Annotated in this window: 54 protein-coding genes (1 of these 54 cut by a window edge); 28 read left to right on the plus strand and 26 right to left on the minus strand. The window is 69.3% G+C overall.

What is annotated here, in order from left to right; all coding sequences use genetic code 11:
- Positions 1-415 precede the first annotated feature (415 nt).
- Positions 416-1408, plus strand: coding sequence for a hypothetical protein (locus EV192_RS52655; protein WP_132126377.1), 993 nt, complete (start codon positions 416-418; stop codon positions 1406-1408).
- Here the strand turns inward: EV192_RS52655 and EV192_RS52660 are convergent.
- From EV192_RS52660 to EV192_RS52670, 3 genes are all read right to left on the minus strand, one after another.
- Positions 1401-2228, minus strand: coding sequence for an LLM class flavin-dependent oxidoreductase (locus tag EV192_RS52660; protein WP_132126378.1), 828 nt, complete (start codon positions 2226-2228; stop codon positions 1401-1403). The two genes, EV192_RS52655 and EV192_RS52660, sit on opposite strands and share 8 nt — an antisense overlap.
- Positions 2229-2308: 80 nt before the next feature.
- Positions 2309-2719 (minus strand): HIT family protein, encoded by a 411-nt coding sequence (locus EV192_RS52665; RefSeq protein WP_132126379.1) that lies wholly within the window; start codon positions 2717-2719, stop codon positions 2309-2311.
- 9 nt (positions 2720-2728) lie between these two features.
- Positions 2729-3436 (minus strand): VIT1/CCC1 transporter family protein, encoded by a 708-nt coding sequence (locus tag EV192_RS52670; protein ID WP_243727644.1) that lies wholly within the window; start codon positions 3434-3436, stop codon positions 2729-2731.
- A 150-nt stretch (positions 3437-3586) separates the two neighbouring features.
- Between EV192_RS52670 and EV192_RS52675 the strand changes: the two genes are divergently transcribed.
- The 4 genes from EV192_RS52675 to EV192_RS52690 all read left to right on the plus strand — a co-directional run bounded on the left by EV192_RS52675 (position 3587) and on the right by EV192_RS52690 (position 8469).
- Entirely contained in the window at positions 3587-4858 is a 1272-nt protein-coding gene (locus EV192_RS52675; protein WP_132126381.1) for a ThuA domain-containing protein, read from the plus strand.
- A 48-nt stretch (positions 4859-4906) separates the two neighbouring features.
- On the plus strand, positions 4907-5851 hold the full coding sequence (locus EV192_RS52680) for a D-cysteine desulfhydrase family protein (protein WP_132126382.1): 945 nt from the start codon (positions 4907-4909) through the stop codon (positions 5849-5851).
- 81 nt (positions 5852-5932) lie between these two features.
- Positions 5933-6820, plus strand: coding sequence for a hypothetical protein (locus tag EV192_RS52685; protein WP_132126383.1), 888 nt, complete (start codon positions 5933-5935; stop codon positions 6818-6820).
- Between the two features lie 128 nt (positions 6821-6948).
- Positions 6949-8469: a DHA2 family efflux MFS transporter permease subunit gene (locus EV192_RS52690; RefSeq protein WP_243727645.1), complete on the plus strand. Its 1521-nt coding sequence runs from the start codon at positions 6949-6951 to the stop codon at positions 8467-8469.
- Here EV192_RS52690 and EV192_RS52695 read toward each other — a convergent pair.
- Both EV192_RS52695 and EV192_RS52700 read right to left on the minus strand, forming a co-directional pair.
- A complete protein-coding gene (locus tag EV192_RS52695) occupies positions 8466-11183 on the minus strand; it encodes an ATP-binding protein (protein ID WP_132126384.1) in 2718 nt (905 codons plus the stop codon). The two genes, EV192_RS52690 and EV192_RS52695, sit on opposite strands and share 4 nt — an antisense overlap.
- A gap of 16 nt (positions 11184-11199) precedes the next feature.
- A complete protein-coding gene (locus EV192_RS52700) occupies positions 11200-12327 on the minus strand; it encodes a DUF1015 family protein (RefSeq protein WP_165961062.1) in 1128 nt (375 codons plus the stop codon).
- A 71-nt stretch (positions 12328-12398) separates the two neighbouring features.
- Between EV192_RS52700 and dprE2 the strand changes: the two genes are divergently transcribed.
- A complete protein-coding gene (gene dprE2, locus EV192_RS52705) occupies positions 12399-13121 on the plus strand; it encodes a decaprenylphospho-beta-D-erythro-pentofuranosid-2-ulose 2-reductase (RefSeq protein WP_132126422.1) in 723 nt (240 codons plus the stop codon).
- On the opposite strand, the gene EV192_RS52710 is transcribed toward dprE2, so the two are convergent.
- On the minus strand, positions 13118-13666 hold the full coding sequence (locus EV192_RS52710) for a DUF305 domain-containing protein (protein ID WP_132126386.1): 549 nt from the start codon (positions 13664-13666) through the stop codon (positions 13118-13120). The genes dprE2 and EV192_RS52710 overlap by 4 nt on opposite strands.
- Before the next feature lie 124 nt (positions 13667-13790).
- Between EV192_RS52710 and EV192_RS57090 the strand changes: the two genes are divergently transcribed.
- Positions 13791-14141: a DUF1877 family protein gene (locus tag EV192_RS57090; protein WP_279496430.1), complete on the plus strand. Its 351-nt coding sequence runs from the start codon at positions 13791-13793 to the stop codon at positions 14139-14141.
- 13 nt (positions 14142-14154) lie between these two features.
- Here EV192_RS57090 and EV192_RS52720 read toward each other — a convergent pair whose 3' ends face one another.
- Genes EV192_RS52720 through EV192_RS52735 form a run of 4 tightly spaced genes read right to left on the minus strand, consistent with a single transcriptional unit; the run spans position 14155 to position 20529 of the window.
- Positions 14155-15291, minus strand: coding sequence for an NAD(P)/FAD-dependent oxidoreductase (locus EV192_RS52720; protein WP_132126388.1), 1137 nt, complete (start codon positions 15289-15291; stop codon positions 14155-14157).
- Positions 15288-16817: an aldehyde dehydrogenase family protein gene (locus tag EV192_RS52725; protein WP_132126389.1), complete on the minus strand. Its 1530-nt coding sequence runs from the start codon at positions 16815-16817 to the stop codon at positions 15288-15290. Before EV192_RS52725 ends, EV192_RS52720 begins: the two co-directional genes overlap by 4 nt.
- Positions 16818-16834: 17 nt before the next feature.
- On the minus strand, positions 16835-19285 hold the full coding sequence (locus EV192_RS52730) for a rhomboid family intramembrane serine protease (protein WP_132126390.1): 2451 nt from the start codon (positions 19283-19285) through the stop codon (positions 16835-16837).
- Positions 19282-20529, minus strand: coding sequence for an alpha/beta hydrolase (locus EV192_RS52735; RefSeq protein ID WP_132126391.1), 1248 nt, complete (start codon positions 20527-20529; stop codon positions 19282-19284). Before EV192_RS52735 ends, EV192_RS52730 begins: the two co-directional genes overlap by 4 nt.
- A gap of 420 nt (positions 20530-20949) precedes the next feature.
- Here EV192_RS52735 and EV192_RS52740 point away from each other — a divergent pair, with 420 nt between their 5' ends.
- Together EV192_RS52740 and EV192_RS52745 are read left to right on the plus strand one after the other, a co-directional pair.
- Positions 20950-22020, plus strand: coding sequence for a HesA/MoeB/ThiF family protein (locus EV192_RS52740; RefSeq protein WP_165961064.1), 1071 nt, complete (start codon positions 20950-20952; stop codon positions 22018-22020).
- Positions 22017-23198: a hypothetical protein gene (locus tag EV192_RS52745; RefSeq protein ID WP_132126393.1), complete on the plus strand. Its 1182-nt coding sequence runs from the start codon at positions 22017-22019 to the stop codon at positions 23196-23198. The genes EV192_RS52740 and EV192_RS52745 overlap by 4 nt, the downstream gene beginning before the upstream one ends.
- On the opposite strand, the gene EV192_RS52750 is transcribed toward EV192_RS52745, so the two are convergent.
- From EV192_RS52750 to EV192_RS52765, 4 genes are all read right to left on the minus strand, one after another.
- Positions 23170-24231 (minus strand): NlpC/P60 family protein, encoded by a 1062-nt coding sequence (locus EV192_RS52750; protein ID WP_132126394.1) that lies wholly within the window; start codon positions 24229-24231, stop codon positions 23170-23172. The two genes, EV192_RS52745 and EV192_RS52750, sit on opposite strands and share 29 nt — an antisense overlap.
- A gap of 85 nt (positions 24232-24316) precedes the next feature.
- The gene (locus tag EV192_RS52755; protein WP_132126395.1) at positions 24317-24793 is read right to left on the minus strand and encodes a pyridoxamine 5'-phosphate oxidase family protein; all 477 of its coding nucleotides are present in this window, start codon (positions 24791-24793) and stop codon (positions 24317-24319) included.
- A gap of 33 nt (positions 24794-24826) precedes the next feature.
- Positions 24827-25171 carry a hypothetical protein gene (locus EV192_RS52760; RefSeq protein ID WP_132126396.1) on the minus strand — a complete coding sequence of 115 codons (345 nt, stop codon included), beginning with the start codon at positions 25169-25171 and terminating at the stop codon, positions 24827-24829.
- Between the two features lie 104 nt (positions 25172-25275).
- Positions 25276-25791 carry a hypothetical protein gene (locus EV192_RS52765; RefSeq protein WP_132126397.1) on the minus strand — a complete coding sequence of 172 codons (516 nt, stop codon included), beginning with the start codon at positions 25789-25791 and terminating at the stop codon, positions 25276-25278.
- A gap of 63 nt (positions 25792-25854) precedes the next feature.
- Between EV192_RS52765 and EV192_RS54540 the strand changes: the two genes are divergently transcribed.
- Together EV192_RS54540 and EV192_RS52770 are read left to right on the plus strand one after the other, a co-directional pair.
- Positions 25855-26019 (plus strand): hypothetical protein, encoded by a 165-nt coding sequence (locus tag EV192_RS54540; RefSeq protein WP_165961065.1) that lies wholly within the window; start codon positions 25855-25857, stop codon positions 26017-26019.
- Positions 26016-26789 carry an LmeA family phospholipid-binding protein gene (locus EV192_RS52770; protein ID WP_132126398.1) on the plus strand — a complete coding sequence of 258 codons (774 nt, stop codon included), beginning with the start codon at positions 26016-26018 and terminating at the stop codon, positions 26787-26789. Before EV192_RS54540 ends, EV192_RS52770 begins: the two co-directional genes overlap by 4 nt.
- On the opposite strand, the gene EV192_RS52775 is transcribed toward EV192_RS52770, so the two are convergent.
- Positions 26786-27439 (minus strand): hypothetical protein, encoded by a 654-nt coding sequence (locus EV192_RS52775; protein ID WP_132126399.1) that lies wholly within the window; start codon positions 27437-27439, stop codon positions 26786-26788. The two genes, EV192_RS52770 and EV192_RS52775, sit on opposite strands and share 4 nt — an antisense overlap.
- 71 nt (positions 27440-27510) lie before the next feature.
- Positions 27511-28701 (minus strand): ROK family transcriptional regulator, encoded by a 1191-nt coding sequence (locus tag EV192_RS52780; protein ID WP_132126400.1) that lies wholly within the window; start codon positions 28699-28701, stop codon positions 27511-27513.
- Between the two features lie 103 nt (positions 28702-28804).
- Here EV192_RS52780 and xylA point away from each other — a divergent pair, with 103 nt between their 5' ends.
- Positions 28805-29974, plus strand: a complete 1170-nt coding sequence (gene xylA, locus EV192_RS52785) for a xylose isomerase (RefSeq protein WP_132126401.1) — start codon at positions 28805-28807, stop codon at positions 29972-29974.
- 38 nt (positions 29975-30012) lie between these two features.
- A complete protein-coding gene (locus tag EV192_RS52790; RefSeq protein ID WP_132126402.1) occupies positions 30013-31626 on the plus strand; it encodes a serine/threonine-protein kinase in 1614 nt (537 codons plus the stop codon).
- 26 nt (positions 31627-31652) lie between these two features.
- Here the strand turns inward: EV192_RS52790 and EV192_RS52795 are convergent, their stop codons facing one another.
- Positions 31653-33182 (minus strand): NPCBM/NEW2 domain-containing protein, encoded by a 1530-nt coding sequence (locus tag EV192_RS52795; RefSeq protein ID WP_132126423.1) that lies wholly within the window; start codon positions 33180-33182, stop codon positions 31653-31655.
- Positions 33183-33477: 295 nt separating this feature from the next.
- On the opposite strand from EV192_RS52795, the gene EV192_RS52800 reads away from it, so the two are divergent.
- On the plus strand, positions 33478-34305 hold the full coding sequence (locus tag EV192_RS52800) for a helix-turn-helix transcriptional regulator (RefSeq protein WP_132126403.1): 828 nt from the start codon (positions 33478-33480) through the stop codon (positions 34303-34305).
- A gap of 21 nt (positions 34306-34326) precedes the next feature.
- The gene (locus tag EV192_RS52805; protein ID WP_132126404.1) at positions 34327-35181 is read left to right on the plus strand and encodes an LLM class flavin-dependent oxidoreductase; all 855 of its coding nucleotides are present in this window, start codon (positions 34327-34329) and stop codon (positions 35179-35181) included.
- Here the strand turns inward: EV192_RS52805 and EV192_RS52810 are convergent.
- The gene (locus EV192_RS52810) at positions 35178-36362 is read right to left on the minus strand and encodes an MFS transporter (RefSeq protein WP_132126405.1); all 1185 of its coding nucleotides are present in this window, start codon (positions 36360-36362) and stop codon (positions 35178-35180) included. The two genes, EV192_RS52805 and EV192_RS52810, sit on opposite strands and share 4 nt — an antisense overlap.
- A gap of 277 nt (positions 36363-36639) precedes the next feature.
- Between EV192_RS52810 and EV192_RS52815 the strand changes: the two genes are divergently transcribed.
- Together EV192_RS52815 and EV192_RS52820 are read left to right on the plus strand one after the other, a co-directional pair.
- Positions 36640-37368: a sugar phosphate isomerase/epimerase family protein gene (locus EV192_RS52815; protein ID WP_132126406.1), complete on the plus strand. Its 729-nt coding sequence runs from the start codon at positions 36640-36642 to the stop codon at positions 37366-37368.
- Positions 37365-38459 (plus strand): Gfo/Idh/MocA family protein, encoded by a 1095-nt coding sequence (locus tag EV192_RS52820; protein ID WP_132126407.1) that lies wholly within the window; start codon positions 37365-37367, stop codon positions 38457-38459. The genes EV192_RS52815 and EV192_RS52820 overlap by 4 nt, the downstream gene beginning before the upstream one ends.
- Here EV192_RS52820 and EV192_RS52825 read toward each other — a convergent pair.
- On the minus strand, positions 38440-39039 hold the full coding sequence (locus EV192_RS52825) for a TetR/AcrR family transcriptional regulator (RefSeq protein ID WP_243727646.1): 600 nt from the start codon (positions 39037-39039) through the stop codon (positions 38440-38442). The two genes, EV192_RS52820 and EV192_RS52825, sit on opposite strands and share 20 nt — an antisense overlap.
- Positions 39040-39072: 33 nt before the next feature.
- Positions 39073-39588 carry a peptide-methionine (S)-S-oxide reductase MsrA gene (gene msrA, locus EV192_RS52830; protein WP_132126408.1) on the minus strand — a complete coding sequence of 172 codons (516 nt, stop codon included), beginning with the start codon at positions 39586-39588 and terminating at the stop codon, positions 39073-39075.
- A 107-nt stretch (positions 39589-39695) separates the two neighbouring features.
- Here msrA and EV192_RS52835 point away from each other — a divergent pair, with 107 nt between their 5' ends.
- From EV192_RS52835 to EV192_RS52850, 5 genes are read left to right on the plus strand one after another with little or no spacing between them, the layout of a single operon-like run.
- On the plus strand, positions 39696-40124 hold the full coding sequence (locus tag EV192_RS52835; RefSeq protein WP_165961066.1) for a hypothetical protein: 429 nt from the start codon (positions 39696-39698) through the stop codon (positions 40122-40124).
- Entirely contained in the window at positions 40121-40342 is a 222-nt protein-coding gene (locus tag EV192_RS52840) for a helix-turn-helix transcriptional regulator (RefSeq protein WP_424923457.1), read from the plus strand. The genes EV192_RS52835 and EV192_RS52840 overlap by 4 nt, the downstream gene beginning before the upstream one ends.
- On the plus strand, positions 40339-41295 hold the full coding sequence (locus tag EV192_RS52845) for an NAD(P)-dependent alcohol dehydrogenase (protein ID WP_132126409.1): 957 nt from the start codon (positions 40339-40341) through the stop codon (positions 41293-41295). Before EV192_RS52840 ends, EV192_RS52845 begins: the two co-directional genes overlap by 4 nt.
- A 58-nt stretch (positions 41296-41353) precedes the next feature.
- Entirely contained in the window at positions 41354-41485 is a 132-nt protein-coding gene (locus EV192_RS57095; RefSeq protein ID WP_279496447.1) for a hypothetical protein, read from the plus strand.
- A complete protein-coding gene (locus tag EV192_RS52850) occupies positions 41482-42570 on the plus strand; it encodes a YeiH family protein (protein ID WP_132126410.1) in 1089 nt (362 codons plus the stop codon). Before EV192_RS57095 ends, EV192_RS52850 begins: the two co-directional genes overlap by 4 nt.
- Positions 42571-42573: 3 nt before the next feature.
- Here EV192_RS52850 and EV192_RS52855 read toward each other — a convergent pair whose 3' ends face one another.
- The 4 genes from EV192_RS52855 to EV192_RS52870 are packed head-to-tail and all read right to left on the minus strand — an operon-like array spanning position 42574 to position 46715.
- Complete coding sequence (locus EV192_RS52855) at positions 42574-43395, minus strand: carbohydrate ABC transporter permease (protein WP_132126411.1); 822 nt, start codon at positions 43393-43395, stop codon at positions 42574-42576.
- The gene (locus tag EV192_RS52860) at positions 43392-44375 is read right to left on the minus strand and encodes a carbohydrate ABC transporter permease (RefSeq protein ID WP_207926985.1); all 984 of its coding nucleotides are present in this window, start codon (positions 44373-44375) and stop codon (positions 43392-43394) included. Before EV192_RS52860 ends, EV192_RS52855 begins: the two co-directional genes overlap by 4 nt.
- Positions 44372-45673, minus strand: a complete 1302-nt coding sequence (locus EV192_RS52865; protein WP_132126412.1) for an ABC transporter substrate-binding protein — start codon at positions 45671-45673, stop codon at positions 44372-44374. The genes EV192_RS52860 and EV192_RS52865 overlap by 4 nt, the downstream gene beginning before the upstream one ends.
- A gap of 31 nt (positions 45674-45704) precedes the next feature.
- The gene (locus EV192_RS52870) at positions 45705-46715 is read right to left on the minus strand and encodes a LacI family DNA-binding transcriptional regulator (RefSeq protein ID WP_243727647.1); all 1011 of its coding nucleotides are present in this window, start codon (positions 46713-46715) and stop codon (positions 45705-45707) included.
- Positions 46716-46802: 87 nt separating this feature from the next.
- Here EV192_RS52870 and EV192_RS52875 point away from each other — a divergent pair, with 87 nt between their 5' ends.
- Positions 46803-48584: a glycogen debranching N-terminal domain-containing protein gene (locus tag EV192_RS52875; RefSeq protein WP_165961067.1), complete on the plus strand. Its 1782-nt coding sequence runs from the start codon at positions 46803-46805 to the stop codon at positions 48582-48584.
- Here the strand turns inward: EV192_RS52875 and EV192_RS52880 are convergent.
- Both EV192_RS52880 and EV192_RS52885 read right to left on the minus strand, forming a co-directional pair.
- Complete coding sequence (locus tag EV192_RS52880; protein ID WP_132126414.1) at positions 48581-49363, minus strand: MBL fold metallo-hydrolase; 783 nt, start codon at positions 49361-49363, stop codon at positions 48581-48583. The two genes, EV192_RS52875 and EV192_RS52880, sit on opposite strands and share 4 nt — an antisense overlap.
- A 29-nt stretch (positions 49364-49392) precedes the next feature.
- Positions 49393-50883, minus strand: a complete 1491-nt coding sequence (locus EV192_RS52885; RefSeq protein WP_132126415.1) for an amidase — start codon at positions 50881-50883, stop codon at positions 49393-49395.
- A gap of 108 nt (positions 50884-50991) precedes the next feature.
- On the opposite strand from EV192_RS52885, the gene EV192_RS52890 reads away from it, so the two are divergent.
- The 5 genes in view from EV192_RS52890 to EV192_RS52910 are tightly spaced (at most 48 nt apart) and all read left to right on the plus strand, a layout consistent with a single transcriptional unit that may run on beyond the window.
- The gene (locus tag EV192_RS52890) at positions 50992-52587 is read left to right on the plus strand and encodes a serine/threonine-protein kinase (RefSeq protein ID WP_132126416.1); all 1596 of its coding nucleotides are present in this window, start codon (positions 50992-50994) and stop codon (positions 52585-52587) included.
- A gap of 48 nt (positions 52588-52635) precedes the next feature.
- Positions 52636-54732, plus strand: coding sequence for a fibronectin type III domain-containing protein (locus tag EV192_RS52895; RefSeq protein WP_132126417.1), 2097 nt, complete (start codon positions 52636-52638; stop codon positions 54730-54732).
- On the plus strand, positions 54729-55688 hold the full coding sequence (locus EV192_RS52900) for an AAA family ATPase (protein WP_132126418.1): 960 nt from the start codon (positions 54729-54731) through the stop codon (positions 55686-55688). The genes EV192_RS52895 and EV192_RS52900 overlap by 4 nt, the downstream gene beginning before the upstream one ends.
- 2 nt (positions 55689-55690) lie before the next feature.
- Positions 55691-56812, plus strand: a complete 1122-nt coding sequence (locus EV192_RS52905) for a DUF58 domain-containing protein (protein WP_132126419.1) — start codon at positions 55691-55693, stop codon at positions 56810-56812.
- Positions 56812-56995, plus strand: partial view of a transglutaminase TgpA family protein gene (locus EV192_RS52910; RefSeq protein WP_132126420.1) — the 5' portion only. Its footprint extends 1892 nt past the window's final position; only the first 184 of its 2076 coding nucleotides appear in the window; the start codon lies at positions 56812-56814; the stop codon falls past the right edge of the window. Before EV192_RS52905 ends, EV192_RS52910 begins: the two co-directional genes overlap by 1 nt.

Raw genomic sequence — 56995 nt, forward strand, 5'->3', positions numbered from 1 at the left:
AGCCAATCATATCTGGCAGGCGGGGTCCACACCCACGAAACCCAACCGGAGGTCCGCCTACGGGACCCAGCAAGAAGCGGGAGCGATACGGACCGGAAGACCAAGCTGGACCCCGCCTGGCAGATATGATTCCCTTGGGCAGGCCATACGGGAGGGAGACGCCACGACCAAGACAACTAAAACAACCAGCAACACCCAGGAAAGGGCTCCCTCTTGGCGGCCTGCCCTCGCGGCGAGCGAAAAATCTTTCCAGTCCGGACGAAAAGGGCGATCGCGAGCGGCGAGCAGGCAGTCATCGGTCCAGAAGCGGCAAGCGAGCAGTCTTCCGGCCGAAAGCGAGCAAACCCAAAGTCGCCGCGACAACTAATTGCCCACTCGGGACGCGTTCCCGGCAAACGGCCGCTAAGGTTGGTTGATGGGTACCAGGATCAAGCTTGGCTGGGAGACGAGGATCGACCAGCTCACGCTCGCCGTCGACTTCGCGATCGTCGGCGTCGGGCTGATTGTGCTCGGCGCGTTCCTGGGTGGTGTCGGGGGTGTTCTGGTGATCGTGGCGGGGACGTTGGTGACGCTGGTTGTCGTCATTCGGATGAATGGGTGGCGTTCGTTGCTGTGGCCTCGATACTTGACCGTTGGGCCGGATGGGATCGGCGATGACACCAAGATGGGCACACCTTTCCAGGTTCGTTGGGCGGACTTGGTCTCGGTTGGCGTGATCACCGAGCCGAAGCGGATGACCTTGGTGTTCACCTCCACGCAGGGCAGTCGTTCGTACCGGATTCCGCGTCGGGACGCAGTTCTGCCCGCGTTGCGCGAAGCGGCTGGGTGCCCGGTGGTTGAGTTGCCGCCGCCTCCCGAGGGTGAGCGGGTGGTTGTGGATGTTGGCGCGCGGCAGGGCTGGTACGGGGTTGTTGGGGGTGCGCTGGCTGGGTTCTTTGGGGTTTCTGGGTTGGTCGCGGCGTTCGGGAGTCAGGCGTCGACCGGTGTGCGGATCGTGGCTGGGATCATCGGGGCGCCGCTCGCGTTGATCGGGCTCGCCGTTCTGTTGAGCCTCCCTGTGTTGCTACGCAAGCGACTTGTGGTTGTCGACGCCACCGCGTTCACTTGGGACGACCCGACTGAGCAGTCGTTCACTGTGCCGTGGACCGACCTGGCCGGCGCCGGCATCGACAGCACCGTCGTGCGGAACATGAACACAGGCAACCGTTACTCCGTGCACATTGTGCTTGTCCCGCACGGACCGCAGTTCGCCGAGAACCACCGGGAGATGAGCAAGTTCGCCAAAGACAGTCGCTATGTCATCCCGTTGGGCGACGCGGCTGGCGAAGGTAACACGATCGGCGACGCGATGAGGCGGTTCGCGCCGGCCTTGTGGCTCGGCGCGAACGAGAAACGCGGCCTCATCTGAAGGAGTCGAGCCGCCCCACGACCTTGTCGAACACCGCCCGCTCGTCTGGTTTCGGGGCGTAGCACACTATCTCGTCGAACCCGATCGTCGCGTAACGTTCGACGAGCCGCGCGAAAGAGTCCTCTGAGGCCCACGGTGTGATCGACCCGTACGCGAGCAGGATGCGCCGCTGCGGTGCCTGACGAAGCTCGGTGAGCCGGCGGATCCGTGCGACCGACGCCGCGTGGAACTCCTCTTCGCTTGCCGCGCCGGGGAAAGTGACCCAGCCGTCGCCGTGCTCGGCCGCGACACGCAACGCCCGGGGAGCGTTCGCCGCGATGATCAACGGGATCCGGTCCTGGATCGGGCCGGGTGTCATGGACGCGTGCTGGTACGGATAGTACGGACCCGAGTGGTCGCTCACGTCGCCTTGCAGCAGCCGGTCGACCACGTCGACGAACTCGCCGAGCCGGGCCGCGCGTTCGGCAGGCTCCCACATCGGCACGCCGGACATGCCGTGGTCGGTCGGCCAGACGCCGGAGCCGATGCCGAGGTCGAACCGGCCGCCGGAGACGTGGTCCAGGGTCAACGCCTGCTTCGCAAGCACAGTCGGCCGACGGAACACGACGTTGGCGATCAGCACACCGACGCGGATCCGCGTCGTGGTCGCCGCCCAGGCCGCGATGATCGTCAGGCCGTCGTGCACCGGCACGGCCGGGTCGCGCGGGTTACGCATGTTGTCGCCGGTCCACAGCCCGTCGAAACCGGTCTCTTCGGCGATTTTCGCCCACCTGGCGGCCTCGTCCCAGGTGCCTGGGTTGACCTTCAGCCCGAACCGCATCTGTGTGTCCCCTTCATCCGGATACCCGAATGATGATCACGCTACCCGGGTCCACACCACACCGATGCCCGAAAGGGCGCTCAGGACAGCGCTTTCCGCACGCGCGCGGCGTAGTCGTCGGCCTCCTCGTCCGAGGCGTACTTGGTCCGCGGCCAGAAGAAGCCGCGCAGGCCGTCCCCTTTCGTCCGGGGAACGACGTGGGTGTGCAGATGCGGCACGCTCTGGCTGACCACGTTGTTCATCGCGACGAACGTGCCCTGCGCACCCAACCCCGCCTGCACCGCCACCGTGATCCGCTGGACGAACTCGAAGTAGCCGCCCAGGTCGGCCTTGGGCAGGTCGGCGAACGTCGGCACGTGCGTCGGCGGGACGACCAGCGTGTGGCCCTTGAACACCGGCCGGATGTCCAGGAACGCCGTCCCGACCGGCTCGGCGGCCACCATGAAACCCGGCTTCTCCCCGGCGACGATCGCACAGAACAAGCAGTCCATCGCGCAATCCTAGGAAACGGCGGTGCCGACCAGATGACCGATGCCGTACGTGACGGCCATGGCCACGACACCACCGGCGATGTTCCGCGCGACGGCCGGCAGTCGCGGCGCTCCGCCGAGCCGTGCGCTGAGCGACCCCGTCAGCGCCAGCGCGATCACGCCGACCGCGACTGTGACGGACACCCGCAGGTCCCCGGTGGGGATCAGGAACGCCAACAACGGGAGCAACGACCCGACCGTGAACGCGACGAAGCTCGCCAGCGCCGCCTGCCACGGGTTCGTCAGGCCGTCCGGGTCGATCTTCAGCTCCGCCTCGGCGTGCGCGGCGAGCGCGTCCTTCGCGGTGAGCTGCTTCGCCACCTCCTCGGCCAGGTCCGGGGTCAGGCCCTTGTCGACGTAGATCTTGGCGAGTTCGTCCAGTTCCACCTCGGGCATCTCGGCCAGCTCGCGGCGTTCCTGGTCGAGCAGGGCCTGCTCGGCGTCCCGTTGGCTGGACACCGACACGTACTCGCCGGCCGCCATCGACAGCGCGCCGGCGAACAGCCCGGCGAGGCCGGCGGTCACGATCTGTGGTACCGACGTGGTCGCGCCGGCGACGCCGAGCACGATGCTGGCGGTGGACACGACGCCGTCGTTGGCGCCGAGAACACCGGCTCGCAGCCAGTTCAGGCGGGCCCCGGTGTCCTCGTGCGGTTCATGGTGCTGAACATCCGTCACTGACCGAGCGTAAGCCACCCGTGCCCGTTCGGCGCCTTGCCAGGTGGTTTAGACCATTATACGCTGCGTGACGCTGGACGACCCGTCAGTTGTCGGTACTGGTCCCTGCCGGCCGGTTTCAGCGCCGCCGATATCCAGAAGGGACCCCGCATGTCCTCAACCGCGGGCAAACGACCATGGCTTCGGGCGCTGACCGTCATCGCGCTGTTCCTCGGTTTCCTCTCCGTGCCCACCGCGTCCGCGGCACCGCAGTTCAAGGTGCTCGCGTTCTACAACGGCGGTTTCGACACCGGACACATCGCGTTCGTGCAGGAGGCCAACCCCTGGTTCGCCCAGTTGGCCGCGCAGAACGACTTCGGCTACACCGCGACCCGGAACTGGGACCTGCTCGCCGACCCGGGCACGCTGGCGCAGTACCAGGTCGTGATGTTCCTGGACGACCTGCCGCACTCCGCCGCCCAGCAGCAGGGATTCCAGAACTACGTGCGCAACGGCGGTGGGTTCTTCGGTTTCCATGTGTCCGCCTTCACCCAGGATCCCAATGACTGGCCGTGGTACCACAGCACGTTCCTGGGCGCCGGCACGTTCCGGAACAACACCTGGGGCCCGGCCGCCGCGATCCTGAACGTCGAGAACCGGACCCACCCGGCCACCGCGCACCTGCCCGCGGTGATCAACTCGTCGGTCAGCGAGTGGTACAGCTGGAACAACGACCTGCGGCAGAACCCGAACATCACCATCCTGGCCTCGGTGAACCCGCGGAGCTTCCCGCTCGGCACGGACCCCAACCAGGCGTGGTACAGCGGTTACTACCCGATCATGTGGACCAACAAGAACTTCAGGATGCTGTACGCGAACTTCGGCCATGACGCGGTCGGCGCGAACGGCCAGGGCACGTCGTCGACCTTCGCCAGCGCCGACCAGAACAGGTTCATCCTGGACGGCCTGTTGTGGCTCGGCGGCGGCACCCAGAATCCGGACCCGTTGTCGCCGACCGCCTGGTACAGCGTGGTCAACAAGGGCACGTCGAAGTGCGTCGACGCCCGTGCCGCCGCGACCGCCAACGGAACCGTCATCCAGCAGTACACCTGCAACAGCACCACCGCGCAGCAGTTCCAGTTCCAGCCCACCAGCGGCGGCTACACCAGGGTGAACAACCGCAACAACCCGGCGCAGGTCGTCGACGTCACCGGGGTGTCCACCGCGGACAACGCCGGCCTGCAGCTCTGGGCGTACGGCGGCGGCACCAACCAGCAGTGGCAGCCGGTGGCCGAGAGCGGCGGCTTCTACCACTTCGTCAGCCGCAACAGCGGCAAGTGCCTGGCCGTGCCGACCGGCTCGGCCGCGGACAGCGTCCAGTTGGTCCAGCTGACCTGCGACGGCGGCACGGCCCAGTCGTTCGGCGTGAACGTGCTGGGCTAGACGCCAGGGGTGGGGCGGTTCCGGCCGCCCCACCCTTATCGTGCGGTCATGCCGATCGATCTCGCCGCGTATCCCCGGGTGATCCTGGGCCAGTGGCCCACCCCGCTCGACGACTGCCCCCGACTCACCGAGGCCCTCGGCGGCCCCCGGATCCTGGTCAAACGCGACGACGTCAACGGCCTCGGCGTGGGCGGGAACAAACTCCGCAAGCTGGAGTTCCTGATCGGCGAGGCGCTTGCGGCCGGCGTCGACACCGTGATCACGTTCGGCGCGTTGCAGACCAACCACGGCCGGCAGACCGCGGCCGTGTGCGCCCGGCTCGGCCTGCGCTGCGAGCTGATCCTGGTCAAGGAGGTGGACCGGGCCGACGAAGCGTACGAGAAGTCGGGCAACATGCTGCTCGACCACCTCTACGGCGCGCACGTGCACATCTGCGAGACCGGCGAGGAAGCCGGCCAGGTGTACGAACGGGTGAACGCGGAACGCAACGCCGTGACTTTCCCAGTCGGCGGTTCCAACAGCACCGGAATCCTCGGCTACGTGGCCGCCGCCGCGGAACTCCATGACCAACGGGCCGACATCGACAAGATCGTCGTCGCGGTCGGCAGCGCCGGCACCGCCGCCGGCCTCGCGCTCGGGATCAAGCAGCTCGACTGGCCCGTCACGCTGATCGGCGCGTGCGTCTCGCGCACCGCGGAGGAGTCCCGCGCCTACGTCGAAGGACTGGCCGGCGCTGTCGACATCGAGCTCACCGACCGGGCCGTCGGGGCCGGATACGGGGTGCCGACCAGGCAGATGTGGGCGGCCGTACGGCTGTTCGCGAGGACGGAAGGCATCACGCTGGACCCCGTGTACAGCGGAAAAGCCGCGGCCGCGCTCGTGGACATGATTCGTAACGGTGAGATTCGCGATGACGAGACGGTCGTGTTCGTGCACACCGGGGGACTTCCGGGGCTTTTCGCGTACGCACCCGATCTCATAGCGTCTGTTTGAGCGAAAACGGTCCTCGGGTATCCCGCTGTGGTCCCGTCCGAGCGACGATGGACCGGTCGGGGCCCGAGGAGAGGCAGCGCCATGGAGCAGACCGACAAGAGCCGGGCGGCCTTGTTGGCAGCTGTGGTCACCATTGTCGTCGTGCTGGCGGTCAGCCTGGTGGTGCACGGCCCGGTGTGGATGTGGGCCGCGGTCGTGGTGGTCGGCGCCGGTGGCGCCGCCCTGGCGGCCCAACACGTCGTGCACCGCAGGGAACAGGCGGAACTGCGCCGGGTGATGGAGCGGCAACAGGCCCAGATCGAACAGAAGGCCGCGGAACCGGAGGAAACCGAACCGCCCGCGCACGTCCAGTATCCGCTTTCGGCGATCCCGCTGCCCAGTTCCGAGATCGACTACAAGGTGCTGCTGTCCGCCACGGTCTGCTGGCGGCAGATAGCGTCGACGAACGGCCCGCCGCACACCAGCCCGGTGGACCTGGCCGTGAACTGGATCCTCACCCGGGCGCGGGAGCTGACCGTGCTGGAGAAGCCGGAGGAGTTCCAGGTCGTCCAGCACCGGCTCGGGGTGTCCCTGGGCACGCCGCTGGCCGAACCGTACGGCCAGGTGGTGGCGTGGGCGGTGGACGTGTCGCTGACCGTGTCCGACGAGGACGCGCGCCGGTTGGCCAGGCTCGCGGAGTTACGCAAGCACGAGCGGATGTGGGAGCAGGAGCGGCGCATGGAAGTGAGCATGCGCCGTTATCTTTCCGAGGATGTGCTCAAGGACACGGGCAGCGCGATCGTCTGGTGGCTGGCGCGGCACCCGGACGCGGTCGAGCAGACCGTCCAGCTGATCGGCCCGCTGGCCCAGATCACCGCCGCGGCCAACAGCAAGGACCTGCCGGTTCCCGAACTTCTCCGTGCGATCCAGGCGGCCGAGGCGAACGGCCGCCATATCCCACCGTCGGACGGCACAGTGGCCGGCCAGTGAAAGTGTGATCGTCCACACGCCGATATCGCTTTGGCTGCGCGGATATTCCGTCGGTAGGGTCTTAATTGTACATATTCGCGCAGCGGTGCTGCGCACTTTCGTTCAGAGAACTTCCTTGGGGGAGAAGCGTGGCGCAACCAACCGACAAGCTCGACGGCGCCGTCCTGAAGGTGGCCGGCGTCGTCGTTGTGGGCGTCGTCATGGCGATTCTCGACACCACCGTGGTCAACGTGGCGCTGAAGGCGCTCGCGCTGCAGTTCACGACTTCGTTCGACACCATCCAGTGGGTCGTCACCGGTTACATGCTGGCACTGTCCACAGTCATCCCGGTGACCGGATGGGCGTCCAACCGGTTCGGCACCAAACGCCTCTACATGCTCGCGATCGTGATGTTCCTGATCGGCTCGGCGCTCGCCGGGCTGGCGTGGAACATCGAGTCGCTCATCGTCTTCCGCGTCTTGCAGGGCCTCGGCGGCGGCATGCTGATGCCGGCCGGCATGACCATCCTGACCAAGGCGGCCGGTCCGGCCCGGGTCGGCCGGGTGATGTCCGTGCTGGGTGTGCCGATGCTGCTCGGCCCGATCGGCGGCCCGATCCTCGGCGGCTGGCTGGTCGACTCGGTCAGCTGGCGCTGGATCTTCTACATCAACATCCCGATCGGCATCGTGGCGCTGGTGCTGGCCTGGCGGTTCCTGCCCAAGGACCAGCCGGAGGACGCCGGCCGGTTCGACTTCCCGGGCATGCTGATGCTGTCGCCCGGCCTGGCGCTGCTGATCTACGGCGTGTCGAACATCCCCAGCGCCGGCGGGATCGGCGACGTCAACGTGTGGCTGCCGGGTGGGCTCGGCGTGGTGCTGATCGCCGGGTTCGTGCTGCGCGCGATCAAGGCCGCGAACCCGTTGATCGACCTGAAGTTGTTCCGGGACAAGAGTTTCGCGGTCGCCGTGTTCACCATGTGTTTCTTCTCGGTGTCGTTCTTCGGCGCGATGCTGCTGTTCCCGTCGTACTTCCAGCTGGTCCGCGCCGAGAGCGCGCTGAACGCGGGCCTGCTGATGGCGCCGCAGGGCATCGGCGCGATGATCGTGATGCCGATCGCGGGCACCCTGGCCGACCGGATCGGCGTCCGCAAGGTGGTGCTTCCCGGCCTGGTGCTGATCGTCGCGGGGATCGCGATGTTCACGCAGGTGACCGCGACCACCCCGTACTGGCAGCTGCTGCTGGCGCTGTTCGTGATGGGCGCGGGCATGGGCGCGACGATGATGCCGATCATGTCGGCCGCGCTGCAGACCCTCAAGCAGCACGACGTGGCCAACGCGTCCACCTCGCTGAACATCGTCCAGCAGGCGTTCGGCGCGATCGGCACCGCGATCATGTCGATCATCCTGGCGGCGCTGCTCGCCGGGAAGTTCGACGTGCCGACCAGCCAGGGCCAGTTGGCCGCGATCGGCGCGCTGAGCGACCCGAAGACGCACGACTTCGCCGCCAGCGCCACCGCCGACTCGTTCGCCACGACGTTCGTGGCGTCGTTGGTGCTGATCGCGATCTGCGTGCTCCCGGCGCTGCTCCTGCCGGGCCGGCGACGCCAGGTGTCGTCGACCGAGGGCGAAGGCAGCTCCGAGGACGCGACGCCGCCGGTGATGATGCACTAGCTGAGGTTCTCGCTGGCCCACTGGGCCAGCGAGATCCGGCTGGTCACCCCGAGTTTGGCGTAGCTGTTGCGCAGGTGGGTCTCGACCGTGCGTTCGCTGAGGAACAGCCGGGCCGCGATGTCCGCATTGGACAGTCCCTCGCCGAGCAGCCGGACCACCTGGGTCTCCCTGGCCGACAGCACCCCTTCGGTGCGCGGTGGCCGAATCCGGATGCCGAGCGTACGGGCGAGCAGCCGCGCCCGATCGGCCCATGCCGCCGCGCCCGCCCGGTCGAACGTCGCCAGGCAGTCGAGGAGCAACGCGCGGTCGGCGACCAACTCCGCCTGTTCCAAGCGGGCCTGCGCGGCGAACAGCGGGGCGCCGATCTCGTCCATCCGCTGTGCCGCGGCTGCGAGCGCGTCCGGATCCTTGGTGCGCAGGCCGTCGAGCCGGTCAGCGAACGCACACGCCAGACCAAGCGCGGGGGACTCGTCGCGCATGAACGTCGTCATTCGAGCGACCACGTCGTCGTCGCCGTTCCGGAGCGCGGTCAGGCCGGTGAACAGGCCCCGGACCGTGCCGGACAACGGGTCGGCGAAGGCCGAGGACGGGTCGAACGGCTTCGGTGAAGTCGGGCCGTCCAGGTAGTAGCCGATCGCCGCCTCCGCGAGCGCGACGATGGTGGCGAGGCTCATCTCCGGTGCCAGGTAGGACTGCTTCGCTTCGGCGAGGGCGGTTTTGGCGTCGGCCAACCGGCCGAGTTCGGCCAGCAGGAACGCCCGCAGGCCCTTGTTGCGGCCGATCGACCGGGGGATCCGGCCGTCGACGGCGGTGCTGACCGCCAAGTCGACCTGGGTGAGCGCGGTCGCGATGTCACCGGTCAGGTACGTGGCGAACGCCAGGCCGTACAGCTCGAAACCCCGCAGCGACGGAATCTCGACCAGGGTGGGCGTGGCGATGCTTTCGGTGATGCCGGCGAAGCAGCCCCGGACGTCGCCGGTCAACGCGCGGGCGTAACTCAGGATCAGCCGGGCGAACCGCGGGTAGAACGGGTACTGGTCGGCGAACTGCCGGGCGTGCTCGACCGCGGACTCCAGTTCCGGCAACGCGTCGTAGTGCCGCCGCTCCAGCAGCAGTTGGAAGCCGCGGCCGAGGTAGCCGACCGCCCGCGCCTCCGGGGGCTGCTCAGGGCCGATAAACCCGGCCATGGTGGCGGTGACCGCGCGGGCCTCGGCCTCGTCGCTGTGCCGCAGCGTGAACTCGAAGTGCCGGAACGCCGCCTCGTGCGACGTGACGCTCATCCGCCGCGCCAGGTCGTGCAGCCGGTCGTTGGCGGTCTGTGAGTCGCTGCTCTCCGCTTCCAGCCGCAGCAAACGCAGCTGAAGGCCGCCTGCGTCGTCGAGCATGCCGTTCCGCGCGGCGAGCGCCAGACCCTCCCGCCACGCGGCCGCCGCCTGTTCGTAGCGGCCCTGGCTCTGGTGCGCGCGCCCGACACCGTCAAGCAGCGCGGGGACACGCACTGGGTCAGCGAGTTCTTTCGCCGTGCTCAGATACCGGACGGCTTCGTCGGCCGCGCCCATCGCCAGTGCGCGCCAGCCGGCGTCGGCGGTGATCTCGACCGCCCGCGACGGATCGGCGAGCGTGCCGGCCTCCTGGTAGTGCGGGGCGAGCGTGAGCACGTCGTCCAGGCTGGTCTTCTCGACCGCGACGAGCACGGCCGCGTGCAGTTGGCGTCGCTCGTTCGCGGTCAGGTCGGCGTACGTGACCTCGGCGTAGAGCGGATGCGACACCCGGTACCCGATGTGCTGGTCCGCAGGCAGTTCGGTGATCAGCCCGCCGCGCACCAGACTCCCCAGCGCCTCGGGATCGTCGTCGATGTCGCGCAGGACGGAGTCGGTGGCCGCGTCCCCGGCGACGGCCACTGTCGCCATCATCCGCCGCTCGCGCTCGTCGAGCCGCTGCAGCCGGTCCAGCACGACGTCCCGGACGATCGCCGGCAGCGGCGCGTCAGCCCGGAACCCCGTGTGCACCAGCGCGGTCACGAACAGCGGAACGCCTTTGGCGCGGCGCGTCACGTCGTCGAGGAAGTCCTGGTCAGGGGTGCTGCCGAGGAGGTTTCCGGTGAGTTCGGCGACCGCGTGGTCGGGCAGGGGCGCCAGGTCGATCTCGCCGTCCTGCCGGCGCACGGCCGTGGCGAGGGTGTCCAGTGGCGTGCTGGCGTCGCCTGGCCGGTACGCGCCCAGGACGAGTACGGCCTGCCCGGCGACACCCTGGCCGATGTACTGGACGAGTTCGACCGTGCCGCGGTCGGCCCAATGCAGGTCGTCGACGACGAGCAACGCCGGCGCCAAGCGGGTGACCAGGCCGACCACGGCCTCGAACATCCGGGTCCGGGCCAGGCTCGGGTCACCGCCGGGCGGCGCCGCGGGCAGCCGTGGGTCGGCCAGCAGCCGGGACAGGTTCGCCAGGCCGGTGTGGTCGTCCCCGGCGGCGACGTACGGTCGGATGGCGGCCACGATCGGCGCGTACGCGAGGCCGGCGTGCAGGGCATGCGCCTGTCCACGCAGGACAGTGAAGCCACGCTCCCGCGCCAGCGCGACGGTCTGCTCGGCCAGCCACGACTTGCCGATGCCCGCTTCGCCTCGCAGCAGCGTCAGCCGGCCGCGCCCGTCCTGGGTTTCGGCGACAGCGCGCGCGAGGACGGCCAGCTCTGCGTCCCGCCCCACGGTCGACATCGGACCCGAGTCTAGATCACCGCAGGTCGGCCAGAACGAGCCCGCTGCGCGGCTTGGGCGTGAAGTACGTGGCCTTCCTGGGCATCCGCCGGCCGGACAGGACGTGGTCCAGGGGCACCGGGGCGATCAGCACCACGGCGTCCGCGTCCGGCCTCGGCTGCTGGCCGACGTACAGCGGCCGCAGCACCTCGGCCGGGTCCCGGCCCAGCGCTCGCTCCACCATGAGCTGCTCGACCTTCTGGTGGTCGATCCCCGGACCGGGCAGCCGGATCGCCAGCCGGTCCAGCCCGGCGAGCACGACGACCGTGCCGGGCGCCGGCGACCCGTTCGCCGGCTGGATGTCCAGGCCGGCCGCCCGCCACCGCTCGACCAGCTCGCCGGGTGCCAGGCTGGTGTGCACGAAGACCCGGTTGATCGGCCCGATCCGCAGGTCCGGCCCGTCGGTGACCAGGGCGAGCAGCCCGTTGCCGGCGAGGGTCGCCGCGGCCACCCGGTGGTTGCCGTCGGCGACCAGCAGCGGGTGCCGGCGGATCGCGGTGAGCACAGTGTCCTGCAGGTCCCCTTTGCCCAGCAGCCAGATCCGGTCCCGGCCGTGTTTGTCCACGATGGACACCTCCGGCTCGCCCAGTTCGGCGACAACCCCCTTGAGGAGAGCGGTGAACGCGGCGCCGCCGTCCGCGGGTACGAGCATCGCGGCACTCGTCGCGCACCTCAGCGCGGCCTGCATCGCGGCTCGTTCCGCCACCACCTCGGGATACACGTCCTCGGTGTGCCGCACGAACGTCAAGCCGCCGGGCAGGACCGCGGTCGGGTCGACCACACACTGCACCCCGAGGGCCTCGCCACCCGGTCCGTCACCCCACGACAGGGCGACGACGTCGTGGACCCGGCGGTAGTGCTGGGCCCGCAGGTGGCCCAGGGCCGCCTCGGCGATGGGGACCGCGTCGAGCAGGCCACGGTTCTCCGCGATGGCCGTGGGCGTCCGGTGGGGGTGCTGGACGGCCAGCAACGTCCCGTCGGCGGCGCCCGGCCGGGCGAGCTCGCGGGTGATCTGGTCGGGCTCGCCGAACTCGTCGACGTCCGGCCCGGGGACCGTGCCCCGGACCAGCCACCCGGTGCCCAGGGCACGGACATGGTCGTTCACCATGAGGATCATGTCGGTTCGGCGGCGGGAATCGTCACACGGGGCACGGCTGGGACAATGCCCCCGTGACGATCCTGGTGCTCGGCGGCCGGAGTGAGATAGGCCTGGCAGTGGCGAAACGGCTGGCCAAGGGAACGGTCGTGCTGGCCGCCCGACGCGCGGACGACCTGGCGACCGAGGCGAAGACCCTCCTCGAAGCCGGCGCCACCACGATCGAACGGGTCGAGTTCGACGCCGACAACCTGGCCGCGCACGGCCCGTTCCTGGCCGACACAGCCTCGCGGTTCGGCCCGATCACGACGGTCGTGATCGCCTTCGGCATCCTGGGGGAGCAGTCCCGGGCGGAACGCGACGCGGACCACGCGCTGTCAATCGTCCACACGGACTACACCGCACACGTGAGCGTCCTGACCCACCTCGCGAACATCCTGCGGGACCAGGGGACAGGGCGGATCGTCGTGTTCTCCTCGGTGGCCGGCGTCCGGGTCCGCCGCGCCAACTACGTGTACGGCTCGGCCAAGGCCGGTCTGGACGGCTTCGCCAGCGGCCTGGCCGACGCCCTGCACGGCACCGGGGTCCGCCTGCTCCTGATCCGCCCAGGCTTCGTCACCGGCCGAATGACCCACGGAATGACACCGGCACCGTTCGCCAGCACCCCGGACCAGGTCGCGGACGCCACCGTGAAAGGGTTGCGGGGAAAGAAAGACGTGGTCTGGGTGCCGGGAGTGCTGAAGCCGGTGTTCGCGGTGATGCGAATGCTCCCCAGGTCGATCTGGCGGCGGATGCCCCGCTAGACCTTCAACGCCTGAACCTTCTGGATCTGCTCGCCCTGCTCCTTCACGATCTTGTTCGCCAACGTCTTGGTGCCCGCGTGCTTCCCGGTGTTCAGCACCTGCTTCGCCATGTCCACGCCGTTCTGCAGGTGTTTGGCCACCATGGTGAGGAACTTCTTGTCGAAGTCCGCGCCGGTCGTGGTCTGCAGTGACTTGATGTCCTTGGCGGACAACATACCGGGCATGTCCATGTCCATTCCGGACATGTCGGCGGGCGGAGCCACGTTCCAGGACCGCAACCAGCCGTTCATCGTCTGGACGTCCTGCTCCTCCGGACTGAGGATCTCGGCCGCGACCACCTTCACCTGCTCGGTCCCACCCAGCCTGGTGGCCAGGTCGGCGATCTGAATCGTCTGCCTGTGGTGCGGGATCATGTTCAACGAGAACTGCACGTCAGCGTCGTTGTGGTCGTCACTCTTGGCCGGGCCGGCACTCGTGGCGGTCTGGCCGCAGCCGGCAAGCGCCAGCACGAGAACAACGAACGTCGCGATCAGTCGTGAACGCATCAAGCCTCCATTCCTCCGTTCAGGGATACGGACAAACACCGTCGAGTGGTTCAATGACTACATTCAGGACTACGAAAACAGTTATTTATACATGTGACGAAAAAGAAGATAAGCGGAGATGGGTATGGTCCTGGGATACGTTGAGGTGACCCCGGAGCAGCTGGCCCGGGGTCGCCGACGACGGCGAGGCGGCCCTCGCCCTGAGCTACGAGCTCGGCGGCGACGTCGTTTACGCGGGCATCGGCAAGGACTGGGACGCGCTGCAGTACCTCTTCGACGAGGCCGAGGTCAACTCGCCCCGCACTTCGATCCCGCCGCGATGGCGGCGCGGGAGATCTATCCAGCGTGGCGGTGGACCGAGGACTCCGCGCCGGAGGAGTTGGCACACCTGCGTGACCAGTACGCCATGTTGCGGACGTTCTTCAACACGGTCGCCAGCAACGGCAACGCGGCACTCGGCCACTTCTGCCCCTAGTGACTCGGCAGTTTCACACAGTGTTGTGCTCTGCCTTGGAAAAGGATCCGGCGAATCGTCTGGCGTCCAAAGAGGACACGTCGACGAAGGGGGAGTGGCCGAGCACGAGATCGCGGATGACCTCGCCGATCGCTGGGCCCTGCAGGAAACCGTGGCCGGAGAAGCCGGTGGCGTACAGGAAACGGCTGATGTCAGGGGATTCGCCGACCATCGCGTTGTGGTCGGGGGAGACCTCGTACAGGCCGGCCCAGCCACGGGCGATGCCGACGTCCGCGAGTTGGGGTGCGCGGCGCTCCACCACGGGGCCGAGGCGGTCCAGCCACTCGTCGGAGACGTGCAGGTCGAAGCCGTACTCCTGGTCCGGGTCGGACATGCCGAACAGCAGCCCGGGGCCTTCCGGGTGGAAGTAGAAGGTGCTGCCGAAGTCGATTGTCATCGGCAGTCCCGGCGGCAGCCAGGGAAGTGGCGACGTGACGCGGATCTGACGACGCAACGGTCGGACTGGCAGCGGCACCCCGGCCATCTCACCGATCGCCGCCGACCATGCCCCCGCGGTGCACACCACGACGGACGTCGTCACGAAGTCCGACACGGTACGCACGCCGGTGATTTCCCCATCGGACACGGAAATCCCCGTGACCTCAGTGTGCGAAAGGATTGTGGCCCCGAGACGGCGGGCCGCGGCGGCGTAGCCCTGGACCACGGCTTCCGGTGTGCAGTGCCCGTCGCGGGGTGAGTACGCGGCGGCGAGCAAGCCAGTGGGCGCTATCAGGGGAGACAACGCGCATGCTTCGGCCACGTCGATCATCCGTGACGGGACGCCCATCGAGTTCTGCAGTTCCACGCCCGCGGTGAAAGCGTCCACATCGGACGATTTGTCGAGCAGGAACAGGTATCCGTTCTGGCGTAGGTCAATGGGGAAGCCTGGGTCCTGCGCGAACCGTTCGAACGCCGCCAGACTGTGTTGACCCAGTGCGATGTTCACCGGGTCGGAGAACTGGGCTCGGACGCCGCCGGCCGCGCGGCTGGTGCTGCCGGAGCCGAGTGAGTCGCGTTCGAGCAGGAGCACGTTGACGCCGGCGGCGGCGAGATGGAACGTGGTGCTCACGCCCATCACGCCGCCGCCGATCACGACGACGTCGGCTTTCACAGTCGGAACGAGAGGTCTGGGGTGATGGTGGCGACGTCCATCTGGGCCTTCTGCAACCGGCCGGAGAAGTCCCAGTTCATCGACTGCCAGCGGGTGAACTGGTCGAGGACCCAGATGCCCGATTGGCGGCTGCCGTTGCCGGATTTGCCGTTCCCACCGAACGGCAGGTGCGCCTCGGCGCCGGAGGTCGAGTTGTTGACGCTGACCATGCCCGCGCCGATCCCGGCCCGGAACCGGAACGCCGATTTCGGGTTGGTCGTGTAGATCGACGAGGACAGGCCGTACCCCGGCGCGTTCGCCAGGTCGATGGCCTCGTCCAGGTCGCGGTACGTGGTGACGCCGACGATCGGGCCGAACGTCTCCTCCTGGAACAGCCGGTCGTCCCGCCGCACGCCGTCGACGATCACCGGGTGGTAGAACAGGCCCGCCGCCGGGTCGCCGGTGAAGCCCGCGCGTGGGTTGTCCGCGGTGATCCGGCCGGTCGCGCCGATGACTGTGTGGTGGGACGCGATCCAGCCAAGGGTGTCGTCGTAGTTCGAGGCGAACTTCTCGTCCAGCAACGGCCCGAACAGGACATCCTCGTCCGGTGCGCCGACCTTGGCCCCGGCGACGGCCGCGGTGAACCGGGCGACGAACTCGTCGTGGACGTCCTCGTGCACGATCACGGTGCCCAGCGATGTGCAGCGCTGCCCGGCCGTGCCGAACCCGGAGAACAGGGCTCCTTCGACGGCCAGGTCGAGGTCCGCGTCCGCGGTGATCACCATCGGGTTCTTGCCGCCCAGTTCCAGGCACGGCGACTGCACGTGCCGGCCGCACAGTTCGCCGATCCGGGCGCCGACCGCGCTGGACCCGGTGAAGCCGACCTTGTCCACCAGTCCTGCCGCCAGGGCCTGCGTCAAGCCGTCGTACGTGTCCTGCCCGTCCGCGAACACCAGATTCAGGACGCCTGTGGGCAGTCCGGCCCGCCAGATCAACTCGGCGAACGCCCGCGCGCTGGCGGCCGCGTACTCCGCCGGCTTCCACACAACGGCGTTTCCGCAGAGCAAGGCCGGTACGAGGTACCAGGACGGCACGGCGACCGGGAAGTTCCCCGCGGTGATCACCGTGGCGACACCGACCGGGACGCGGAACGTGAACAGCTGCTTGTCCGGCATCTCGGACGGCACGGTCTGCCCGTACAGCCTGCGGCCCTCACCCAGGAAGAAGTCGCACGTGTCCACGATCTCCTGGACCTCGCCGCGGGCTTCCGCCAACGGCTTGCCGATCTCGCGGGTGACCAGGCGGGCGAGCTTGTCGGCGTTGGCCTCGACCAGTCGGCCGAGGGCGGCGACGAACTGGCCGCGGACCGGCGCCGGCACGGCGGCCCACTCGCGTTGCGCACGCCTGGCGGACTCGGCCGCCGCGACCACGGTGTCCGGGCCGGCCAGGCGGATCGTCGCGACCACGTCGTCCAGTCGGGCCGGGTTGCGGGACAGGTATTCGGCGCCCTCGGTCACGGGCTTGCCGTCGATGAGTGATTCGAACACCTGCCCACCGTAGGCCGTCAACGCCGGTCGCGGGACCGTCGGACCAACGTACGAACCAGGCGGGCGCCTTCCTCCAGCGTGATCTTCGGCAGGTACGCGCGGGTGATGGCGTTGCCGATGCTGGGCAGCGCGGCCGCGTCCGGGTAGCTCATGAACAGCGGCCGGTACTGGGGCTGGAACTTCGCCTTGAACGCCAGCAGCGACCTGAACCCGTACACCGGTTCGAGGGTCTTGCCGACCATGTCCAGCACGCGCTGCAGGGGTGGCGTGCGCTCGGCGCGGTCCAGCCTGGCGAGCGGCGCGCCGGACAGGCTGAGGAACTCCATGCCCTCGTCGCGGGCCTCGGTGGCCATGGACGCGATGAGGAACTCCATCACGCCGGTGAAGCCGTCGTGGTCGCGGCGCATGAAGTCGAGTGTCCAACCGACGACCTGCCCGTCCCGGCGGACCGGCAGCCAGCTCGTGACACCGTGCACACGGTTGTCCGCGTCGACCGCGACCATGCAGCGGACGTCGTTGTCGGCCAGTTCCTCGATGCGGCCGAGGGTGAACCCCATCTCCGGCAGGCCCTTGTCGGCCAGCCACGCCCGGGACAATGCCCGGATCTGGTCGGTCATCCACTGTGGAGCGTCCGGGAACCGGACCGCCTCGGCGGTCACCTGCCGGGCCTCGGCCTTGTTCAGCGCGGTCCGCACGTCCTGCCACTTCTTGCCGCGGAACTGCAGGTCGGGCAACGGGATCACGGTCTCCTCGGCGACCTGGACCGAACTCCAGGTGGCGTCGGTGAGCTCGGCGCGCAGCTCGTCGCTGACGCCGTAGAAGCACGGGGTCCAGCCGTTCTCCGCGCAGAACTTCGCGAACTCGCCGGCCGCCCTGGCGCGTGCGTCCGGGGCGCCGACGGGTTCGCCGGTGGTGAGGGCGACGGACGAGATGACCCGGTACGCGATCACCGCCCGGCCGTCCGGGGTGAACCAGTAGTTGTTGCCCCGCCAGGTGATCATGTGTGACATCGACGTGCCGCCGTACTCGGCCAGCAGCGACCGGGCGCGGACCCGGTCGGCGATCCGGCTCTCCACCCTGGCCCGCAGGAACGTCAGCACACAGCCGGCGATCACGACCGTCCAGAACACCACGCCGACCCACTGGTGCAACGCCATCGCGAGCATGCCGCTCGGCACCACCGTGAGGTCGAACCCGTCCAGGTACGCGGGTGGGATGAACCTCGTCGGCAGGTCGCCCAGCAGCTGTTCGAACGACGGCGGGTGCTCGAACTGGCCGCGGGCGAGGTACCCACCGATCGAGTACGCCACCACGCAGAAGAAGAACGTGGCGCCTGTGGTCACCGCCAGCTTCCGGTAGACGCCGGCCGGTGCCTGCACGTCGAACCGTTTCTTGGTGGCCAGCAGCAGAACCAGCACCAGCAACGGTTGCAGCAGCGACACCGTGGTCCTGGTCCAGTCCTGCGACGACATCGGCGCCGGGTCGGTGAGGAAGTAGACCAGCAGGTCCATGCCGAGCAGGGCGAGGGTGGCGTTCAGGCCGGCAGCGCCCCACCAGGCGAACCGCCTGCCGCGGCGGAGGCCCTCGGCCATCACGAGCATGAGCAGCGCGGGGATGATCGACATGAACGCCGGGCCGAGCCCGGCCAGCCGCAGCGCGACCCGGGCCTGCTGGCAGGTCATGGTCAGGTTGGTGGTGACACCGGCGCACAGTTCGTCCACATCGGACGGATCGAGGTGGTCGCCGACGAGCATGACCTGGAACGCGCTCAGCGGTCCGTCCGGGGTCTGGGTCGCGGTGGCGACGAGCGGGCCGATCGCGGACACCGCCACGATCATCGCCACCAGCAGCCGGGACTCCACTCTGGACGGTGCCGTGTCCGGCTGTCGCTTGCCGCGGCCGAGCATCAACGGTCCCAGCGCGAGCCCGGCGAGGCCGGCGAACAGCCGCATGAAGTCGCCGAGCGATCCGGCGTACAGCGCGAGCATGACCATGGTGAGCACGAGCGTGAGCCGCAGCCGCCGACGCCACAGCGCGGGCAGCCGCACGCTTGCGGCGAGCGCCGCGCCGAAGGCCCCGCCGCACGGGCTGACGACCGGGTTGGTCATCAGGTCGGCGGACCACCAGTCGCCCGCGGCGGCGCCGAGGGTGGCCACACCGACCGCGAGGATCGTGCCGAGGACCTGCGTGATGAGGAAGACCAGCAGGGTGTAGCCGGCGCCGATCCGGCGTTCGGCCAGGCCGCACAGCAGGGCGAGGATGATGGTGGCACCGATGTACCGCGGCACGCCTTCGGCGAAGAACATCGGCGTGACCAGGCTCCACCAGCCGCCGCGGGCGATCAGGTCGCCGCTGACGCCGACCCGGTCGACCAGGTCGGCCGGGCCGAAGCCGGTGGCCGCGCCGGTGATCCAGAAGGCCAGGACCATCGCGACGGTGGCCGGGTTCCGGCGCAGTTGCGTGATCACGCGGTCACCAGGCCCATCCGTGCGGCGAGCCAGTCCATCGAGGCGTCCAGGCCGCCCGACCAGCCGCGCCAGTCGTGGCCGCCGGTGACCTCACGCGACTGCACGTCCATGCCGGCGCGCCGGCTCAGGTCGAGCATCTTGCGCTGCTGCGGCTTGAACTGCTTGTCGAAGATCCCCACGGTGAACACGCCCGCGGTGCCCGGGAACCGGCCGGTGGCCAGCAGGTCGGCCGGGTTGATCCGGCGGAACGCGGCCTCGTCGCCGCCGAAGCCTTCCCTGATGGTGCGCTCGCGGCTGCCCAGGGTCGGCTCCTCCTGGCCGGAGATGTCGACGAAGAGCGGGTAGACGTCCGGGTGGCGCAGGGCCAGCTGCAGCGAGCACGTGCCGCCGTAGGAGAAGCCGGCGACCGCCCACCGGTTCGGGACGACCTGGAGGTTCTGCCGGATCCAGGCCGGGACGTCCTTGGTCAGGTACGTCTCGGCGTTGCCTGCCTTGGTGTCCGCGCACAACGGGTTGTTCATGCCGCCGCCGGTGGCGTCCGGGATGACGACAATCGGCGCCACGCCGTTGTGGGTGGCGGCGAACCGGTCCATGATGTCGGCGACCTGGCCGCCGTTGACCCAGTCCTGCGGCGCGCCCGGCTGGCCGGGGATGAGCACCAGCACAGGCAGCGATGGTCGCGGCACGGCCTGGTACGCCGGCGGCACGTAGAGGTAGGCGTTGCGGGCCGGGAACTTCGACTCCGGCGACGGGATCGCGACCTGGGTGACCGCGCCGTGCGCCGGCATGATCGGGGCGGGGACGTTGATGCTGGCGAAGGCCACCTCGTTGGGCGGCGGCATGCCGAGCGCGGCCCGCAGGGTGGGGTAGTAGCCGTAGACGGCGTTGATCTTGATGGTGGCCGTGCCGATCACCAGGAGGACCGCGAGGACCGCGGTACCGCGGCGCCACCACCGGATCCGGGGCATGCCGGCGATCGCGAGGCCGATGGCGAACACGGCCGCCCCGACCCAGTACAGCACCCGCAGCGGCAGCGCGTCCGGGAACGGCTGCCAGAGGTCGTCGACCACCCAGTTGAGCCCCACTGTCACCAGCACGCTCACCCCGGCCACGAACGGCACCACCCGCAACCACCACCTGCGGTCCCGTCTGACCAGCAGCGACAGCCCAGCCACCGCCCCGAGCGCGGTCAGCACCGCGGGCACGGGGCCGTGCACCAGCTCCCAGTCCAAGATCTCGCCCATCTGTGTCCCATCCCCCCAGGCAACCCTCACCTGGAGGACGCCACACCCGCCCGATGAGTTGCGTCCCGGACACACCGGACACGGCGGCCGGTACCGGACCGCCGTCCGACGGCGACGATAACACGCATTTGTGGGAAATGGGATTTGTGCCGGATTTTAGGGCCGTCCGATCGTGCAGGAGTCTCGGCGTAATGGGTGTCCGGTAGATCTTCGGCGACTGTCGCATATCGGCCCCGGGTAGCGTCATTCGAGTCACGACCACAAAGGAGGTGAATATCGTGAAGATCACGGTGAAAAAGGTGGAGCGTATCGAGGCGACGCAGCGGCACCAGACCGAGAACGAACTCGCCTGACAACCTTTTCCACCGCCCCTGGTGTGTCCTTCGACCGCCAGGGGCGGGTCATCGGCAGGAGATGCGCATGATTCCCCGCCTGAAATCACTTCAGGTCGAATCCGTGGCCGGCGGCGTCATCATTCACCGGCGCGCGCTGGAGCGAACGCACCTGGCGGACGCCGAAGGCAGCGTCGCCGTGTTGCTGAGACTGCTGCGCGAAGGCACTCGCACCGAGGACGAACTCGTGCCGGCGATGGCGGCCGAGGGATTCCAGGTCCCCCGGGACGACATCGCCGCCGCACTGGCCCAGTTCGACGAGTGGCGGATCCTGGAACGGGCCGGCGACGACGACACGCTGACCCCGGCGGTCCGGGAGCGCCACCAGAGCAATCTCCGGTTCTACGACGTCTCCGCCGACCTCACGGTGAGCAGCGCCGACCAGCACCGGGCGGTCGCGTCGGCGCGGGTGCTGCTGCTCGGCGCCGGCGGCCTCGGGTCGGGGATCCTGCAGTCGTTCGTCGGCCTGGGCGTCGGCCACGTCACCCTGGTCGACTTCGACACCGTCGAGATCAAGAACCTGGCCAGGCAGTTCGCGTACGGCCTCGCCGCGGTCGGCCGGCGCAAGGTCGACGCGGCCAAGGCGTGGGCGGCGGCCTACTCGGGCGGAACCGTCGTCGACGCTGTGCACCGGCGCGTCGAGGACGTCGTCGCGATCCAGGAGCTGGCGACCGGGCACGACGTGGTGGTCTGCGCGGTCGACACCCCGGGCAACGTACAGCTGCTGGTCAACGAGGCCTGCTGTGACCTGGGCATCCCGTTCGTGGCCGGCGGGCTGGCGTACTCCAGCCTGGTCTACTGGTCGGTCCAACCCGGCACATCGGCCTGCCGGCAGTGCCTGGAGCTGCGTCGTGCCGAGGAGCCGGCTGCCGAGGGCGCCGGTCCGCTGTTCGACAGCCAGCCGGTGAACCGGGCGACCGGACCGGTGGTGCAGGTGCTGTCCGGGCTGATGGCGATGGAGGCGATGCGATTCGTCCGGCGGACTGAGGCCCCGGTCGCCCTGGCCTGCTACCACGTGCTGCAGCTCGCCGACGACATGACCACGTCCCGTGATCCGTGGCAACGGCACCCGGACTGCCCATGGTGCGCCCGGCGATGACGGCGAACCGCTACCAGGCGCTCACGGTCGTGCCGGACGCGGAGGGGTACATCCTGGGCCGTCGGGGCGCCGACGACTTCGTGGCCGTGCCGGAGATCGGTGGCCAGGTCATCCTGTGGTTACAGGCCGGCGTGGCCGTGGACGACTGTGCGGCACGCGCGAGCGAGGCCGTCGGCCAGGACGTCGACGTCGCCGACTTCCTGGCCGACCTGACCGCGGCCGGGATCCTGACCGAGGACGCCGAGCCACCGCCCCCGGAGAGACCACCGCCGGGGCACCGGATCGGCCGGGTGTTCTTCGGCCCGGTCGCGCTGGGCATCCAGGCGGCCCTGGTCGTGGCCGGGATCGTGCTGCTGGTGTCGGATCCGGCGCTGCGGCCGAGCTACCACGACGGCGTGCCGTTCGCGGTGCCGCTGGTGAGCATCTTCACCGTCACGACCGTGTCCCTGATTCTGACGATCATCCACGAGCTGGCGCACAAGCTGGCCGCCGCGTGGCTCGGGGTGTACGGCCGGATCTCGTTCGGCCGACGGCTGTTCTTCCTCGTGGCGCAGACCGACGTGACCGGTCTCTGGGTCCTGCCGCGCTGGAAACGGGTCATTCCACTGGTCGCCGGGATGCTGGTCGACGGCGCGATCGCGGCCGCGTTTCTCATTCTCCAGGAGACGGCCGGAAATCTCGGTTCGCCGACGACCGAGATTGTGCGCGCTGCTGTTCTCGTCAATGTCGGCGGCATCATCGGACAGCTCGAAGTGTATATGCGCACCGATTTCTACGCGGTTTTCCTGGTAGTGACCGGGCGCAAGAATCTGTGGGCGATGAAAGGGGCGGTCGCCCGGCGGCTGATCCGGCGTCCGTCGGCGGAGGATGCCGAACTTCTCGCCGCGGCCGGCCCGAAGGACATCTTCTGGGCGCGGTTCTACCTTGTGCTCTACCTTCCGGGTGTCGCCGTCGCCACCTGGTATTTCGTGGTGTTCCGGCTCCAGGCGATGGTCAGCATGCTGCGCCTGTCGTGGGCGGCGCTCGATGGGGGTGTGTGGTCGGCCGCCGGCGGTGTGCTGGCGATCGTGCTGATCGTGGTGCCGACCGGGATCGGGCTGCTCGGCGCCGGCAGGTCGGCGGTGCGGACGGTCCGGGAGCTGGCCCGGGTCAGTTCATCACCCGGCGGATCACGGTGATCGGGCCGATGGCGTCGATGTTGGACACCCGGATGTTCTGGCCGACGTCCGGCGCGTGCACCGCGCGCTTGTTGTCGATCGCCATGGCCACGTGGTGCACCGGGCTGTAGTAGAAGATCATGTCGCCGGCGCGGACGTCCGCCCGGTTGATGGCCTGGCCGACCGTTGACTGCTCGATCGACACGCGGGGCAACTGTAAGCCGCCCGCGCGGTACGCGGCCTGCATCAGGCCCGAGCAGTCGAAGGCCTGCGGTCCGGTCCCGCCCCACAGGTACGGCAGGCCGAGCTTGCTGAGGGCGAACTTGACGACCTCGCCGAGGTTGCCCTTGGGGACCACCGCGCCCGACCCGTTGTCGGGGGTGTCCTGCAGGATGGCCTTCTGCTGCGGGGTGAGGCTGTCCAGGGTGGCCTTCACCGCGGCGATCTGCTTGGTCAGCTCGTCGCGCTGGCGGGTCACCTGCTGCTCGGTGGCGGACACGGCCGCCTCGGACCGGCGGGCCTCGATCTCGGCCGCGGTGGCGTCCCGAGCCGCCTTCTCCGCGTCGGCGATCGCGACCTTCCCCTGCTCCGCGGCGGACCCGCTCATCTGCGAGGCCATGCTCGAGGCCTGCATCTTGGCGATCACGTCGGCCTGGCTGGAGCTGTTCAGGAACGCGGACATGGCGTTCAGGTCGCCGCTCGACTGGATCAGCGCGTCCAGCCGGGACTGGTCGTCCTGCGCCTGGGAGGCCCGGCCGCGGGCGACGTCGGCCGCCGTGCGGGCCGCCTGGGCCCGTACGGCCGCGGCCTGGGAGTCCGTCCGCTTGCCCTGGAGGTTCTCCTGAACGAGCAGGAGTTCCTCGTTGACGCGTTCGGCCTGGTTGGACAGGTCGTAGTAGCGACCAAGCAGACCGGCCACGGTGGTCGGCGGTTGCTCGACGGCCGCTGAGGCGGTGGCGTTGACCAGGCCCGCGATCAGCGCGCTGAGCGCGGCAAGCACGATTTTGCGTACCAGGGCGCCTCGCCAGCCACCCGATCGCACCAACCTGCTCACTCGTCCCCCTCGCCTCGTCCAGTCCCGTCGGCCATTGTTCCCGATCTTGACGGCCCGCTGTACCGACTTCTGGACGAACAGAGTGTCAGAAGTGAGCTGTCCTCGGTGTGAAGTGGATCGGGAACCCGGTGCCGTCATACACGTGAACGCTGCGCGGATCCAGGCGCAACGGTGTGAAGGCGGCGTCGGCGGCCCCGTCCGGGATGAATCCACTCAGGTCGTAGCCACGGGGCGGCGGCGTGGTCATGAACAGGTCCCAAACGCGGGATTTCGTTTCGACGTCCTGCACCCAGGACGCCACGCACTCGGCCAACACCACCCGCTGGTCCGGACTCCAGTACGACACCGCCACGTTCGGGTTGGCCGCGAGATGCCGGGCCTTGACCGGGGTCCGGCCGGTGACCACCCAGCCCACCGGCCGCCCGTCGACGATCTCCCACAGCGGGTGCAGAATTCGCGACCGCGGCCGGCCGGCGTCGTCGACCGTGGTCACGCTGCACCAGATCACGTCGTCGGTGATCCGGACGAAGTCGTCCCGCAACGCCTCGAACAGCTCGGCCATCCGGCAGCCCCTTTCCCTGATATGCGAATGTGCTCAGCCGGCGGCGTGACAATCGGCGCAGACCCACCGGCCCGCCGGTGTCGTATTCCACCCCGAAGTGGTGAGCGCGGTGCGCAGCAGCATGTGCGCGCCGGCAGGTTCGACAGGTGACTTCAGCACCACGAGCGGGCCGTCCCCACAATGGGCGCAGTCGACCGAGGCGAAGACGTTTCCGGGTGCGCACTGATGGCAGTAACGGGCCTGGCGGATCCGGCCGTGCGCGATCACCCACCAGGACACGGCCAGGTCGGCCAGCATGTCCGCATGCTCGTGCCGGCCGTTCGGGCGGTGCCGGCAGATCGGGCAACGCCGGGCCGTGAAACTCCGCGGAGCATCCACGTTGATCATGATGCACAACCGCGGCCAATTCGACAAGACAATTCACTCAGCCGGCGGCACCCGTTCAGAATTTCGTCACGAAGATATGCGCGCGGAAACGTGTTTCACGCATAATCTCCGGGCTGCCAGTAGCGCGAGTACTCGTCGCCGGCGAGCCATTCCGGGCCGGTCACACCCTCGCCCGCACACCATTCCAGCAGTCCCACCGTCCACAGCACACAGTGCACCACCACATCGAGCACGGCGATCGCACTCTGTTCGTGCAACGCCAGATCCAGCTGGTATTCCATGTCCCTGGGCTGGTCGTTCAACGCGGCCAGCAGCGCGCGGACCGCGGCGCGCAACGGCGGCGGCAGGTCGTCGATCGGCACCGCCAGCTCGCCCTCGTCGCGCAGGTCCACCGCGAAGATCGCGTCCTCGGGCTGGCCGCCCGCCCGTAACAGCATCATCTCCGCGGTCGCCGCGACGAGCTGCCCGACGACCAGCCGGGTGTCCGGCCCGCCGTCCCCGGTGACCTGCCGCAGCAGATCGAAGACGGTGTCCTTGTCGCCGCCCCTGGCCACGGACACCAGTTCCCGCACGCTCGCCCGCGCCCGCTCCAGTGCTCCCCTGTCGTCCATCCGCGCGGGGTACCCCGGCGGACAGACCGCGAACCACCGGCGTTTTCCAGCTACCGTAGAGGGATGGCACAGTTCGGTGAGCTCCTCGGCGGCCCGAAGCTGCGCAAGGAGACCGAGGAGGAGGCCGGCACCGGCGAACGGTTCGAGCACGGGCCGCTCGACCTGGACTCCGGCGTGATCCCGATCCGGCCGCGGCCGGCGCCGCACCGGCCGGACGAGGACGGGTGACCTGGCCGTGGCGCGAGCTGGAAGGGCTGCTCGCGGTCGGTAAGGCGCTGCTGCCCGGACTCGCGAACAGCCCGGCCGCCGTGCTCCAGATGGCGGTGCGGGTGGCCGGCGACCGGGTCGTCGGCCGGCGCGTGACCATGCGCGTCGGCGAGCACGACGTCGAGCTGACCCCGGTCGAGATCGACACCGACCTGGACACCGTCGGCCTGGCCCTCGGCCAGGTCCCGCACGTGAAGATCGTGGCCGAGGACGTCACCTGGCCGGACGCGCCGCTGACCCGGCTGTCCCTGGTGTGCGCCGACGTCCGGTTCCAGTCGTTGCCGGTGCCCAGCGTGGTCGCCGGGTCGGTGGCCCTGGAGATCACGGTGTCCGCGGACGTGGTCCGGGCCAAGGTGGCCGAGCTGCAGCCCAAGCTGGTGATGGACATCGGCGCGGACAGCGTGGTGCGGGTGCGGTGGGCCCGTCGTCCCAGCTGGGGGCACCTTGAGGTGGAACCGGTGCTCGACCCCACCCAGGGTCTCGTCCTGGCGCCTCAGGTGTTGCAGGTGGCCGGTTTGCGGTTCGGTGCCGTGCGCCGGATGCAGCCGACCGTGGTCGAGATCCCGGACCTGCCTCGCGGCCTGCGGCTCACCGCCGTCGAACCAGGCCCGGGTGAACTGGTGCTGCGCGGTGAGGCGGAGCGGTGGCGGGAGAACATCCCGTTGACGGACCTGCTGACCTGGCTGGCCACCGCGGCGGCCACGCTCACCCTGCCGCGGTTCCCCGGCTAGTTCGTGATGACTGCGACATCGCCGGGGCCGTACTGACGGACCATGGCGGTCAGCCGGGCGAGGTCGAACTGGCCGCGCGGCACAACGATTCCCGCGACCAGCGGGCAGCCTGGCCGCGGCAGCGCGCCGACCTGGATGTCGTGCCCCGGCCCCGGGTCGGTGACCACCAGTTGGGCCACGTCCGGCCACCGCACCACCGACTCGCCGATGGTCACCCCGACCGGGTCCACCTGCACCGCGGTCATCCGCTTCTGGTGCCAGACCATCAGCGGCGGAAACGCCAGCAGGACGACCAGTCCCACTCGGGCGTGCAGGGCGAACCCGATCAGCCAGGCGATCCCGAGCAGGCCCACCAGACCGCCCCACAGGACAAAAGCCGCCATCGGGTCGAACGGCTTGGTCGCGCGGAACATCATCCGGCGGGCCGCGGCGTTGCGGGTCGCGGTCGCCCCGCTGATGAGGGCCACGGCGACGAACGACGCGATGACCAGATCGGCCGTGCCAGGGGCGTTCTTGGCGCCGTGATCGGCGCCCAGGGCCATGAACAGGCCGCCGACCGTGATCAGCAGAGCCAACCCGCCGAGGGCGAACATGACCTTGCTGACCTTGAACAAGCGATGGGCTTCGCGCGCCTGCTGCGGGTGGACCATCGTGCTCTCCTCTGCCTGTGCCGGAATGACGGCAACGCTAGGCAGCCGCACATGAGATCCCGATGACAGAGTCAGGTCGTGGGAACTGACGCGGTGATGAACGGGTCCGGGTCGGCGACGATCGCCCGGACCGCCGAGGACGCCGCGCCCCGGACCGCCGCCTCGGTGCCGAGGGTGGAGCGCAGGATCCGGACCTGCGACCAGTCCGCGCTGATCACGCGCAGGTCGAGTTCCTCCTGCAGCACCTCGCGCAGCCACGGTTCCAGCACCGCGTAGGTGCCGCCCAGCACGATCGTCGGCACGTCCAACAGGTTGACCACATTGGACAGTGCGGTGCCGAGCCAGCGGGCCACGCCGCGGACCGCCGTGACCGCCTTGCGGTCGTTGTCCCGCAGGCGCAGCACGAGCGTGTCCACGTCCGGCGCGCCGGACTGACGGAGCAGGGTGTCCTGCCCGGCGACCACTTCAAGGCAGCCGCGGGCGCCGCACGAACACTGCGGGCCCTTGGCGTCCACGGACAGGTGGCCGATCTCGCCGCCGAAGCCGCGCACCCCTTCGAACAGGGTCCGGTCCATCACGATCCCGGCGCCGATGCCGATCTCACCGGACACGTGCACGAAGTCGCGCAGGTCCTCGTGGCCGCCACCCCACAGTTCGCCGAGCGCGGCGAAGTTGGCCTCGTTGCCGACCAGGATCGGGATGTCCGCCAGGTCGGCCCGGTCGCGCAGTTCGGCGTGCACGTCCACGTCCCGCCAGCCGAGGTTGGGCGCGGTCCGCAGGAACCCGGTGGCCGACTCGACCAGGCCGGGCACGGCCACGCCGACGCCGCCGACCCGGACCGGCAGTTCCGCCATCGCCGCCCGCACCGCGCGGCCGACCTTCACCAGCACCCGGTTGGCCGGCTGGGCGCGGTTGTCCGCCGGCCGGATGCGCTGGCGGCCGACCCGGCCGGTGAGGTCGACCAGGCACGTGGCGATGTAGTCGACGCCGATCTCCACGCCGAGGCCGTGCGGGCCGGCGGGGGAGAGGGTCAGCGCGGTGCCGCGCCGGCCGGGACCGTCCCGGCGGGTGGGTTCGCCGTCGACCACGAGGTCGGCCGCGATCGCGCGGTCCACCAGGCTGGACACCGTCGCCTTGGTCAGTCCGGTCCGTGCGGCGACACCCGCCCGGGAGATCCCGGGCGAGTCCGCGATCGTGCTGAGCACGAGCGCGGAGTTGTGCCTGCGCACGGTGTGCTGGCCGGCTGGCCGCGGCTGGGTCACCAGCCGATATTAGTGGCGGGGCCGGTGTGCTCACAGTTGCCTCGCCGGCCGGGTACGGATAAGTTCAGTGACCGAACTATTATTCACGCCAACGGGAGGCGTCGTGGTGGCAGAGCCCACTCGCGCGGACAAGTTCAGTTTCGGCCTGTGGACCGTGGGCTGGCGGGCGGTGGACCCGTTCGGCGACGCCACCCGGCCGGCGCTCGACCCGGCCGAGGCCGTGCACCGGCTCGCCGAGCTCGGTGCGTGGGGGATCTCGTTCCACGACGACGACCTGATCCCGTTCGGCTCGGACGACACCGAACGCGCCCGGCACATCGCCCGCTTCAAGGACGCGTTGGCGCAGACCGGGCTCGTGGTGCCGATGGCCACCACCAACCTGTTCACCCACCCGGTGTTCCGTGACGGCGCGCTCACCAGCAACGACCGGGCCGTTCGCCGGTACGCGCTGCGCAAGGTCATGCGGAACATGGACCTCGCGGCCGAACTGGGCGCGGAGACGTACGTGCTGTGGGGCGGCCGGGAAGGCTCCGAGACCGACGCGGCCAAGGACGTCGCCGCGGCGCTCGACCGCTACCGGGAAGGCATCGACACCCTCGCCCAGTACGTGACCGACCGCGGATACGGGCTCAAACTGGCCCTCGAACCCAAGCCGAACGAGCCGCGCGGCGACATCTTCCTGCCCACCATCGGCCACGCGCTCGCGTTCATCAGCCAGTTGGACCACCACGAGATCGTCGGGCTCAACCCGGAGGTCGGGCACGAGCAGATGGCCGGCCTGAACTTCGTGCACGGCATCGGCCAGGCGTTGTGGCAGGGCAAGCTCTTCCACATCGACCTCAACGGCCAGCGCGGCCCCCGGTACGACCAGGACCTGATCTTCGGCCACGGCGACCTGCTGTCCGCGTTCTTCCTCGTCGACCTGCTGGAACACGGCGGCTACACCGGCCCGCGACACTTCGACTACAAGCCGTTGCGGACCGAGGACAGCACCGGCGTGTGGGCCAGCGCCGCCGCCAACATGCGCAGCTACCTGTTGCTGCGGGAACGTGCCCAGGCGTTCCGGGCCGACCCGGCGGTTCAGGCGGCGTTGGCGGAGTCACGCGTGCCCGAGCTGTCGACGCCGACGCTCGCGCCCGGGGAGACGGTCGCGGACCTGCTCGCGGACTCCTCGGCGTTCGAGGAGTTCGACCCGGACAAGGCCGCCGAACGCGGCTACGGCTTCGTCACCCTGTCCCAGCTGGCGTTGGAGCACGTCCTCGGCAGCCGGTAGCACTTTGCCCCATCGGACATCCCGGCCGGGCAGCCGGCATGGAACACTCGGCCCTCATGCGGCAGATCGGCAGCCAGATCGCGAACGGGCGCTACACGCTCGTCCGTGAACTCGGGCGCGGCGGAATGGGCGTGGTGTGGCTCGCGACGGACTCGATGCTCGGTCGGGACGTCGCGGTGAAGGAACTGCTGCTGCCGCACAACGTTCCCGCTGACGAAGTCGCCGTCTATCAGGAGCGGGTGCTGCGCGAGGCGCGGATCGCCAGCCGGTTGGCGAACGCGGCCGTGGTCACTGTGCACGACCTCATCCAGGAGGCCGGCCAGACCTTCATCGTGATGGAGTACGTCCAGGCGCCCACGCTCACCGAGCTGGTCGAACGGGACGGCCCGATGCCCACGGTCCGCGCCGCGCGCCTGGCCGAACAGCTGTTGTCCGCGTTGGAGTCCGCGCACGACGCCGGGATCGTGCACCGGGACGTCAAGCCGGGCAACGTGATGGTGCCGGCCAAGGACACCGCGAAGCTGACCGACTTCGGCATCGCCCAGACCTTCGACGACCCCCGGCTGACGTCGACCGGGGCGTTGATCGGCTCACCGGCCTACATGTCGCCGGAACGGCTCGAAGGCGGCGAGGTGTCCCCGGCGTGGGACCTGTGGGCGCTGGGCGCCACGCTGTTCTTCGCGGTCGAGGGCTTTTCCGCGTACCAACGGCAGACGACGTCGGCGACGATGCTCGCGGTGATGACCGAACGGCCCGAGCCACGCCGGTGCACCGGGCCGCTGGCCGAACTGGTCATGGGACTGCTGGAGCCCGATCCGGAACGCCGGCTCAGCCCCGCCCGCGCCCGCCAGCTGATCGGGCACGCCATCAGCGGCAACTTCCCGATCGACCCGCCGACCGTCCGGACCGCGCCGGTTCCGCTGCCGGTTCCGATGCCGCCGCGGCAGATGCTGCCCGTCCACCCGCCGGCCAAGCGGAAGCGGCACGTCGGGCTGCTGGTCGCGGGGGCGGCTGTCCCGCTGGTCCTGGTCGTGGTGTTGATCGTCGCGCTCACCCAGAAGTCCGGCGGCGGCCAGGCCGTGGACACCGGCTCGGGCTCGGGCTCATCGTCGCCGAGCGCGACCCTGCCGTCGACGCCGGGGCAGCAGCCGTACGTTCCGGCGACGTCGTCGTCGACACCGAAGAAGGTGACGCCGACGAAGGCCATGGTGCCGGTCATGACGAACGGGCCGGGCGGGGACATCGTCGACACGATGGGTGCGATGATCGACGGCGACTGCATGAAATGGGTGCCCAAGAAGGGCGGCAAAGCCCCGGACATCGACGCCGACACCGGCTGCTACGGCCCGTACGACGTGCAGGTCCTCACCCAGACCTGGGCCGACCGGGAACTGGAGAAGGACAAGCCGTACCCGGGCCTGGACAGCCTCAAAGAGACCTGGGCGAGCTACTGCACCCAGCTGTTCGAGTCCAAGCTCGTCACCACGCCGAACAAGGACGACGTGCTGCGCTACTGGGTGTTCGTGCCGACCGAGGAGGCGTGGAAGGTCAAGGTCAGCGGTGGCTACCGGCTCTCGCACCGGCTGGTCTACTGCTTCGTCGGCCGGGCCGACGGGGCGAAGCTGACCGAGCCGGTGATGGAGAAGTCGTAGTGGGCCGCGCGGCCCACACCGGAGTGTCAGCTACAGGTGATGGTGGCGTCCGCCCAGTCCGCGTGGTCGTAGTTTGGACCGTCCACTGTGGGCAGTACGGCGAGGTTGACGTACTGCGCGCCGGTCACGTCTGCGGTCACGCGTTTCGGACCGTCCGTTCCGTGCACGACGCCCGCGGTCGCCCGCATGGTTCCCGAGGCCCACACTTCCATTGCCACGGCGCCGTTGTTGCCCGTCTCGTCGTCGACTCCGGCCCATGCCTGGAATGTCGTGCACCTGCCGCCGAGGTAGTAACGCACCTCGCTGCGGCTGTGCACACCAAGGCCGTGCGCGTAGGTGGTGCCGCCGATCGTCAGGGTGCGGCCGTCACCGGCGGCTTTCTCGCCGTTGCTGCGGTCGATCTCGACCGGGCCCCAGCCGTTGGCGGACATGCTCGCCCGCAGGGACGAGACCTGCGTGGTGCCGGCGGGCGGCGCGGTGAACGTGCCGGCCCGGCTGACCCGGTAGACCACGGTCCCGTGCGCCGGGACGGACGCGCTGATCGTGCCGGTGGTGGACGTGACTGCCTTGGACCACAGGTCTTTGAGCTGGAAGGACGAGGCGTTGCCGAGCCCGGCCGCGGTGGCCGTGGTGCTGATCGTCGCGGTCGAGCCGTTCTCGTTGAACAGCGCGACGGCCACGTCGCCGTTGTCCAGCGGCTTGGTCAACACGTGCCGGCCGTTCGTGGCGCTGATCTCGGTGGCTTGGACACCGAGACTGTCCTGGTCCAGGGCGATCACGTCCCGGTTGGTCAGGATCGCGAGGGTGGCGGGACTCGCGGTCCGCAGGTCTGTACCGATCAGCAGCGGACTGTTCATCATCGACCAGAGGCTGAAATGGCTGCGGTACTCGGTGTCCGTCATGCCGCCGTTGCCGACCTCCAGCATGTCCGGATCGTTCCAGCCGCCGCGCTGCGAGTTCACCGCCAACTGCACGTTGGCCTTGAAGATGCCGAGCATGCTGCCCCAGTTGTCGGCGATGTCACCGGTGGTGCGCCAGCTGTTGCCGACCGACTGTGCCCAGGTCCACGGGCTGTTCTGGCCCCACTCGCAGATCGAGAACAAGATCGGCCGGCCGGTGGCGCGTAAGGCGTCGCGCATCGCCGTGTACCGCTGCTGGGCGCTCTGGCCCAGGTGGTCGCCGCAATTGTCGTATTTGAGGTAGTCCACGCCCCAGGACGCGAACAGGTTCGCGTCCTGCTGTTCGTGGCCGATCCCGCCGGGGAAGCCCTGGGTGTCGCACGTGACCGTGCCCGCGCTGGTGTAGAGGCCGAACTTCAGGCCCTTGCCGTGCACATAATCCGCCACGGCCTTGATGCCGTTGGGGAATCTCGTGTGGTTCGCCACCAGGTCGCCGTTGCCGTCCCGGCTCGGTTCGGCCCAGCAGTCGTCGATGTTGACGTAGCTGTAGCCGGCGTCCTTCAGCCCGGTCGAGACGAACAGGTCGGCGATCCCCTTGACCATCTGCTCGGTGAACTCGGCCCGGCAGTGCGTGGAGTTCCAGTTGTTGAAGCCCATCGCGGGGGTCGTCGCCAGGCCGTTCTCCAGCGCGGACGCGGTGGGCGCCACGATGGGCGCGATGATCAGCCCCAGCAGGGTGACCCCGGCGACGCCCAGTGCGGAACGACGCTTCGTTGCGTGTTTCACTCCAGCCTCGATTCCTCAATAACGAACGAGAAAGACCAAGAAACATCAGACTTGAACAGAACGGCACGGTCAAGAGTCACTGTGCGTGATGCCGTCGATCGGGCTAGCCACTGACTACCAATGCCAGGGGACGGCACGGCTCGGCCAGGTGATAGACGATGTATCCATGGGCGATCAGCGCAACACCGAACTCGGTGACTTCCTCCGCTCCCGGCGGGCGGCCCTCTCCCCGGCCGAGAGCGGCGTGCCCACCGGCGGGTCGGCGCGCCGGGTGCCGGGACTGCGCCGGGAGGAGGTCGCGCAGCTCGCGGGTGTGAGCGTGAACTACTACACCCGGATCGAGCAGGGCGAGAGCCACCAGATGTCCGACTCGGTGATGGAGGCGATCGCCAATGCGCTGCGGCTCGACGAGGGCGAACGGCTGCACCTGTTCCGGCTCGCGTGGCCGGCCCAGGTGACCCGGCGGGAGACCGGGCCGGAACGGATTCGGGCCACCGTCGTCGCGCTGGCCGAGAGCAACACCGAGCAGGCCGTGATGATCGTGGGCCGCCGGACCGACCTGCTCGGCGGCAACCGGCTCGGGTTCGCGCTCTACGGGCTGAGTCCCGACCAGCGGCCGAACATAGCCCGGATGATGTTCCTTGAACCGGCCATGCGCGACCTGGTCGTCGACTGGCCCGACCAGGCCCGCAACATCGCGGCCTACCTGCGGATGGCGTCCAGCGACCAGCCGGACGACCGGCTGCTGGCCGAGCTGATCGGCGAGCTGTCCATCAAGAGCGAGGACTTCGCCCGGATCTGGGCCGCCCACCCGGTCGGCGAATGCCTCCACGGTGTCCGCGAGTACCAGCACCCCCTGGTCGGGCACCTGGTCCTCAACGAGGAAAGCCTGCGCCTGCCGGACGACCCCGGCCAACGGATCCTGTTCTTCGGGGCGGACGCGGGCTCCGACTCGGCCGAGCGGCTGCGTCTGCTCGATTCCCTTGTGTCATAACCATTGTTGAAAAGGAGCACTATGAAGATCGGCATCGGGCTGCCCAACCAGGTGCGCGACGTCCGCGCGGACGTCATCCCGGCGTGGGCGAAGAAGGCCGAGGAAGCCGGCTTCGCCTCGCTCGGCACCATCGGCCGGATCGCGTACCCGGGTGTCATGGACACCGTCGCGCTGGCCGCGGCCGCCGGTGCGACCAGCACGATCGGCCTGGTCAGCACGGTCATGCTGACGCCGGTGTGGCCGTCGACCCTGATCGGCAAGGAGCTCGCCGGCATCCAGGGCGTGTCCGGCGGACGGCTGACGGTCGGCATCGGCGTGGGTGGCCGGCCGGACGACTTCGTCGTCGACGGCCTCGGTGAAAAGGGCACGGGCAAGCGGCTGAACAGCGCGGTGGAGGAGTGGCGCGGCCTGTGGTCGGGCGAGAAGGTGCACGGCGGTGACAACGTCGGCGTGCCCGGCGGGTCCATCGACGTGCCACTGCTGTTCGGCGGGTTCGTCCCCGCGGCGATGGACCGAATCGCCAAGTACGGGCAGGGACACGTCAGCCCGGCCATGCCGCCGGAGCAGCTCAGCCAGATCTTCGGCGGGGTCCGTGCCGCGTGGCAGGAGCACGGCCGCGAGGGGTCGCCCCGGTTCGTCGTGATCAGCTACTTCGGGCTGACCGACCTCGAAAAGGGCCAGGACAACGAGCGCCACTACTACGCGTTCGGCGGGCCCGAATACGCCGAGCAGGTCGCGGGCGGCATCCTCGGCAGCGCCGACGCGCTCAAGGCCACGCTGAAGGCGTACGAGGGCATCGGCACGGACGAGCTGATCCTGCACCCGAGCACCGACAACCTCGACGAGATCGCCCGCCTGGCTGACATCGTCCTTTAGTCAGCCGCTCGGCTGGCGAAGAACACCGCGACGACGACGAGCACCGCTCCGCTGAGCCACAGCGGGGCGGTCAGCCCGAACCCCGCGCCGATCCCGCCGCCGGCCAAGGCGCCCAACGGGCCCGCGGTCATCGACAGGGTGCGGCTCGCCGCGTTGACCCGCCCCAGCACCGCGGTTGGGACCACGCGTTGCCGCATCGACGTCGACAGCACGTTCCACACCGCGAACCCGAAGCTGACCACGCTCAACGTCACCGCCGCCAGCACCGGCGTCGGCCACATGGCCAACACCAGGTTGGACACCGCGACCACACCGAGCGCCATGATCTGCGCCGAACGCTGACCCCAGCGACGGGTCAGCCTCGGTGTGACGACCGCGCCCACGATGCCACCGATCGCGCCGACCGCCAGGATCGCCCCGAACCCGGCCGCGGACGTGCCCACCAGAAGCACCAGCAACGGTTCCCACATCTGGGTGACGAACGTGAGACAGGCGCCGGTCACGATGACCAGCCGTACCTGCCGTGACCGCCACAGCCAGCGCGTGCCCGCGACCGCCTCCTTCAGTACAACGCCTGGTGTCGCGGGCTTTTCGGCGACCTGTGCCGGGGTTCGTAGGCGTAGCACCAGAATCAGCCCGGCGAACATGGCGAACGCGGTGAGCGAGAACGGGAGTGGCGCGGCCACCGCGAAGATGACACCGCCCACGGCCGGGCCGATCAGGTCCTGGCCGAGCCGCTCCACGCTGACCAGGGCGCCGTTCGCGCGCTCCAGGCTCTCCACCGGGACGACCCGCGGGATCATCGACTGGCTGGCGTTGTCGTACGCGGCCTCGCCGATGCCGAGCAGGAACGTCACCACGTACAGCAGCAGGAGTTCCCGGACGCCAAGCACCAACGACACCGCAAGGACCGCGAACAGCACGGTCCGGGCGATGGCCGCGCCGAACAGGTACAGCTCCGGTCGACCTCGGTCCACAAGGGCGCCGATGGGCAGACCGAACAGCATCCACGGCACGTACGCGCACGCGGTCAACCCTCCGACGAGTACCGCGTCGTGCGTGATTCCGGCTGCCAGCAGGGGCAACGCGACCTGGCGGATCCCGTCGCCCAGGTTCGCCAGGCCGGACGCGGCCACCACTCGCCGGTAGCCGCGGGTCGTCACCGACTGGGTGGCCGTCATCCTCCCGAGTCCACTGTGGAGGGCAGGTTCGGCCGTCCGGTCCTGGTGTGTGTTCGGGCCGTCCGGTTATCGTCCGATGGCGGGGTGATCAGCGGGTGCAAGGTCATGGTGGGTGGTCAGCCGGTCGCAGGGTCGGGACAATGGGTGAGCGTACCCGGACTCGGAGTCACCGGGCTTTCATCGGACTTTCACCGCCCGGATGGACCACTGGCAAGAATCTCTACCACGTGGTAGAGATTTGTGAGAGCGCTTCCACAGGGTCGATGGGAGTAGTGAGATGACGTCCGTTCAGCTGTATTCGGTTCGTACGAGGTTCGCGGAGGACCCCGAAGACACCCTGCGGCGCCTGGCCGGGATCGGGTTCACCCAGGTCGAGCCGTACAGCCTGGTGGAGAATCTGGCGGCGCTGCGCGTCGGCCTGCCCGCCGCCGGATTGACCGCGCCGACCGCGCACGCCCGGCTCCTGGACGTTGACCAGGCCGAGGTGTTCGCCGCGGCCGTCGAATGCGGTGTCGGCGTGGTCATCGATCCCCTTGTCCGGCCCGAGAAATGGCAGGACCCGGCGGATGTCGCGGCCACCGCCGCCGCGCTCAACGAAGCCGCCAAAGCCGGCGCCGAGCACGGCATTCAGGTCGGCTACCACAACCACTGGTGGGAACTGGAAAGTCGGATCGACGGCCGCCACGCTCTTGAGGTGTTCGCGGACCAGTTGGATCCCTCGGTGCGCCTTGAGGTGGACACGTACTGGGCGACCGCGGGCGGGGCGGACGTACCGGAGTTGCTGCGCCGGCTCGGCGACCGGGTGCACGCGATCCACGTCAAGGACGGGAACCTCGCCACCGACGCGACCGGCCAGGTCCCCGCCGGCCAGGGCAGCGTGCCCGTGGCCGACGTGCTCGCGGCGGCGCCGAACGCGTTGCGGGTGGTCGAGTTCGACCAGTTCGACGGCGACATCTTCGAGGCCGTCGCGGCCAGTTACGGCTACCTTGCCGGGGTCGGGCGATGACCGGCGTCGGGGTGATCGGCGCGGGCACGATCAGCGACACGTACCTGCAGAACCTGACCAGCTTCCCGGATCTTCGCGTACTCGCCGTGGCCGACCTGGACACCGAGCGGGCCGCCGCCCAGGCGGCGAAGCACGGCATCGAGCGGTCCGGTTCGGTGGCCTCGCTGCTCGACGACCCGGCGATCGAGATCGTGGTCAACCTGACCGTTCCGGCCGCGCACGTGGAGGTCGGCCTGGCCGCGATCGAGGCGGGCAAACACGTGTGGTCGGAAAAACCGCTGGCGCTGGACCGGCCGAGCGCCCGCAAGCTGCTCGACCAGGCCAGGGAACGGGACCTGCGGGTGGCGTGCGCGCCGGACACCGTGCTCGGCGCCGGATTGCAGACCGCGCGCCGGGCGGTGGCCGCCGGCCGGATCGGCGAACCGCTGACCGCGTTGGCGTTGTTCCAGGGGCCCGGCCCGGAGAGCTGGCATCCGGCGCCGGAGTTCCTGTTCCAGGCCGGCGGCGGGCCGCTGCTGGACATGGGGCCGTACTACCTGACCACTCTGGTCCACCTGTTCGGCCCGGTCCGGCAGGTCACCGGCGCCGGCGGCCGGGCCCGCGACACCCGGGTGATCGGCTCGGGACCGCGGGCCGGCACAGAGTTCCCGGTGACTGTGCCGACAACCGTCACCGCGCTCGTCGAGTTCACTCAGGGCGGGTCGGCACAGCTGGTCCTGAGCTTCGACTCGGCGCTGCGGCGGTCGGGTTTCGTGGAGATCACCGGAACGTCGGGTACGGCCGTGCTGCCTGATCCGAACCGGTTCGACGGCCCGACCACACTGTATACCCTCGGCCGTGAGGAGCCGGAAGAGCTTGTGGCGCAAGGACATCCGGCCTCGCGCGGCACGGGCGCGCTGGAACTGGCGCGGGCCGTGCGGGCGGGGGAGCCGGAGCGGGCGTCGGGCGAGGTGGCGTACCACGTTCTCGACGTGATGCTGTCCATTGAGGAGTCGATCTCAAGTGGACGGTCCGTCGCCGTGGAGAGCGCCGCGGCCATCCCGCCGCCGTTGCCGGCGGACTGGGACCCGTTCAGTCCAATGGGGACGTGAGCACATTGTCCACAAAGGACTTCAGGATGCCGACGAGATCGACGTCCTCGGCCGCGGTCAGCCACTGCACCTGAAGGCCGTCCATGAGCGCGATGAACGCGACCGCCGTGGCGTTCGGATCCACGCCGTCGCGCAGTTCGCCGCGGTCAGCCAGTGCCTGGAACGACTTCAGGGCGATGTCGCGGGCCGTCCGGTAGTGCCGCTGGAAGTACTCGTGCGCCGGATGGTCCGCGGCCACTGCCTCGGCCGCCAGGCGCGCGTACAGGTCGACCACCCCGGGGTTGCGCACGTTGTGCTCGGCCAGCGTGATGAACCGGCGGAGCACCTCGCGGCCCGGCGGGGTGGTCGCGAACCGCTCACGGTCGGCGTCCTGGGTGTCGCGGTGTTCGAGGACGGCCGCGAGCAGGGCCTCTTTCGTGGGGAAGTAGTAGATCAGGCCGGCATGGGTGATGCCGGCCCGTTTGGCGATCTCCCGCAGTGACGACCCGTGGTAGCCGGCCTCGGCGTACACCTCGATCGCGGCCCCGAGGATGTCCTGCCGGCGAAGCCGGCCTTTGAGGTAGCCACCCGTCGCGGACACGGCACCCATCATGCCGCAGCGGGTGGCCGATAGTCAGACGGTCTTGCGGCTGGGGAGTTTCCAGTCCGGGCGGATGTAGTGGCAGGTGTAGCCGTTCGGGATGCGCTCCAGGTAGTCCTGGTGCTCCGGTTCGGCCTCCCAGAAGTCGCTTGCCGGGGTGACCTCGGTGACCACCTTGCCCGGCCACAGGCCGGCGGCGTCCACCTCCATGATGGTCTCCTCGGCCGTCTCCTTCTGCGTCTCGCTGGTGTAGAAGATGGCCGACCGGTAGCTGGTGCCGATGTCGTTGCCCTGCCGGTTGCGGGTGGTCGGGTCGTGGATCTGGAAGAAGAACTCCAGGATGTCCCGGTAGCTGGTGCGCGCCGGGTCGAAGACGATCTCGATCGCCTCGGCGTGCCCGCCGTGGTTGTAGTAGGTCGCGTTCGGAACGTTCCCGCCGGTGTACCCGACCCGGGTGGAGAGCACGCCCGGCTGACGCCTGATCAGGTCCTGCATTCCCCAGAAGCAGCCACCGGCGAGGACGGCCCGCTCGGTCGACGTGGTGGTCATCTCGCTCCTCTCGCATGGTCTCCGCCGTGTGCAGCGAATCCGAGGTGGATTGTATTCCATGTCAAGAAAGTTTGACATGATGTCTGTTCTTCTTTACATTGGCTGGTGTGACGCTCGAAGAGAAGCGGGCCTGGATCATGATCGTGGTCTCGGCCGGCGCGTACGCGACGTACCTGGTGGTGGTGCTCGGCCGGGTCGGCGGCGGTCGGCTGGCCGACGTGTCCTATGTGAGCACGTTGCTGTGGACGGTCGGGATCTCGATCGTGGCGTCGATCGTGCTCAGCATCGCGGCCTCGGCCACCACACCCAGGGACGACGCGATCAAGGACCAGCGGGACCGGGAGATCGGGCGGTTCGGCGAGTACGTCGGCCAGTCGTTCGTGGTGATCGGCGCGGTGGCGGCGCTGGCGCTGTCGATGGCCATGGCCGACTACTTCTGGATCGCCAACGCTGTGTACCTGGCGTTCACGCTGTCGGCCGTGGTCGGGTCGGTGGCGCGGATCTTCGCCTACCGCACCGGGTTGCCGACGACGTGAAGCCCACCAAGGTCACCAACAGCATCCGGGCGCTGCGCTTCACCCACGGCGAGATGACCCAGGCCGACCTCGCGGCCCGGCTCGGCGTGACCCGACAGACCGTGATCGCCATCGAACAGAGCCGGTACTCGCCGTCGTTGGAGGTCGCGTTCCAGATCGCCCGCGTGTTCGGCGTTCGGCTCGAAGACGTTTTCCAGTATCCAGAGGAGTCAGCGTGAAAGCGATAGTGCAGGACAGATACGGTGCCGCGGACGTGCTGACGTTCGCCGACGTGGACCGGCCCCCGATGACCGACGACGACGTGCTCGTCCGGGTGCACGCGGCCGGTGTGGATCCAGGGGTGTGGCATCTGATGGCCGGGCTGCCGTATCCGGTCCGGCTGGTCAGCGGCTTACGCCGGCCCAAGGTCCGGATCCGCGGCATGGATGTGGCGGGCACGGTCGAAGCCGTCGGGACGAACGTGACCGCGCTGAAGCCGGGCGACGAAGTGTTCGGCACCTGCGAAGGAGCGTTCGCCGAGTACGTCCGCGTCAGGGCGGAGAAGGTCGCGCCGAAGCCGGCGAACCTCACGTTCGAGGGGGCCGCCGTCGTGCCGATCTCGGGATCCACGGCACTGCAGGCACTTCAGCGCGGAAAGGTCCGATCCGGACAACGTGTGCTGGTCATCGGCGCGGCCGGCGGGGTCGGGACGTTCGCGGTGCAGCTGGCCAAGGCGTTCGGCGCGCACGTCACCGGCGTGTGCAGCACGGCGAAGATCGACCTGGTCACCAGGCTGGGCGCGGACGACGTCATCGACTACACCCGGGCCGAGATCACCGGAACGTACGACCTCATCCTGGACACCGCGGGCAACCGGCGGTTGTCTCGGCTGCGCGCGGCGCTCACACCCACGGGCACGGTCGTCCTCGTCGGCGGCGAGGGCGGCGGGAAGTGGTTCGGTGGCAACGGTCGGGCGTTGGGAGCGGTCATGCTGAACCCGTTCGTCCGGCACAGCCTGCTCGGCCTGCTGGCTCTCGTCCGGCCGCATGACCTGCGGGCGCTGAGCGAGTTCATCGCGGCCGGCCGGGTCGTGCCGGTGATCGACCGGACGTTCCCCCTCGCCGACGTGCCCGAAGCCGTCCGTCACATCCACAATGGACGCGCCGCCGGCAAGGTCGTCGTCACGGTGTGAATCCCACCAGATGGACGTGATGGCTCCGGCCGGCACCGGGACCTAGTGTCCTGGAGTCATGAGTTCCCTGCCAGAACCCAAGCCACGTCCCAAGATCGGCGCTGACTGGGCGGCTGTGCTGGTCGCCGCCGTCCTCGTGGTGTTGGCCGCGCTCGGCGCCTTGCCGGCCATCACCTTCCTGGTCAAATGAGCACCGCGAACGCGACCGCCACGCGCGGCGGACTCACTGTTCCGGTCCTGCGTTACGTGCCAGGGCTCCTGCTGCTCGCCGCGGTCGGTGTGGTGGGCACGTTCGCCCAGAACGGCCTGCGCAGCCTCGGCAAGGCCACCGGGACCGCCCTGCCGGATCTCGAATACGTGCTTTGGGCCATCATCCTCGGCCTGGTCATCCGCAACACCATCGGGGTCGCCGCGGTGTTCCGGCCGGGAGTGGCCACCTACGAGTTCTGGCTCAAGATCGGGATCGTGCTGCTCGGCGCCCGGTTCGTGCTCGGCGACCTGGCCAAGCTCGGCGGGTTCAGCCTCGGCATCATCCTCGTCGACATGGCTGTGGCCACCGCCGTGATCCTGTTCGTGGGCAAGGTGTTCGGGCTCGGCGGGAAGCTGTCGTCGCTGCTGGCCATCGGCACGTCGATCTGCGGTGTCTCGGCGATCATCGCGGGCAAGGGCTCGATCGACGCCGACGACGAGGACTCCGGATACGCGATCGCCGCGATCCTCGCCCTCGGCGCGGTCGCGCTGTTCACGTTCCCGCTCATCGGGCACGCGCTGAACCTGTCGGACACCCAGTTCGGCCTGTGGGCGGGCCTCGCCGTCGACAACACCGCGGAGACCACAGCGACAGGTGCGGCGTACTCCGCGCACGCCCAAGACGTCGCCGTCGCGGTCAAGAGCACCCGAAACGCGTTGATCGGCCTGGTCGTGCTCGGCTACGCCGCCTACTGGTCCACCCGAGGTGGTGTGGCCGTCGCGAGTGGACTCAAGGCACGCGCCGGCTTCGTGTGGCGGACGTTCCCGAAGTTCGTGCTCGGGTTCGTGGCGGTGTCCGCGCTGGCCACCGCGCACGTGTTCAGCAAGGCCGACGTCACGAGCCTGGGGAACCTGTCGAAGTGGGCGTTCCTGCTGTGCTTCGCGGGTGTCGGGCTGAATTTCGACCTGCGGCAGATGGCGCGGAGCGGCGTGCGGCCACTCATCGTCGCGGCTTTGGGCCTCGTCGTGGTGGCCGCGTGCTCACTCGGCCTGGTGTTGCTGACCTCAGGGTGGCTCAAACTCTGAGGGTTACTTGACACCTCCCGCCGTGAGACCCGCGATGATGCGGCGCTGGAACACCAGCACCAGGACCACCAGTGGGACGGTGACGATCACACCGGCCGCCATCTGCGTGCCGAACGGCTGGTCGAAACCGTACGCGCCGGTGAACCGGGAGATGGACACCGTCGCGGTCTGCATCGACTCGTCGTTCACCATCGACAACGCGATGATGAACTCGTTCCACGCGGTGATGAACGTGATGATCGCGGTGGTGAACACACCGGGCGCGGCCAGCGGCAGGATGATCTTGCGGAACGCCTGCAGCCGGGTGCACCCGTCGATCATCGCGGCCTCCTCGAGTTCGCCCGGCATCTGCCGGAAGAACGCGTTGAGGTTCCACACCGCCAGCGGCAGCGCGAACGACATGCTGGGCACGATCATCGCCTGGTAGGTGTTGATCCAGTTGATGTCCGTGAACAGCTTCAGCAACGGCACGACCAACGAGATCCCGGGGAACATGGAGGTCGCGATGATGATCGCGGCGACCCCGTTCTTGAACCGGAACTTCAGGCGCGCCATGGCGTACGCCGCGGAGAGGCCGATGATCAGGGTGAGCGTGGTCGCGATCCCGGCCACCACGAGGCTGTTCAGCAACGCCCGCCCGAACCCGACGTCCGCACCGAAGATCGCGATGAAGTTGGTGGCCGACAACGGGTTCGGGAACGGCGTCAGTGAGAACTGGTCGGTCGGCCGGCGCAGCGCGGACACCAGCATCCAGTAGAACGGCGCCAGGCAGTACACCAGGATGACCGCCAGGCCGACGTAACGCAGGACGACACGAGGGTTCATGCCGGCACCACCTCACGTGCGACAACGGGTCTCCGTGTTCGACGGGCCCGTTGTTGTTTCGTGCGGTCGCGGGCCTCGCCGATCACATCCGCGCCGAGGACCTTCACGAACACCAGCGCCACGACGGCCACATAGACGAACAGGATCGTCGCGTACGCCGCGGCCGGCCCGAACCTGAGGTTGCTGGCCTCCTTGAACGCGAGCATCGTCAGCGTCTCCACCGACTTCTTGTCGCTGCCGATCAGCACGAACGGCAGGTCGAACATGCGCAACGAGTCCAGCACCCGGAACAGCACGGCCACCACGAGCACCGGCCGGACCAGCGGCAACGTGATCGACCAGAACTGGCGGGCCGGGCTGGCGCCGTCCACCCGCGCGGCCTCGTAGACGTCCTTCGGGATCACCTGCAGCCCGGCCAGCACGAGCAGGCCGATGAACGGCGCGGTCTTCCAGGTGTCCGCGATCATCACCGCGAACTTCGCGTGCCAGCCCTCGGTGGTCCACAGCACCTGGTTGCCGATGATCGCGTTGGCCACGCCGTCGGCCTGGAAGATCCACCGCCACAGGATCGCCGACACCGCGGTCGGGATCGCCCACGGCACCAGGATGCTCGCCCGCACCAGGCCGCGCCAGCGCAGCGCCTGATGCATCACCAGCGCCATGGCCACGCCGATGACCACCTCGACCGACACGGTCGCCACCGTGAAGAACGTGGTGTTGCCGAACGCGTTCCAGAAGTCGGCGGCGGCCGGCCCGTTGAAGACGCCGGTGTAGTTGTTCACGCCGACGAACTGGTCGCCCGGCACCACGAACCCGTCCGCGTCAACGGTCTGACCGGCCTGGTAGAGCGACTCCCGCAGGGCCGCGACCAGCGGATAGCCGACCACCAGGCCGAGCACGACGAAGGTGGGGGACAGCAGCAGGGCGGCCAGTCGTCCGGCGTCACGCGCCGCCCTGCTGCGGCCTAATGCCGTTGTCACTTGAGCAGTTCCTGCAGTTTGGCTTGCAGCTCCTTCAACGCGGTCGCGCTGTCCTTGGCGCCGGTCAGCGCGGCGTACGCGGAGTCCTGGATCGCGGTGGTGACATCCCCGTACTTGACGGCCTTCGGCCGCGGCTTGGCGTTCAGGATCGACGCCTTCAACGTCGGCAGGTATGGGAACTGCTTGGTCAGGTCCGGGTCGTCGTACAGCTTGGTACGGGTCGGGGCCTGCGAGGTGGCCAGCAGGTTGGACCGCTCGGCCTGCTCGGTGGTGAAGAACTTGATGAAGTCCAACGCGGTCGCCTTGTGGTCGGCGAACGCGGAGATGGCGAAGTTGTGGCCGCCGAGGGTGGACACGCCAGGGCCGGACATGCCGGGCAGCGGTGCCACGTCGAACTTGCCGGCCACCTGGGACGACCCGTCGGTCTTGCTCGCCAGCGCCCACTGGTACGGCCACTGCCGGTGGAACAGCAGCTCACCGGCCTGGAACGCGCGGCGGCCCTCCTCTTCCTTGTACGTGATCGCCTTCTGCGGGATCGCCCCGGTCTGCAGGCCCTGCACCAGGACGTCCAGGCCGGCCTTGGCCTGCGGAGTGTCCACAGTGGGCTTGCCGGTGTCGTCGACGATCGCGCCGCCCGCTGAGTGCACGGCCTCGTCGAAGTTCACGGTCAGGCCCTCGTACTTCTCGAACTGCCCGGCGTAGCAGCCGACGTTGGCCGCCTCCGGCAGGGCCTTGACCTTCTGGCACGCGGCCACCAGCTCGGTCCACGTCTTCGGCGGCGTGACACTGGCCTTGTCCAGCAGGTCCTTGCGGTAGTACAGCAGGCCGCCGTCGGAGTACACCGGCACGGCGTACAGCTTGTCGCGGTACTCGGCGGTCGCCACCGCTGGCTTGAGGAAGTTGTCCAGGTCGAACTGGTCGCGGGGCAGTTCGACCACCCAGCGGTTGGCGGCGAACTCGGCCGTCCACACCACGTCCAGGTTCAGCACGGTGTACGCGTTCGACTTCACCTGCGCGTTCTGGACCATCTGCTGGCGCTGCGCGTCCGCCGACTCGGGCAGCTCGACGATCCGGACCTTCTCGTTCGGGTGCGCGGAGTTCCACTCCGCGATCAGCTTCTCCATGTTGCCGGACGTGTCCTTGCCGGTGACGAACGTAATGTCACCGCGTCCTTCCAACGCCGACGCCGCGGCGCTTGAGGGCCCGCTCGGGGTCGTGGTCCCGCCGCACGCACTGAGTAACAACGCCGCGCACGCCAACGCCGCGAATCGCAGCGTTGTCGTTGTTCGCCCTGCCATCACTTGTCTCCCATCACCATTGACGAAAACTTCACCCACCGAGTCGCGCGCTGCCCCGGACCACGATCTCACCGGCCAGCAGGACACCCCTGTCCGCGCGCGCCTCGTCGATCAGGCCGACCAGGGTCGTGGCGATCTGGTCGGTCGGCTGGCGAACCGTGGTCAGTCCACCCTCCACTGTGGACGCCAGCACCGAGTCGTCGAACCCGGTGACCCATGTGTCCACACCCCGGCGGTGGACCTCGCTGAGCACACCGACCGCCAGCAGGTCGCTGGCCGCCAGGATCGCCGTCGGCGGCCGTCGGCCGTCCAGGAGTTCGCCGGCCGCGAGCGCCGCGCCCGCCATGCTGCCGGCGGGTGCGGGTAGGGCCACGCAGTCCTCATTGGACAGACCGAGCCGCTGACACTCGCCGCGCCAGCCGCGTTCCCGGTCGCGGCCCGCGCCCACGGGGTCTGGCCAGCCCACGAACGCGATGCGTTCATGGCCGGCCGCGGCCAGCTTGGACACCAGTTCGGCGCACGCGCCGGCACCGTCCACATCGACCCACGGGCCCGGCTCGTCGCCCTGCTCCGGCCAGGTTCGGCCGAACGACGCGAACGGGACGCGCCGATCGGTCAGCCACGGGTGCCGGGGGTCGTCGTCGACCGTGTCGGACAAGATGAACGCGTCAACTGCGCGCTGGGCGACCAGGTCGGCGTACGTCCGCAGGCCGTCCACTCCGGGCGCGGCGGTGAAGACCAGCAGGTGCCGGCCGGACGCCTCGATCGCCTCGGTCATCGCGTGCAGGAACGGGTCCATGAACAGGCTGTGGCCCGGCTGGCGGGCCAGGCAGTAGCCGACCAGGCCGGCTTTGCGGGTGGCGAGGCTGCGCGCGGTCCGGCTGGGCTGGTACCCGAGCGTCTCGATCGCGGCCCGGACCTTGCTCAGCGTGTCCGGGTCGACGCGCTCGGGCGCGTTGAGTACGTTGGACACGGTCTGGCGGGAGACGCCGGCGAGCGAAGCCACCTGGCGAAGCGTCACCGCCTGCTCCCGCACTGTCACGAGTACTCCCACTTCCGATTTGACCGGTCAAATGAGGGAGTCACTGTGACTGACGCCACAAGGTCATGTCAAGGGTGGGAGGAAGTTGTGACCTCATCGCTGCATTGCCTCACCACGGTCCTGGCCGCGCCGTCGTTCGTGCAGTCCGACCAGGACGGCCGGATCGGCCGGGGAGGGCCGCACGGCTGGTTCCACCGGGACCGTCGCGCGCTCACCGAGCTCACCTGGGGGATCGAGGGACTGTCGCTGGTCGCCGTCGGGCAGGTGACCGATGGGTCGTCGGCGTCGGCGTTCCATGCCGTCGTGCGCGAGCCGGGGGAGGTGTGGCGGGACTCGGCGGTACGTGTGTGCCTTACCCGCCAAGTGTTTCCGTCGACCGTGGTGGAGCAGTTGGACATCACGAACCACGGCGAGCGTCGTTCGGTGACGGTCACGCTCGACGTGGCCACCGACTTCGCCGGGATCGACGCGGTGAAGGCAGGTCGTACGGTGCCGCTGGTGATGCCCGTCAACGACCTGACCTGGCGCGACGACAGGGGATCGGTGACCGTGCGCGCTTCTCCCGCCGGTCAGGTGCGTTCGGGTCTCGTCACCCGGGTGACCTGGCAGGTGACGTTGGACGCGGGGGAGACGTGGCGGGTTCGCCTGGACGGCACGGCCGAGTTCGAGCCGGGCGCCTTCGACCCGAAGCCGGTCCTCGATCCACCACAGTGGACAGACGTACCGGGGATGGCGTCCGAACTCGCCGATCTGCGTGCCCTGCTGCTCGCGGACGGCGACGACTGCTATCTCGCGGCCGGAAGTCCTTGGTATCTCACGCTTTTCGGGCGGGACGCGCTGTGGGCCGCCCGGTTGCTGTTGCCGTTGGGCACCGACGTGGCCGCCGGTACCTTACGTGCGCTCGCCCGCCTGCAAGGTACCCGACACGATCCGGAGTCCGAGGAACAGCCCGGGAAGATCCCGCACGAGGTGCGGACCAGCGACATCGACACCGGCGAGGTGCGGCTGAGTTCGCTGTACTACGGGACCGTCGACGCCACCCCGCTGTGGGTGTGCCTGCTGCACGAGGCCTGGCAGGCCGGGATGCCCGAGGACCAGGTTCGGGCGCTGACCCCGAATCTGGTGGCGGCGATGAACTGGATCACCGGGCAGGACCTGCTGACGTACCGGGCGTCGGCCACCGGCGGACTCACCCATCAGGGCTGGAAGGACTCGCACGACGCGTTCCTGCACCGCGACGGCAGCCACCCGGTGGGCTCGATCGCGCTCTGCGAGGCACAGGGCTACGGCCACGCCGCCGCCACAGCGGGTGCCGCGCTGGCGGCCGCGTTCGACATCGCAGACGGTCCGTTATGGACAGAATGGGCGGGTCGGCTGCGGTCCCGGTTCCGTGCCGCGTTCTGGATCGAGGACGACACCGGGCGGTATCCGGCGATCGCGCTGGACGGCGACCACCGGCCCGTCCACGGCGCCACCTCGAACATGGGCCACCTGCTGGGAACCGGGCTGCTGGACCAGACCGAGGCGCGGCTGGTCGCGGACCGGCTCGGCCGGCCGGACCTGCTGACCGAGTTCGGGCTGCGGACACTCACCGCGACCAGCCCGGTGTTCAACCCGTTCAGCTACCACCGGGGGAGTCTCTGGCCGCACGACACCGCGATCGCCATGGTCGGCCTGGCCGCCGAAGGCCACCACGGCTTGGCGATGCGTCTCGCCGACGGGCTGTTGCGCGTCAGCGACCACTTCGGCGGCCACACTCCCGAGCTGTTCGCGGTGGTGGACGACGTTCCGTTGGCGTATCCCGCCGCGTGCCGGCCACAGGCGTGGTCCGCGGCCGGCGTCGTCCGGGCCGCGCTGCAACGGTCCTAAGGCGTGGTCCATTCGCCGAGCGGCGCCATCTTGAGCACGCCGGCCAGGCCGGCTTCGTCGAACGCGGCGGGGATGTTCGTCGCGGGTTCGCTGAAATGGGCCCAGCCGGTGTAGTGCGACGGGATCACGACGGGCGCGTTCAGCACCGCCGCGGCCGCTGCGGCGCGGTGGCTGGTCAGGGTGAGCGGGCGGCCGCGTTCCTTGATGGGGACGCTGGCCGCGCCGGCGAACAGCACGGCCACATCCACCTGGCCGACCCGTTCGGCGATCTCGGTGACGACCCGGATCGAGGCGTTGTCGCCGCTCACGTACACCGTGGGGATTCCGTTGCCGCTCAACACAAAACCGATGACCTCGGTGTTGATGTTCCCGTCCGCGTCGCGGTCGCCGTCGGCCGGGCCGTGCTCGGCGGGCACGGCCTGCACGGTCACGGCACCGACCTGGGTGGTCTGCCACGGCGCCAGGGGAATGGCGGCCGGGCCGAGGCGGCCGGCGTGCGTGGGGCCGGCCACCAGGATCGGCGCGGCCAGCGCGAACGCCCGTCCACTGGTGTCCAGGTTGTCCGGGTGGTCCTCGTGGCTGACCAGGACCGCGTCCACCGGACCGAGTTCGGCGTCGCTCACCGCCGGTCCGGTCAGTTTGGTCAGGTAGCCCTGCTCGCCCGGCGGGTCGAAGGTGGGATCCACCACCAGCCGCCGGCCGCCGATGTCGATGACCGTGGTGGGACCGCCCAGTATGGCGATCGCGAACTCCTGACGCTCTGCGGTGACCGTTGTCATGCCCAGGCCAACATCTCGCTGGGGGCCGCCTATTCCAGGCGGGGCTCGTCCTGCGGCCACGCCTGCTCGGCCTCCAGTTGGGCGGCCAGGGCGAGCAGCGTGGGCTCGCTGCCCAGACCGCCGACGAACTGCACGCCGAGCGGCAGGCCGTCCTTGGTCCGGTGCAGCGGCAGGGACATGGCCGGGCGGCCGGTGATGTTGGCGAGCTGGGTGAACGGGACGGGTGCGAGGTTGGTGAAGATCGTGTCCATCCACAGCTTGGTCTTGGCGAAGGGCGCGACCACGCCGAGACGCAGCAGGACCTCGCCCACAGCGCGCACGAGGAAAGGAGTGTCCAGTTCGCCGATCCGGACCGGCGGCCGGGCGAGCGTCGGGGTCACAAGCACGTCGTACGTCTCATGGAACTTCGCCAACGCCCGGGAATACGTGTTCCACTGGCGGTGCCGGGCGGCGTACTCGGGCGCGCGTATTCCCCGGGCGGACGCGGCCAGGAGACGATTGTCCAGCTCGAAGTCCGTGATCGCCGCGCCGGTCATCCGGCGGATCTCGGCGATGGTGGCCGCGGCCTCTCCCGCCCACATCTTGAGAAAGTCCTGTGCCAGCTGGGATCCGTCGATGTCGGGCTCGGCCGGCGACACGTCGTGGCCGAGTTTGCCGAGCAGCGCGACCGCTTCGTCGACCGCGGCGACCGCCTCGGGATGGACCGGCGTGCCGATCGGAGACGTTGTGGTGTAACCGATGCGCAGCTTTCCCGGGGCGCGCCGGGCCAGTTCGGCGTACGGGGTGTCCGGGTGCGCGGACAGGTACGGGCCGCCGAGGTCGGGCCGGGCCGTGAGGACGTCCAGCATCGCCGCCGAGTCGCGGACAGTTCGCGAGATCACGCCGTCGGTCGCCGCGCCGTACAGCTGTTCCGCGGTCCTCGGGCCACAGGGCACCACACCACGGCCAGCCTTGAGGCCGACGAGCCCGCAGCAGGCCGCCGGGATCCGGATCGAGCCACCGCCGTCACTCGCCCCGGCCACCGGCAGGATCCCGGCGGCGACCGCCGCGGCCGTGCCGCCCGACGAGCCACCGGGAGTGTGGTCCAGGTTCCACGGGTTACGCGTGGGCCGCCCGGCCGCCGCCTCAGGCTCGGTGACGGGTTTGGTGCCCAACTCGGGCGTGCTCGTCTTGCCGAAGATCACCAGGCCCGCTTCCAGCCAACGGCTGACGACCACGCTGTGCTCAGCCGCGACGTGGTTGCGCATCGCGCGGGAGCCGCTGCCGGTCGGCACGCCCGCGTAGTCCTGCGCCAGGTCCTTGATCAGGAACGGCACCCCGGCGAACGGGCCGGTCAGCTCCTCGGTCACGCGCTTGCGGGCGATCTCGTACATCGGGCGGACGATCGCGTTCAGCTTCCCGTTGACCTGTTCGGCACGGGCGATCGCGACTTCGAGCAAGTCGGCCGCGGACACCTCCCGCTTGGCCACCAGTTCGGCCAGACCGACCGCGTCGAACCGCCGGTACTCGCTGTATTCCATGCTACTGGACGGTAGTGATCACCCGTCGATTCCGCGAGTCACCCGAACGGACGCGCAGTGTTGTCAGAGGGCCGAACGACCACACAGCGGAGTCGGTACATTGCTCTGGTGACTGACAGCGAGGGGAGGCTCGTCGGCAAGCGGTACCTGCTGGTGCGGTCGCTCGGCCACGGTGGGATGGGCGAGGTCTGGCAGGCCTGGGACAAGTTCCTGCACAGGCATGTGGCGGTCAAGGAAGTCCTCCGGCGCGCCGGAGCCGCCCAGCGCACACTCCGGGAGGCCCGCGCCGCCGCCAAGCTCCGCCACCCCGGCATCGTCAAGGTGCACGACGTGATCACCGACGACGACCGGCCGTGGATCGTGATGGAGCTGATCGACGGCCGCTCACTGGCGGACTGCCTGCGGGCCGACGGCCAGCTCACCGAACGGCGGGCCGCGGAGATCGGGATGCAGGTCGTCCGCGCCCTGGACGTCGCCCACCAGCAAGGCGTCGTGCACCGGGATGTCAAGCCCAGCAACATCATGCTCGACGGCGACCTGCCGATCCTGACCGACTTCGGCATCGCGTTCATCGAAGGCGGCACGGCCATCACCCCGATGGGCGAGGCGGTCGGCTCGTGGGAGTACATGGCCCCGGAACGGTTCAAGGGACTGGCCACGTCCGCGTCCGACCTGTGGAGCGTCGGGATCGTCCTGTACGAGGTCGTGGTCGGCCGGACGCCGTTCCGGTACATCGACATGGCGTCCACCGCGCGGGCGATCATGGAGGACGACCTGGTCAAGAACTACTCGACCGACCGGCTGTGGCCGGTCATCGAAGGTCTCCTGCGCAAGGACCCCGCCGAGCGGCTCACCGCCGAGGCGGCCGTCAGCATGCTGGCCGAGGTCGCCGGCACCGCGCCGTCGGCCCCGGTGTCCCAGGAAACCGTCCCGGCGAAGCCGGTCAGGACCCAACTCGCCCGGCCGGTGCCGGTCACGGACCCGCGCGGGACCGACGCGAGAACCAGGCACGACGCGGGCGCGTTCGCCGCGCCGCCCGACCCGGACGTGACCCAGCCGGTCGTCCTGCCCGGTGACGTGACCGAGGAGCCGTTCGTCCCCCCGCGACCCAGACGGTCCCTCCGTCCGATGTGGGTGGTCCTCGGCGCGGTCGTCGTCGTGGCCGCGCTCGTCTTTGTGGCGATCAGTCTGTGGCCGACGCCCGAACGCGAGGTGACACTGGTGACGGACACCTCCCAGCCCGGGTTCGTGATCGACGTCCCGGCGGGCTGGACGCGGTCGGTGACCGACGCCGGAACGATCAGCGACGCGCAATGGCAGGGCGTACAGGACAATCCGAAGATCGGCGGCCTGACCGTCGACGTGCTCAGCGATCCGTCGACGACCGCGCCCTATTCCTATCTGGTGGTCAAAGACGGGACAGAAAACAACAACCACCGCGACAACCACAGCTATCAGCGGCTGAACCTGACCAACACGGGGACATCGCAGTATTCCGGCGGCGAGGCCGAGTTGGAGTACACGTACAAGTCCGCGGCCACCAACACGTGGTTCCACGTCCGGTACCGTGCCATGCTCCCGCCCTCCCATCTCTACCTGCTGAAGTTCTCGATGTCCGCGGACGACGAACAGACACTGAAGAGCCGCTGGGGCGACGCGCAGCCGACGTTGGACAAGATCCGCGACAGCTTCCATCCCCGCTGACGCCGGTCCGGGGGAGGGGTCCCCAAGTCACCCGCTAACCTGATTGCCGTGAATGACGGGAACTCGTCAACACCATTCCTGGCACGGCCGACCAAGAACCGCGGATGGCGCAAGAAGGGGCCATTCGCGTTGTTCGCGCTGGTGTGTTCCGCGACGCTGATCGTCACGTTCGTCGCGGCCACCAACCCGTTGTCGGCGTCGCCGTTCGCGTTGAGCGGCCACTGGGTCTACAACTCCGTGCTGCGGGGTGTTTTCCATATCGACGGGCCGACCGGGAACATCGACGCGCAGGCCGCGGTCGACGGCGAACCCGGCAGCCAGGTGGTGCAGGGCGACCTCAGCGGGTACGTGGTGGGCCTGCACAAGATCACCGAGTTCGGCAAGGACGACCTCGCGGCGCGCCAGGGGATCACGCCACCGGTCGACGAGGTGCCGGTCGGCGTCGAAGGTGTCGGCGGTCCGTACCTGGTCTACCGCAACGCGGGTCTGGTCGTCCGCCTGGGCAACCCGTCCCGGGTCGTGCCGATCGGCGGCGCGGTCGGCGACCCCGTGCTGACCTCGGACGGCACAATGTGGTTGCACCGCACCGGAGTCGGCTCGATCTGCACGCTGCCGAAAGACGCCGACCGCCCGTCGGGATGCCCGGTGCAGGCGCCGGAGAACCACGCGGGCGCGTTGACCGTCGTCGGCGACCGGTTGGCGTTCGTCGACTTCTTCAGCCGTACGGTCAGCACAGTCGACGGCGACCACCTCGGCCAGGGAACGCCGCTGGGCGTGCCGCTGTCGCCGAACTCGCGCGCGGCGGCGCAGGACGTGGCCGGCCGGGTGGCGATCCTGGATCTGGAGCGGCACACCCTGTCGTTGGCGGACACCGCCAGCCCGCCGGCGCCGCCGGTGACGATCGGACTGTCCGGCGGCGACTACGACGGACCGGTGTCGACCGGGTCCGCGGTGGTGCTCGTCGACCGCCAGACCGGCAACGTGTTGACCTACGGCCCGGACGGCGCGCCCAAGGACACCAAACCGATCCGCGACAAGGCCGGCAAGCCGCGCCTGACCAGGGGCGAGGACAACCGGGTGTACGTCGAGGACGCCGACGGCACCCAGGTCGTGGTGGTGGCCAAGGACGGCGGCATGAAGGACGTCCCGGTGGCCGGCAAGCCCACCGGCCCGTCCGCGCCACCGGCACCCGTGGTGGACACCAAGACCGGCGAGCCCGGCCGTCAAGGCGGCGAGGCGTCGCGGCAGGGCGGCGAGAGCGACCGGCCACGCGGCGGCGACACCAGCCGCCCGCCTCCACCTCCGCCGCCGATCCCGGCCACCGCGCCGGGCGCGCCGACCGGGGTGGCGGCGACGGCAGGCGACGGGTCGGCCGTGGTGACGTGGGGTGCGGCAGCGGACAACCGGGCGGCGGTGACGTCATACCAGGTGTCGTGGCAGGGCGGCTCGATGACGGTCAGCGGCGGTGCTCGACGCGTGAACGTCAACGGCCTGACGAACGGAACGCGATACGTGTTCACCGTGACCGCGACGAACAAGATGGGCGCGGGTCCCGGCGCGTCCGCCGCCGCGACACCGTTCGCCGTGGCGACCGCGCCGACCGTGAACGCGGTCAACCAAGGCAACGGTGCCGTCAGGGTGACGTGGACTGCGCCGGACATGAAAGGCGGAACGCTGCAGCACTACCAGGTGAGCGCGACCGGCCAGGCCGACCAGAACCTGACCGGGAACAGCACTACCTACAATGGACTGGCGGCGGGCCGGACGTACACGTTCACCGTTCGGGCGATCACGAAGTCGGGCGACGGACAGACTCTCATCGGCACGCCCGGCAGCGCCTCGGTCAATATCCCCGCGCCCCCTGCGAAGCGCATCACCATCAGTGAGGGACAGGCGACCACATCCGGCAACTGCCGCGCCCCGAACTGCGCAAGGGTGGATGCGAACGGTGTCGGTTTCACCCCAGGCCCCCACGACATCAGGCTCAGCTCCTCCAGCAACACCAACGTGCAGACCGAGACCGTCGACGTCAGGGCCGATGGCTCCTGGAGTTACAGCGAACTCGACTACGACGTGCCCGGCCAGACCGTCTGGATCACCGTGGACGGGGTCCAATCCAACAAGATCACCTGGAAAAGCCCATGAATCGAGCAGTGCCCGCCGGCGAGGTGAGCCAGCGGATCATCGAGAACGTGCAGCGCGTGGTGCGTGGCAAGCCGGAGATCGTGCGTCTCGCCGTGGCCGCGTTGCTGGCCGAGGGACACCTGCTCATCGAGGACGTGCCCGGCCTGGGCAAGACCACGTTGGCGCGGTGCCTGGCGCGCAGCATCAGCGGCAGCTGGAGCCGGATCCAGTTCACGCCGGACCTGCTGCCCGGGGATATCACCGGAGTGCAGGTGTACCACCAGCGGGACGAGAAGTTCGCGTTCCACCCGGGCGGTGTGTTCGCCAACATCGTGCTCGCCGACGAGATCAACCGGGGTACGCCGAAGACCCAGTCGGCGTTGCTGGAGGTGATGTCCGAGCGGACCGTCACCGTCGACTCGGTCCGGCACGACGTGCCCCGGCCGTTCCTGGTGGTCGCCACCCAGAACCCGATCGAGCTGGCGGGCACGTACCGGCTGCCGGAGGCCCAGCTCGACCGGTTCCTGATGCGGCTCCGGATCGGCTACCCGGACCTCGCCTCCGAGGTCGTCGTGATCATGAGTGAGTGCGCGGGGGTCACACCGGACGAACTGCCGCCGGTGGTCGACATCCCTACTTTGCACGCGGCTGTGGCGGATGTGCGGGCGACCCGGATCGACCCGGCCATCGTCGAGTACGCGGCTCGTATCGCGGCTACGACGCGTCAGAATCCCGACGTGCGGTACGGCGCCAGCCCGCGCGGCAGCATCGCGCTTGTCCGTGCCGCGCAGGCGTTCGCGGTGACTGACGGCCGCGGGTTCGTGAACGTCGACGACATCAAGGCGGTGGCGCACGCGGTGCTGGAGCACCGGTTGGTGCTCACGTCGGAGGCTGAGCTGAACCAGCGGCAGCCGCGGAACATCGTGGACTTCGTGCTCGACTCGGTGCCTGCGCCGATGATGCGCGCGGGGGTCTGACTGTGCGATTGACGCGGCGTGGCGTGGGCACGCTCATGGCGGCTGTCGTTCTGTTCGTCGTCGGGCAGGTCGCGGGTTATCCCGTACTGCTGGCGGTGTCCGCGGCGGCTGTCGGCGCGCTTGTCGCCGCGCTGGCCGTGGCGGGCAGGCGGCCGCGGGTGCTGGTGCGCCGGGAGATGGTTCCCGACCGGATCGAACGTGGCCGTCCGGCGGTCGTGACGCTGTGGATCCACAACCCGGGCAAGCGCCGGCAGGCCGCGTTCACCGCGGAAGACAAGGTGGGCAACGGTTCCGCGACCGTGGAGGTGCGTGCGCTGGCGCCGAACGCCCAGCCCGGTCACCGCACGTACCAGCTGCCGACCGACCGTCGCGGCCGGCACCGGGTCGGTCCGTTGACGCTCAGCCGGACCGACGCGCTCGGTCTGTGCCGCAGCGAGTTGACCTTGGGTGAGACGGCGACGTTGTGGGTGTACCCGCGGACGCACCCGGTGAGTGTCGTTCCCGCCGGGTGGCAGCGGCATCACCACGAGGGCGCGGTCGACGCTCGCTCGTTGCGTGGCTCGCTGGAGTTGCGTGAGGTGCGTGAATACCTTGTCGGGGACGAGGTTCGGCATCTGCACTGGAAGGCGACGGCCAAGACCGGGCAGCTGATGATCCGGGACTACGCCGACCCGAGCCAGCCGTGGTTCACCGTGGTGCTCGACGACCGCAGGGAGATGCCGGCGGCGTGGTTCGAGGAGGCCGTGGAACTGGTGGCGTCGCTCGTGGTCGCGGCTGCGAAGGCGGACCATCGGTGCCGGTTGCTGACGGCGACAGGTGTGGACGTGTCCACCGACCCGGGTGTCCCGTCGACCCGGCGGCTGTTGGAGGAACTGTGCGTGGTCGAGCGCAGCCGTGAGCCGAGTCTTTCTCTTATGCCGCAAGGATTGTCGGGCGGCGGTACGTTGGTGGTGGTGACGTCCACGATGTCCGCCGAGGATCGGGCCGCTCTGGGCGGGCCGCGGTTCACGGACACGGTCGTGATCGTGCTGGGTGCGCGTGCGCCTGAGATCCCGGGGGTGAAGGTGTTGCGGGCCGCGAGCGCGGTCGACGGGACTCGTCGCTGGCAGTCGGTGATGGTGTGATGAGGCAACGGATTCTCGTAGCGTGCGTGCTGCTCGCGGCGGCGGTGCCCGGGTTGTTGTTCGCGCCGGTGTTCGGGCTGCGGCCGTTGGTGCTGCCGGTTCTGGTGGTGGTGTTGGCTTGTTACGTCGTATCCGAAGTATGTGTGTGGCTTCCGGGGCTGCGGCCGTGGCGGCCGGTGCTCG

This window comes from Actinocrispum wychmicini (assembly GCF_004345645.1).
Classification (GTDB): domain Bacteria; phylum Actinomycetota; class Actinomycetes; order Mycobacteriales; family Pseudonocardiaceae; genus Kibdelosporangium; species Kibdelosporangium wychmicini.

What these genes read in the sequence shown, in the direction of transcription:
- EV192_RS52680 (WP_132126382.1), top strand. Translation starts at nt 4,907, where the DNA reads ATGCCGATCGATCTCGCCGCGTATCCCCGGGTGATCCTGGGCCAGTGG.
- EV192_RS57095 (WP_279496447.1), top strand. Translation starts at nt 41,354, where the DNA reads ATGAGTTCCCTGCCAGAACCCAAGCCACGTCCCAAGATCGGCGCTGAC.
- EV192_RS52660 (WP_132126378.1), bottom strand. Translation starts at nt 2,228, where the DNA reads ATGCGGTTCGGGCTGAAGGTCAACCCAGGCACCTGGGACGAGGCCGCC.
- EV192_RS54540 (WP_165961065.1), top strand. Translation starts at nt 25,855, where the DNA reads ATGGCACAGTTCGGTGAGCTCCTCGGCGGCCCGAAGCTGCGCAAGGAG.
- EV192_RS52655 (WP_132126377.1), top strand. Translation starts at nt 416, where the DNA reads ATGGGTACCAGGATCAAGCTTGGCTGGGAGACGAGGATCGACCAGCTC.
- EV192_RS52675 (WP_132126381.1), top strand. Translation starts at nt 3,587, where the DNA reads ATGTCCTCAACCGCGGGCAAACGACCATGGCTTCGGGCGCTGACCGTC.
- EV192_RS52865 (WP_132126412.1), bottom strand. Translation starts at nt 45,673, where the DNA reads ATGGCAGGGCGAACAACGACAACGCTGCGATTCGCGGCGTTGGCGTGC.
- EV192_RS52855 (WP_132126411.1), bottom strand. Translation starts at nt 43,395, where the DNA reads ATGAACCCTCGTGTCGTCCTGCGTTACGTCGGCCTGGCGGTCATCCTG.
- EV192_RS52880 (WP_132126414.1), bottom strand. Translation starts at nt 49,363, where the DNA reads ATGACAACGGTCACCGCAGAGCGTCAGGAGTTCGCGATCGCCATACTG.
- EV192_RS52685 (WP_132126383.1), top strand. Translation starts at nt 5,933, where the DNA reads ATGGAGCAGACCGACAAGAGCCGGGCGGCCTTGTTGGCAGCTGTGGTC.
- EV192_RS52755 (WP_132126395.1), bottom strand. Translation starts at nt 24,793, where the DNA reads ATGGCCGAGCTGTTCGAGGCGTTGCGGGACGACTTCGTCCGGATCACC.
- EV192_RS52815 (WP_132126406.1), top strand. Translation starts at nt 36,640, where the DNA reads ATGACGTCCGTTCAGCTGTATTCGGTTCGTACGAGGTTCGCGGAGGAC.
- msrA (WP_132126408.1), bottom strand. Translation starts at nt 39,588, where the DNA reads ATGACCACCACGTCGACCGAGCGGGCCGTCCTCGCCGGTGGCTGCTTC.
- EV192_RS52735 (WP_132126391.1), bottom strand. Translation starts at nt 20,529, where the DNA reads ATGGGCGAGATCTTGGACTGGGAGCTGGTGCACGGCCCCGTGCCCGCG.
- EV192_RS52850 (WP_132126410.1), top strand. Translation starts at nt 41,482, where the DNA reads ATGAGCACCGCGAACGCGACCGCCACGCGCGGCGGACTCACTGTTCCG.
- EV192_RS52820 (WP_132126407.1), top strand. Translation starts at nt 37,365, where the DNA reads ATGACCGGCGTCGGGGTGATCGGCGCGGGCACGATCAGCGACACGTAC.
- EV192_RS52775 (WP_132126399.1), bottom strand. Translation starts at nt 27,439, where the DNA reads ATGGTCCACCCGCAGCAGGCGCGCGAAGCCCATCGCTTGTTCAAGGTC.
- EV192_RS52740 (WP_165961064.1), top strand. Translation starts at nt 20,950, where the DNA reads ATGATTCCCCGCCTGAAATCACTTCAGGTCGAATCCGTGGCCGGCGGC.
- EV192_RS52800 (WP_132126403.1), top strand. Translation starts at nt 33,478, where the DNA reads ATGGGCGATCAGCGCAACACCGAACTCGGTGACTTCCTCCGCTCCCGG.
- EV192_RS52885 (WP_132126415.1), bottom strand. Translation starts at nt 50,883, where the DNA reads ATGGAATACAGCGAGTACCGGCGGTTCGACGCGGTCGGTCTGGCCGAA.
- EV192_RS52765 (WP_132126397.1), bottom strand. Translation starts at nt 25,791, where the DNA reads ATGGACGACAGGGGAGCACTGGAGCGGGCGCGGGCGAGCGTGCGGGAA.
- EV192_RS52710 (WP_132126386.1), bottom strand. Translation starts at nt 13,666, where the DNA reads ATGCGTTCACGACTGATCGCGACGTTCGTTGTTCTCGTGCTGGCGCTT.
- EV192_RS57090 (WP_279496430.1), top strand. Translation starts at nt 13,791, where the DNA reads ATGGTCCTGGGATACGTTGAGGTGACCCCGGAGCAGCTGGCCCGGGGT.
- EV192_RS52665 (WP_132126379.1), bottom strand. Translation starts at nt 2,719, where the DNA reads ATGGACTGCTTGTTCTGTGCGATCGTCGCCGGGGAGAAGCCGGGTTTC.
- EV192_RS52900 (WP_132126418.1), top strand. Translation starts at nt 54,729, where the DNA reads ATGAATCGAGCAGTGCCCGCCGGCGAGGTGAGCCAGCGGATCATCGAG.
- EV192_RS52745 (WP_132126393.1), top strand. Translation starts at nt 22,017, where the DNA reads ATGACGGCGAACCGCTACCAGGCGCTCACGGTCGTGCCGGACGCGGAG.
- EV192_RS52695 (WP_132126384.1), bottom strand. Translation starts at nt 11,183, where the DNA reads ATGTCGACCGTGGGGCGGGACGCAGAGCTGGCCGTCCTCGCGCGCGCT.
- EV192_RS52805 (WP_132126404.1), top strand. Translation starts at nt 34,327, where the DNA reads ATGAAGATCGGCATCGGGCTGCCCAACCAGGTGCGCGACGTCCGCGCG.
- EV192_RS52790 (WP_132126402.1), top strand. Translation starts at nt 30,013, where the DNA reads ATGGAACACTCGGCCCTCATGCGGCAGATCGGCAGCCAGATCGCGAAC.
- EV192_RS52795 (WP_132126423.1), bottom strand. Translation starts at nt 33,182, where the DNA reads ATGGGCTTCAACAACTGGAACTCCACGCACTGCCGGGCCGAGTTCACC.
- EV192_RS52810 (WP_132126405.1), bottom strand. Translation starts at nt 36,362, where the DNA reads ATGACGGCCACCCAGTCGGTGACGACCCGCGGCTACCGGCGAGTGGTG.